A 57,671-nucleotide genomic window follows, 5' to 3' on the forward strand; every position below is an offset into this window, starting at 1 on the left:
TACAGATAACGCTTTGGCTGAAATTTTTATTCCTGAGGGATATAGCCGTATACAAGGAGCTGTCCTATCTGGTTTACTTTCTAATATTATTCAACCTTGGTTTTATGATCAGCTCAGAACTAATGAGCAGCTTGGCTACGCAGTGTTTACTTTTAAAGTAGGCTTAGGTGATCAGTGGGGAGTTGGGTTTTTACTACAAAGTAATGCAAAAACGCCTAATTATCTAAATACTCGATATCAAGAGTTCTATAACACTGCGTTCGACAAACTGAAAAAACTTCCAGTACAAGAGTTTGAGCAGTATAAACAATCGATAATTACTGAAATGAAGCAACCACCACAAACCTTCTATGAGGAAGTGGGGCGTTATTCTTCGGACTTTAGTCGAAATATTTTCACCTTCGATACGCGTGAGAAAGTTTTAGCGTTGTTTTCAGTGACAACTCAACAGCAAGTTATTGAATATTATGAACGTGCTGTAATAAAACGCCAAGGTTTAGCACTAAGTTCACAAATTATTGGTCAAGATGTAGATGCTAAGACAGGATATGCGCCATTAAAAGGCTGGGTGCTTTATCCTAATGCTTCTGAATTCCAAAATATTTTACCTATTAAGGAAGATGCTCAGTGAGTAAGGCGCAGGTGAGTTCCCAATTGTTAGATGCGTTTTCGTTGCCTTTACAAGGGCAGCGGTTAATTGAGGCATCAGCAGGAACGGGTAAAACATATACGATAGGGATTCTCTATCTGCGTTTATTGTTAGGGCTTGGGGGGGGGAGTGCTTTCCCCCGGCCACTTAGTGTAGAAGAAATCCTTGTTGTGACCTTTACTGAGGCTGCAACTAATGAATTACGTGGACGTATTCGTGAGCGTATTCATAAAATGCGTCTAGCCTGTATTCGTGGTGGCGTTGGGTTTGAAAGTGAGCCTGAATATTTAGAATTACTTTCGCAAATTCCAACAAAAGAACAGCAGGAATTTGCAGCAAGTTGGTTGCTAATTGCTGAACGCCAAATGGATGAAGCAGCTATTTATACTATTCATGGCTTTTGCCAGAGAATGTTGGTACATAATGCTTTTGAGTCTGGAGTTTTGTTTGAACAAACGATGATTCAAGATGAATTTCCGATTCAAAAACAAGCATGCGCAGATTTTTGGCGGCGTCATTTTTATCCTCTTGATTACTCAATGACCAAAGTTGTTTTGTCTCAGTGGAACAGCCCTGAAGCTTTGTTGGCGGAAATAAAGCCTTTTTTACAAGGTGACATGCCATATATTGTTAATGAGCAACAGAATAAAGAGTCATTTGAAGAGCGACATCAACGTTTAGTTTCATTGATTAACTTAGTTAAATCTTCATGGTTGGATGGTTGTGCTGAATTTGAAAAATTAATCAGTAGCTCTGATGTTGATAAACGCAGTTATAGTTCACGCTTCTTACCAAATTGGTTAGATAAAATGACTCACTGGGCACAAGAAGAAACTCAAGATTATCAATTGCCAAAAGAAATAGCCCGTTTTGCTCAAACGACATTGCATGAAAAATCAAAGGGTGGTATTGGTCCTGAGCACTTGGTCTTTACTCAAATAGATGAGCTACTTTCTCAGAGGTTGACCATTAAAGACCTTATTATTCCTCTTGCCATAACAGAAGTTAGGCAGGCTATTGCCCATGAAAAGCATAGTAGAGGGGAGATGGGGTTTGATGATTTACTTACTCGCTTAGATAGAGCATTAAAGCACGATGGTGGGCAGTATTTGGCAGATGCAATCAATCAGCGTTTTCCTGTAGTAATGATTGATGAGTTTCAGGATACAGACCCCCAACAATACCGCATATTCCAGCACATATATAACGGCGTTGAGAACAGTGCTGTATTATTTATTGGGGACCCTAAGCAAGCAATTTATGCTTTTCGTGGTGCTGATATTTTCACGTACATTGAAGCTAAAAAACAAGTTAGAGCTCACTATACATTAGAAACGAATCATCGTTCATCAGAACAAATGGTTGAAGCTGTGAACAGTATTTTTAGTCATTGTGATAACCCGTTTATCTTCGATCAAATTCCATTTAATCCAGTTAACTTCGCCTCTAAAAATGCAGGCAAAACACTGTCGCATAACGGGCTGAGTGTAACAGCGCTCACATTTTGGCATATTGATGCTGAAGCTATTTCTGTAGCTGATTACGAACAAAAAATGACATCACAATGTGCCGCGCAAATTAGTGAATGGCTACAAGGTGGATTAAAAGGAAACACTTTTTTTGAGCATAGCGATGGGAAACAAATACCAGTTGAAGCCTCGGATATCACTGTCTTAGTTAGAAGCCGACGAGAAGCAACGTTGATACGTGATGCGCTTAATCAGCTTGGTATTCCATCGGTGTTCCTGTCAAATAGGGAAAGTGTTTTCGCTACTCAAGAAGCGCGAGATCTTTTATGGATACTCCAAGCAGTATTATCACCTGAAAAGGAACGTATCTTACGTAGTGCCTTAGCTGCTGGTATTTTAGGGCTAAATGCTAAAGATATTGATGATCTCAATTATGATGAAAAAGCATGGGAAAAGTTAGTTGATGAATTTACTCGTTATGCCATGATTTGGCATAGGCGAGGCGTACTCCCGATGCTCAGAGTCCTTATGGCAGAACGTCATATTGCAGAAATGTTACTTTCAACCACTGAAGGTGAGCGTCGTTTGATGGATCTCATGCACATTGGTGAACTGCTTCAAGAAATGTCCCTTCAGTTAGAGGGAGAACACTCATTAGTGCGTTGGTTAACACAGCAAATTGCACATCCTGATCATCAATCTAATGCGCAACAAATGCGTTTAGAAAGCGATAAACATCTTGTTCAAATTAGTACTATCCATAAATCAAAAGGGCTTGAATATAAAATAGTATGGCTGCCTTTTGCTAGTAACTTTTTGCCTCAATCGAAAGCGCTATACCATGATCGAGAAGACTATGGTTCTCGCTTAGACCTAGCTGATAGCGAAGAAAATGTAAAGCTCGCTGATGAAGAGCGTTTAGCTGAAGACCTGCGATTACTTTATGTCGCTTTAACTCGAGCAATCTATCATTGTAGTGTTGGTATTGGCCCGATAATTAAAGGCAATCGTAAGAAAAGTGGTGAAACAGACTTACACTTATCAGCTTTAGGTTATTTGATTCAAAAAGGGGAGGCAGGTGATAGCAAGCAGTTAAATGATAGTCTAACAGCGCTCACCAATTCATCGATTAGTGTAGCTAGCATTAATTATACGGAACCTAATCCATTATCTTTAAATCAGTATGATAACGAAGAGCTATCGGCTAGAAATGTAACTCGTTTCTTTGATGATCATTGGCGGGTAACCAGCTATTCAGGACTGAGCTATAACAGCAGCCATAGTGAAAGTGAGCAGGAAATTTCCGCAGAGCAGCTTGCAAATTCACTCGCACCAACAATGGATATTGAAGCAAGTATCGATGTTGCATTCCCCGAAATTGGCGAGCCTATTTTAACACCACATCAATTTCCTAAAGGGGCCGCGCCGGGCACATTTCTACATGAGTTGATGGAAGAAATCGATTTCTCACAAGAAGTCACTATTGAATGGTTGACTGAAAAATTGCAAGACTCAGGCTTTGACTCTAAGTGGGCATCGATGCTTCAAGAGTGGCTAAGAGCTATTGTCGATGCATCACTTGCTGAAGATGGTTTGTGTTTATCAGCATTAGAATCTCAAGATATGCTTGATGAAATGCAATTCTACTTGCCTATCGATAGCTTATTAAGCGCAAAAGCAATTGACCAAGTTACTCATCGATATGATCCCTTGTCAGCGGCTTGCCCTCCACTTCATTTTGAAAAAGTACAAGGTATTTTAAAAGGATTTATAGACTTAACTTTCTTGTGGAAAGGTAAGTTTTATATTCTCGATTATAAGTCTAATTATCTTGGTGATAATGCGAGCTGTTATACACAAGATGCAATGGCTGATGCAATGATTGATCATCGTTATGACCTGCAATATCAATTGTATACATTAGCTCTACATCGTTATCTTAAACAACGATTACCTAGCTATAGCTATGATTTGCATTTTGGTGGTGTTTATTATCTTTTTCTAAGGGGTGTTATTCAGGCTGAATCAAAAAATGGTATTTTTTATTATCGACCTGAGCCAGAATTTATTGATGAATTTGATCAGCTATTTCGTGAAATAGAAGAGAAAGGTGCGTAAGGATGAAAGATCTTTTCAATAAAGCTCTTGAAGAGCGCCTATTTAGCCCACTTGATGTTCAATTTGCTTATAACATCATAGCGGATCAAAACCCGATATTACTTTTGATTACTACTTTGCTAAGCTCAGAGACAATGGCAGGGCACGTTTGTTTGTCATTGCCTGAGTTGAACGAAGAAAAATTATTTTCTGGTCGTCATCCTGAACTTGCAGCAGCGTTTTGGCTGGCAATCGGTGAGCCTGATGCAAAACAAATTTATCAGGCCGTCAAAAACTCATCATCAGTTACACTGGCAGGCGAAGAAAAGCTATCTCCCCTCGTTTTATCGGGGGAGTTTTTATATTTTCAGCGTCTGTGGCAATACGAACAGGATGTTTCTAAATATTTTTCACATACAATATTGCCACAATTTGATGTGAAAGAGATGAAACTAATTCTAGATGAGCTATTTCCAGCGACTGATGGAATTGATTGGCAAAAAATTGCAGCCGCTGTTGCTGTTACTAGCCAAGTTTCCGTTATTTCAGGGGGACCCGGTACAGGGAAAACCACTACAGTTGCACGAATTTTAGCTGTTTTGATAAAGCTCGCCACACAAAGTAAACAAAGTATTAAAATTGAATTAGCGGCGCCAACAGGTAAAGCAGCTGCTCGTTTAACTGAATCTTTAGGTGCTGCACTTAATAGCCTATCTTTGAGTGACGAAGATAGGCACATGTTACCAAATCAAGCTAAAACACTGCATCGTTTACTCGGAGCTCAACCTGAAAGTCAACAGTTTCGTTATCATCGTGAAAATCTGTTAACACTGGATGTTCTTATTATTGATGAGGCTTCAATGGTGGATTTGCCTATGATGGGCAAACTTATTGAAGCTTTACCTGCAAATGTAAAACTGATTTTTTTAGGTGATAAAGATCAACTTGCATCCGTAGAGGCAGGGGCGGTACTTGGGGATATTTGTCAGTTTGCAGACGTTGGCTATAGTGTTAAACGAGCAAAAGAGCTAACACAGCTGACAGGCTATCCACTTAATGATTTTACCTCTGACACAGGCCCGCTGATCAGAAATAGCTTATGTTTATTACGTAAGAGCTATCGTTTCTCTTCTTCTTCAGGTATTGGTCAATTAGCTTTTGCCGTTAATGATGGCAATGCAAGACGTGCGGAAACATTATTAAATAGCTCATTAGATGATGTGCATATTTATTTACAAGAAAATGAAGATGATTATGCTCAAATGCTGATGGCTGCTGCAGGGTTTTATAGAGATTACTTATTAGCCGTGAAAGCCAAAAATTCACCGGCAGAAATTTTATCTAAATTCAATCAATACCGTTTGCTCACGGCTTTAAGGGAAGGCCCATATGGCGTGACAGGATTGAATGATAAATTAGAGAAATTGTTTCATCGGCAGGGACTTATTCATCGTCCTTTTAATCAACTCAATAAACATTATGCAGGCAGACCAATTATGATCAGCCGCAATGATAGCCCACTAGGCCTATTTAATGGGGATATTGGCATTATACTCCCTGATGACGACGATGCACTTAGAGCATATTTTCAGTATCCTGATGGAACTATTAAGGGTATCCAACCGAATCGATTACCTTTGCATGAAACTGCTTATGCAATGACGGTTCATAAGTCCCAAGGTTCGGAGTTTACTCATACCGCATTAGTCTTACCGAAGGTATATTCACCTGTGATTACACGTGAGTTAGTGTATACGGCGATGACAAGAGCAAAAAAAGAGCTTTCTTTGTATTGCAGCATGAAAATTTTACGCCGAGCTATCGAAACGCCAACTAAGCGGCGTAGCGGATTAGCTATGCAGCTAATGAATGTAAACGAATAATTAACTGGTAGCGTGGGCTACTTACTTTGATTTAAATGTAAAAGGTAATGATATGGATAACCAGCAAGAAATGACGGCAATCACCGTAACGCTTAAAGCTCGGCTTGAACCGATAAGACGTGCTGATTTAGAAGATGCATTTGCAGAAGTTATGAGAAGTATGGATAAAAATATCCAAGTAACTGGCGGTGGAACTCTATTATCAGATAATGGTGAAGCTGACGAGTGTGACATTGAATTGGCGGTTGAGGATGCCAATGATGAAAATATTAGCCTGATTATTCAGTTGTTTTCATCCATGCTAGCGCCTAAAGGTTCCCGATTAATCATTCATGGTGAAGATACCGTGATTGAGTTTGGCGAACAAGAAGGTCTAGCTCTTTATTTAAACGGCTCTGATTTGCCTGATGAGGTTTATGAAAATAGCGATATTAGCGACATTTTTGATAAGCTAGATGAAGCAGTTGAAGATATTGGTGCTATTCATGGTGTATGGGAAGGCCCAACAGAAACTGCGTTTTACTTCTATGGAACATCATTTGCAGAAATGTTCGCGTTACTGAAGCCTCTTATCGATAGCATTCCACTTTGCGAAAAATCCCGTGTTGTACAAATAGCTTAATTTTATAAAACCTAGATAATTCAAGGTGTTTTCAGACATATCAGCAAACGTCATGAAATATGAAGTATTCGGAGAATTGTGAATAAAAAAACTAACCTGAATCATTTAAATGATCAGGTTAGTAGAGTGGAAATTATTTATCAGCCTGCATTTTCAAATCAAGCATCAAAATCTTAGAACGACGCTGATAATTATATAATGCTTGTTTTTTCAACGGCAGCATTTCAATTTCCGCTGGCATAAAGCCTCTTTCTTGGAACCAATGTATACTACGTGTTGTGAGAACGAACAGTTTATCTAGCCCCAATTGCTTAGCTTGTAACGCAACTCGGTGTAGAAGTTCTTCTCCTCGGGCAGAACTACGATAATCAGGATGAACTGCAACGCATGCCATTTCCCCAAGCTTTTCATCTGGATATGGATAGAGAGCGGCACAAGCAATGACTAAATTATCCCGTTCAATAATGGTAAATTTATCAATTTCCATCTCAAGTTGCTCTCGGGAGCGCCTAACAAGTATTCCTTGTTGCTCAAGAGGGCGGATTAGCTCTAAAATACCCCCAATATCATTAATATTGGCACGACGGATTTGCTCCGCACTTTCCATAACGATTTGTGTACCAATACCATCACGTGAGAATAGCTCTTGAATTAAAGCGCCGTTTTCTTGGTAACTTAATAAGTGGCTACGACGTACACCACGACGACATGCTTTAGCTGCTCCACGTAAGAAACGAACTGTTCCAGAATAATAATCCCCTTCAGATTCAAGTTCTTGAATTCTATTTTCTGCATCATTAGGGAAAAGCTCAGATAAAATATTACCGTTTTTATCAACCACACCTTGTGAAGAGCAAAAGCCAATTAGCTTTTCTGCTTTCATTTTGACAGCGAGCTGAGTAGCAACTTCTTCTGAGGTTAGATTAAAGCTTTCTCCTGTAACAGAAACGGCTACCGGTCCTATTAATACAATAGAGCCATTATCTAGTTGTTTATTGATTGCATCTTCATCAATGCGGCGGATCCGACCACTGTGGCAATAATCGACGCCATCATCAATACCGAGAGGCTGGGCAATCACAAAGTTACCACTAACCACATTGATATGAGCGCCTTGTAAAGGAGTATTGCTTAAGCTCATTGACAAACGAGCGGTAATATCGAGCAATAAAGCGCCAGAAGCTTGCTTAACATATTCAAGCGTATTCGCATCTGTTACGCGTGTATGTTTATGATAAATCGCTTCATAATGCCGCTCTGTTAAAATATCTTCGATTTGAGGGCGAGCACCATAGACAACGACAATACGTATGCCAAGGCTATGCAGTAGACCTATATCATTGACAATACTTGGAAAGTTTTCATGCGCAATTGCTTCGCCACCAAGCATAATAATAAATGTTTTGCCGCGGTGGGCATTTATATAAGGAACCGAATGGCGAAACTCATCAACCAACTCGGTACTGCGCTCTTTCATAACCACCCTCTTAAATGAATTTTTATTCGCTATTAATGTATTTTTATTCTTTTTGGCGATAAATATCAAGTAAAAGATAAGACTTGTAACATTTTAATTATTGAGGTTTACATATCTCTATATTTAAGAGTGTATTCTTGATGACAATAAGTTAATGATTAGTTAGAGTGCCCCTTTCTAGGGAGGGTGATCTTTAAAGGTTAATTTTTATTTGAATAAAAAACCTTTTAAGCATGGCCAATTATTCATTGTCTAGTGAACTAGATAAGAGCCACCTACACAGCAGAAAATCGTTTTTAATCGAATTCGAAGGGTATTTTTCATTAACGACTTGGTTTTTTTATGATTTTTTTAATCAGCTCAATATTTGATATAATGAAACTAATGTTATTTCAATTAATTAGTACAATGAAAATACGTTGCAAAGTTCAACAGCCCTAGCTACAACTTGGCTTTTATTCTAAAATCACCAGATGTTTCAGTTTTAGGTTCGGAATTATAGATGAGTCACGAAGATCACAATCCATCCAAGCGACGCTTCATTCAAGGGGCGGGTGCTGTTATGTTACTTAGCATCAGCCCGTTTGGTTTTGCTGCGAATACAAACATTGTTGCGGTTCGTATTTGGCCGGCTTCGAGCTATACGCGTGTGACTCTAGAATCAAATGTGCCGCTAAAATATCGCCAATTTGCATTGGATAACCCTGAGCGTATTGTTGTTGATCTCGAGGGAGTACAACTTAATAACGTCTTGAAAAAAATGGGCGCTCAAATTCAATCGCGTGATCCCTACCTAAAATTAGTGAGAGTTGGTCAGTATGACCCGAAAACAGTACGTCTTGTTTTTGAAGTTAAAAATAGGGTCAGCCCACAAATCTTTAAGATGGCTCCAGTCTCTGAATTTAAACATCGTTTAGTGATGGATTTTTATCCTGGTAAAGGGGTAGAAACAACCGATGATCCACTGCTTGCATTATTGGAAGATTATAATAAAGGTGATTTAGAAGAGAATATGCCTGCTCAGGCTAAAAAACCAGGGCAAGCAGGTAAAGATCGCCCTATTATTATTATGATTGATCCTGGCCATGGTGGTGAAGATCCCGGTGCTATTGGGAAATATAAAACACGAGAGAAAGATGTCGTGTTGCAGATTGCGCGTCGTTTAAAAGCTCTGATTGATAAAGATCCTGAAATGCGTGCTCATATGACACGTAATGAAGATGTGTTTATTCCATTGCAAGTTAGGGTTGCTAAAGCACGTAAAATGCAGGCTGATTTATTTGTTTCTATTCACGCTGATGCCTTTACTAATCGCTCTGCACATGGTTCATCCGTTTTTGCTTTATCAACCAAAGGCGCAACGAGTAATACCGCTCGTTACTTAGCTCAGACTCAGAATGAGGCTGACTTAATTGGTGGCGTAAGTAAAAGTGGCGATGTCTATCTTGACCATACAATGCTTGATTTAGTTCAAACGGCTACGATTAATGATAGTTTAAAGTTTGGTGATGAAGTTTTATCGCGTATGGGCAAAGTGAATAGGTTACATAAAAATAAAGTTGATCAGGCAGGCTTTGCGGTTCTTAAGGCACCAGAAATCCCATCTATCTTAGTTGAGACGGCGTTTATTAGTAATTTAGAAGAAGAACGAAAACTTAAAACAGCGAAATTTCAGCAACAGATGGCAGAGTCCATTTTTCAAGGTATCAAAGCATACTTCCGTAATGGTGGTAAGCTTACAATTAGAAATTAATATGTACCCGTCATCCATCAAGTTAGATGGGCATTATGACTGAGCTACCTCATATATATTCCCTCGAAGCTATATATCTTCAATTTTTTACTATATAACAAATAGTTAAATGTTAATGGGCGACAAACTGAAAAGTAAATTGCTTTTTTAGGGGGGGAGGAAATTATAATATTAGGAATGATTTAGAATCATAGGGGAATCATTAAAAACTGGTTGCGGGGGCCGGATTTGAACCGACGACCTTCGGGTTATGAGCCCGACGAGCTACCAAACTGCTCCACCCCGCGACTGAAGAGGCTAAATATTTCAGGTAAAATTGGTTGCGGGAGCCGGATTTGAACCGACGACCTTCGGGTTATGAGCCCGACGAGCTACCAGACTGCTCCATCCCGCGCCTGAAATACTTTTACTACACTAACAAATTATTGGTTGCGGAGGCCGGATTTGAACCGACGACCTTCGGGTTATGAGCCCGACGAGCTACCAAACTGCTCCACCCCGCGTCCGATAGCGGGCACTATACGCGGGATGAGATCTGATGCAAGTTTTTTCGTGTTTTTTTTCAATTTTTAGCATTGATAGAACAAAATATATGCTCTACGTTCGTTTTTTATGCGTTCGTGGATATGTATAGCTGTATTAATTGATTAACTAAATAGTATTACCCGTTTCATTATTAATATGGGTTTGCTATTGTGCGCTTCATATTGGATTGGTGTGGGCGGTATAACATGAAATTATGGCAAAAGTGGTGTGTGGCAGGAACTTTTCTTTCTTTACTTGTCGGTTGTCAGTCACATCCAACAAGCAAAGGGCAGCAGTATAAAGATGGTCGTTTAAATCAAGACCTTCAACAGGTCAATCAATTGAATGTTCAGGGACGCCCAATCAATACACAAGATTTTAATCAGCAAGTTGTTGAAATCAAAAAAGCATCACCACGGTTATTTCAAAACAATAATGATACTTACCACGCGATCGAAAATTGGTTAGTTGCTGGTGGTGATCCTGCAACCTTAGCAAACTTTAATTTAACGGCTTTCCAAATGGAAGGTGCCGATAATTATGGCAACGTTCAATTTACGGGATACTACACACCAGTTATTGAGGCTCGCTATAAACCGCAAGGAGAATTTCGTCATCCACTTTATGGCATGCCGCCAAAAGGAAAAAATCGCTTACCTAGCCGAGCCGCTATCTATAATGGCGCTTTAAGCAAAAATTTAATTTTAGCTTACAGTAATTCAGCGGTTGATAACTTTATGATGGAAGTTCAAGGCAGCGGCTATGTTGATTTTGGTGATGGTAGTCCACTCAATTTCTTTGGCTATGCGGGTAAAAATGGTCATGCTTATAAAAGCATTGGCAAAGTACTTGTCGATCGTGGGGAAGTGCCTCTAGATAAAATGTCACTACAAGCTATTCACGATTGGACAAATAGCCATAGTGAACAAGAAGTTCGTCAATTATTAGAAGAAAATACCTCTTTTGTTTTCTTTAAGCCACAATCGTTTGTTCCTGTTCGAGGAGCGAGTGCTGTGCCATTAATTGCGAAAGCATCTGTTGCATCAGATAAAACATTGATCCCACCAGGAACGGCGTTATTAGCTGAAGTACCTGTTCTTGATAATACGGGTAAATTTACGGGGCGTTATGAAATGCGTATGATGGTTGCCTTGGATGTTGGTGGTGCGATTAAAGGCCATCATTTCGATATTTATCATGGAACGGGTCATGAAGCAGGTAAAATGGCCGGTTTTTATAATCATTACGGGAGAGTGTGGGTGTTGAAAAAGAGCCAGACACTGTTCGGTACAAGTAGTAATCGTTTTAACTAAGGTCGTTGGCTATTATGCAAACTAAGCTTTCTGATGCTTGGATACAGCGCTTTGCTGGAATAGGACGTCTCTATGGGCAGCATGCGCTGTCTCTTTTTGCTCGTTCTCATCTTTGTGTCATCGGTATTGGCGGCGTTGGTGTTTGGGCTGCTGAAGCATTAGCACGAACAGGTATTGGATATATCACCCTTATTGATATGGATGATATATGTACCACCAATACTAATCGTCAGTTACATGCACTTAAGTCTACGGTTGGGCAACCAAAGGTAGAGGTAATGAAAGCACGTATTCTGGAAATTAATCCGGAATGTGTTGTTAATGTTGTGGATGACTTTGTGACTGTCGACAATGTTTCTGAGTTGCTTAGTGCTGGTTTTGACTATGTTATTGATGCGATTGATAGCGTGAGACCTAAAGCGGCCTTACTTGCTTATTGCCGCCGCTATAAAATTCCGGTGGTGACAACCGGTGGTGCTGGTGGACAGATTGATCCGACACAAATTCAGGTTGTTGATCTCGCTAAAACAGTACAAGACCCTTTAGCTGCTAAACTTCGTGAACGCCTAAAATCTGATTTTAATGTGACTAAAAATAGTAAAGGCAAGTTGGGAATTGATTGCGTATTTTCAACAGAGCAATTGGTGTATCCACAAAGTGATGGTTCTGTTTGTGCAGCAAAAAGTACGGCAGATGGTTCTAAAAGAATGGATTGTGCCTCAGGTTTTGGTGCTGCAACTATGGTGACGGCAAGTTTTGGTTTTATTGCTGTTTCTCATGCGCTGAAGAAAATGGTTGCTAAAGCTGAACGGGAACGTTCGCAGAAAAACTGAGGCTATTTAATAGCCTCAAAAAAATTATTCAGCGGGAGTCATTTCATTAGCAATGTTCTGGATAGTCACAATTAATGCGGCTATCCCATTTTGCCGTGATTCACTCAGTTGACTTGAAAGGCCAGTTTTATTCAAAATATCTTTAAAATCGATAGAAACGATTTCTTGGCTATTTTTTTGTTCGATAGAAGCTAATAAAATCGCAAATAAACCTTTAACGACTCGACCTTCACTATCTCCATAAAAATGAAATGTTTGGTCATCATTTAGCCTAGCGCCAATCCACACGCGGTTTTCACATCCTTTTACTTCCTGAGTCTCTTGTATTTCATCTTCAGTCAATGTTGGTAACTGGCGAGCTAGCTGGATGAGTGTTCGATATTTATCTTCCCACGCTTTTTGTGCTGAAAGTTGGTCTATTATCTCCTCAATTTTCAACTCTGTACCAAAAGGGTGTGGAGCAAATTTAGGTGTAATTGAAGTCATTAGGCTTCCTTATTCATCATTCAGTATCGAAAGTGCAAACTTTACTGCATTAGTAAATTTATCAATGTCTTGCATAGTATTATAGGGCATGACAGAAATTCGTAAACAGCCTCTAATATTAATGGCATCCATTAATGGTTGTGCACAATGTTGGCCATAGCGTAATGCAATTTTTTGTTCAGTCAATAAGAGACCTAAATCGCTATGATGTATGCCACTAAAATTAAAAGTTAATAACGATGAGTCAGGTTGGCTATAGCAAATAAATCCTTTAAGCTGACTGAGTTGCCTATGAGCATAATCGATTAATGAGCAACAGTAGGCTTCGGACGCGTGCAGATCGATTTGGGATAACCAATCTAGAGTTGCAGAAAAGGCGATAACTCCGGCTATATTAGGTGTGCCAGCTTCAAAGCAGTGTGGTATAGGCGCTGGTGTAAAATGCTCAAAGCTAACGTCTGTTAGCATTTTTCCACCGCCATGCCATGGTGACATATTTGCGAGTAATTCCGGTTTACCATAGCAAGTCCCAAGGCCTGTTGGGCCATAAAGCTTATGGGCAGAAAATGCATAAAAATCAATGTCCATTGCACGGACATCAATAGGGTGATGAACAACACCTTGTGCGCCATCAACAACAACAAGTGCTCCTGTTGTATGAGCTAACTGGGTAATGGTGGCAATACTTGGTTGAAAGCCAGTAACATTTGACATTTGAGTGATAGCAATGACCTTACTTCGCTCATTCAGTAGTGATTTTAGGGTATCAATGTCCAGTATATGTTTATTATTTATAGGCCATTTAATTATTTTAGCGCCAGTTTGCTGAGCGAGAATTATCCAAGGTAATAAATTAGAGTGATGCTCTAATTCACTCACAATGATTTCATCATTAGGTTTTAATTGGCTTCTAAAATAGCTCTGAGCGATTAGATTAATGGACTCTGTTGTTCCTCGTGTCCAAATAATGGTATTTTCACTCTCTGCATTAATCAATTTTGCAGCACGTTTTCGCCCTTGCTCATAATTTTCAGTGATCTTTAGTGATTCAAGGGATTGCCCTCGATAAACTGAGCTACCTGACAGTCGATAATAATCATTTGAAGCTTGCGACATCGATGACGGTTTTAACGCAGTTGCGGCACTATCGAGAAAAATTATCTCTGAACTGATAGCAGGAAATTGCTCTCGAAATTGTTTTGCAGAAAATTGATGCATTATATGTATTCTTTATTTAAATATTAGGGGTTTCATTTGTAATGAGGGTGATAAATGATATTATCATTTCCCAGTTGAAAGATTTTGTTACATTTGATTTTTTATAATTATACTAAAGCTTGAAAATGCATGGGAATGATTATGTGTTTTGCCACACAATGCAATCATTTTTGTTTAACTTTATAAGCGATTAGTTTTATAACTTATTCAAATTTAATCTTTATCCCCAATATTTAGCTGAGTGTATTTTTTGTAAATTAGGTTAGATTCAATTGCTTTTGATGATGTGGCAAACGTTTTTTTGATAAAAAAAAGCACCGCGCTTAGGGCGGTGCATATAAAAAATCACTATGGACAGACAGGGTAAATGTACAGGAAGTGACAACAGTAGCTAACGCTACAAAGTCTGGTATTTCCAGACAACTTGCAAACACAACATCACAACCACAAAGCCAAAAGTATCAAAGTAACTAAACTCCTCAACTTTTCGTTCCGGCTTAGGAAGTACGTATACTATAGGTATTTACTGGCGTATCCTCAAGGGACAATTTATAATGCTTCGGATGAAAAAAACTAATACATATAACCATGTCGAGTAGAAGTGATTATGTCTAAAAGATTACCGCCACTTAATGCACTAAGGGTATTTGATGCGGCCGCTCGTCATTTAAGTTTTACTAAAGCGGCAGAAGAATTATTTGTCACTCAAGCTGCTGTTAGTCACCAAATGAAAAGCTTGGAAGATTTTCTTGGATTAAAATTATTTCGCCGTCGAAATCGCTCCCTTTTATTAACAGAAGAAGGGCAAAGTTATTACCTCGATATTAAAGAAATATTCTCTTCAATTAATGAAGCGACAAGGAAATTACAAGCGCGCAGTGCTAAAGGGGCATTAACTGTTAGTCTATCCCCTAGTTTTGCTATTCAATGGCTGGTACCGCGTCTTTCTAGCTTTAATCAAGCCTATCCAGGAATTGATGTACGGATTCAAGCGGTTGATAGGGAAGAAGATAAGCTTGCCGATGATGTTGATGTTGCAATCTTTTATGGGAGAGGTAACTGGCCTGCTTTAAGGACAGATAGATTGTACGCAGAATATTTAATGCCTGTATGTTCACCTGCATTCTTAACGGGAGCACATCCGTTAAAGCAACCAGAAGATTTAGTTAATCATACTTTATTACATGATTCATCTCGCAGGGATTGGCAAGCATATATTCGCCAATTAGAATTACACAATGTTGTCAATGTACAACAAGGTCCTATTTTTAGTCATAGTGCTATGGTGATACAGGCTGCTGTACATGGCCAAGGAGTTGCATTAACCAATAATGTCATGGCTAAAAATGAAATAGATGCAGGTCGATTAGTGTGCCCATTTAGTGAGGTACTCATCAGTAAGAATGCGTTTTACCTTGTTTGCCAAGAAAACCAAGCAGATTTAGGTAAAATAGCTGCTTTTCGCCAATGGATCCTTGCTCAAGCGGCAAGTGAGCAAGAAAAGTTGGGCTTTATTACGGGTGACCAAGATGTTGCCCCTACTCAGTAATCATAGTTAAATAAAAAGGTGTTACTGTGAATAGTCGTTTAATGTTAATTTTTGCAGGTATTAGTGGCTTTTTTACTGTGGCCTTTGGTGCTATTGGTACCCATGCACTCTCATCAATTATGAGCGCTCATCAGATGGAGTGGATTCAAATTGGTTTACGTTATCAAATGCTACATACAATAGCTTTAATGGTACTCGGCGCTATTTTATTGCGTAAAGTAGTCCTATGGTTTTATTGGTGTGGTGTTTTTTTTGCTGTAGGCATACTTCTTTTTAGTGGTAGCCTTTATTGTATGGCCTTATTACAGGTAAAATACTTTTCCTATTTTACGCCAATAGGGGGAGTATGTTTTCTTATTGGCTGGCTGTTGGTCGTTATCGGCGCTATGCGTCTAAGGAAACCGGCGTTACGCCATGAGTAATAAAATTGCATTATATTGTCGCCAAGGCTTTGAAAAAGAGTGTGCGGCAGAAATTACTGATAAAGCAAGCCAAAAAGAGATTTTTGGTTTTGCTCGTGTAAAAGAAAATAGTGGTTACGTTATTTTTGAATGCTATCAAGCTGAAGATGCGGATAGGCTTGCACGCGAAATTTCTTTTCGTGAGTTAATTTTTGCACGTCAGATGATTGTAGTTGGTGATTTATTGAAAGATTTACCACCAGAAGATCGTATTACACCTATTATTAAAGTGCTTAGTCAACAGGTAGATAGGGCAGGGGATATTCGTGTTGAAGTTGCTGATACGAATGAAAGCAAAGAGCTAATGAAATTTTGCCGTAAATTTACGGTGCCTTTGCGTAATGCGCTGAGAAAAGAAAGAATCTTACTTGATAAAGAAAATTTTAAACGTCCTATCGTGCATGTTTTCTTTATTGCGTCAGGTTGCTGCTATACAGGTTACTCATACAGCAACAATAATTCTCCTTTTTATATGGGAATTCCACGTCTTAAATTACCATCAGATGCACCTAGTCGTTCAACATTGAAGCTAGAGGAAGCATTTCATGTATTTATACCATATGACGAATGGGAAGAACGATTAGCGAGCGGAATGAATGCTGTTGATTTAGGCGCTTGTCCCGGTGGTTGGACATATCAATTAGTTCAACGTAGCATGATGGTACATGCTGTTGATAATGGCCCTATTGCCGAAAGTTTGATGCAAACAGGGCAGGTAAGGCACCATCGTGCGGATGGTTTTAAGTTCAAACCAACCTCGAATAATATCACTTGGTTGGTGTGTGATATGGTTGAGAAACCGGCGAAAGTGGCAGCGTTAATGACTGATTGGTTATTACAAGGCTGGTGTCGTGAGGCTATTTTCAACTTAAAACTACCGATGAAAAAACGCTATGAGGAAGTGTCTCATATCCTCAATAAGATGCAGACTCAATTAAAAGAGCAGGGCATTAACGTGCGTATCCAAGCAAAACAGCTATATCATGACCGTGAAGAAATTACAGTTCATGTACAACGGATGTGGTGGGCTACTGTACCAGCACGTGATTAGTCGTTAGTTGGTTTTATTGCCCAAAAATATTCGTGGTGTTTGAAGTCATGGGTTGACTAATCCTCTCTGGATAGTTTTTTCTAACATGTGATTCGATATGTTTTTAGCATAGATAAAATTAGAACTGCTCCCCAAAAGTTGGTTACCAACTAATTAAGGCGCAGTTTTTTATTGGATTTTATTTTGCTTGATAGCGTAGCTGATTTAAATTTCCCTGTAGTTCAATATCGGTTCTTAGCGTTGCAATATCACGGCAAATTTTGGCAATTTCAAATTGATTGTTAAGCTTTTTTTGCCATTTATCTTCAATATTGTCTAAATTTGCAAATAAATTCTCTATCGATTGAAAGCGTTGTAAGAGTTGAGTGGCACTTTTCGCTCCAATTCCAGCAACACCGGGTACTTTGCTACTACTAATTCCGGCGAGTCCCCAATAATCAGGTAATTGATGCGGTTTAACACCGAATTCATTTTCGATAAAAGGGGCATCTAGCCAGCGTTTTTGAAAATAATCACGAATGCGTATAGAAGGGGATAATAGTTGGCAATACCCTTTATCTGTTGAAACGATCGTCACCATTTGCCCAGCATCGGCAATTTTTTTTGCTAAGGTTGCCGCTAAATCGTCAGCTTCGTCCCCCGAAGATTGCCAACAATGAATACCTTTTACTTTAAATTGGGTTATCAATGTAGGAAGCTCAGACTGCAAATTTTCAGGCATTGGCTGACGTCCAGCTTTATAGTCAGGAAGCTTTTCATGGCGCCAACTATTGTGTCTGCCTTCTTCATCAAATACCGCAACAATATGGGTTGGTGAAGTATGGTTAATCAGCTGTAATACAGCTGATATACACCCTCCGCTACAAGGGCTACCTTGTACGGCATGTATGCGACGAATTAAATTAAGTGCATCTATAATAAGTAAATGGATCATAAAATTTATGCCATCCTTGGCCTCTATCTCTCTATTTAACTATTTCGTAGCAAGGCTCATAGGCTGTTCCACCCGGAAGCTTCATTCGATGTTGGCTGACAAATCCACGTAATAAGATATCCATGCGTTGCATGATCTCGTTATCTCCATGAATTTTAAATGGTCCATGTTTCTCAATTGCTTTCATGCCAACTTCTTTTACGTTACCAGCAACGATACCGGAAAATGCTCGGCGCAGATCTGAAGCTAATTTTTCCGGTGACTGACCAGGATACAAATTGAGTGATGCCATATTTTCATGAGTCGGTTCGAAAGGATGTTGCAGTTCATGACTGATTTTAATCGACCAATTGAAGCTATAAGCATCGCCAGTACTACGGCGATTATCTTTCACCAGAGGCATGTTTTTCTTCATGACACGAGCGACTTCTTGTGGATCATCAATAATGATTTGGTAATGTTTACTGGCTTCGTCTCCGAGCGTATGACGAATAAAGTCATCAAGCACAGAGAAGTATTCAGCACTCTCTTTCGGGCCAGTTAAGATAAGAGGAAGCACTTGTTCACTATTTTCAGGATCCATTAAGATTCCTAATAAATAGAGTAATTCTTCAGCTGTACCAACACCGCCAGGGAAAATGATAATACCATGGGCTAATCGTACAAACGCTTCAAGACGTTTCTCGATATCTGGCATGATGATCAGCTCATTAACCAGTGGGTTTGGTGGTTCAGCGGCAATGATTGAAGGTTCAGTTAAGCCGATGAAACGGCTATTTCTATAGCGTTGTTGAGCATGCCCAACAGCAGCGCCTTTCATCGGTGCTTCCATTGCACCGGGACCACAACCCGTGCAGATATTTAGCTCTCTTAAACCAAGCTCATTACCGACCTTGCGCCCATAGAGATATTCCGTTTCATTGATAGAGTGACCACCCCAGCAAACAATCATGCTTGGGTCTTCATCAAGATGAAGTGCTCGTGCGTTGCGCAATATAGAGAAAATAACATTGGTAAGGTGCGCACTATTTCCCAGATCTAAATGTAGTTTTTGTTCTGCATTCATGATTTGAGCGTGAACAAATAAGATATCACGCAGTACAGCAAAGAGATTTGCTTGTATCGAACGAATAATTTTACCGTCAACAAAAGCATCTTGAGGTGGGTTGATAAGTTCTAATTTTACACCTCGTTCACGGCGTAATACATTGATATCAAAGTCGGTATACTTATCTAATAAATCTTTACTATTATCCGTTAAGCTACCTGAATTTAATACTGCTAATGAGCAGTTTCTGAACAGCCTATACAAATGACTGCTTGCGGTACGCTTTAACATATCAACTTCAAGTTGAGACAATAGATCCATGGATCCTAGTGGACTGATATGAATAATCAAGTAACACTCCTTTTATCCCAAAGGGATCTTGATATAAAAATGTTTAATTTAAAGTATTTATTGCCGTGCTAAACGACCTATTTCAGGCATAAATTGTGTATTACTACGCCATGGATTGATATCAAGGCCTCCTCGGCGTGTATAACGTGCATAAACACTGAGTTGTTCAGGCTTGCACAACTGTGTTATGTCATTAAAAATACGCTCGACACATTGCTCATGAAACTCATTATGGTGACGGAAAGAGACTAAGTAACGCAGCAATGCCTCTTGATTAATTTTAGGGCCACGGTAACGAATTTGCACAGATCCCCAGTCAGGCTGGTTGGTAATTAAGCAATTTGATTTTAGCAAATGGCTGACGAGTATTTCTTCAACAACCTCACTCTCTGTACTCTCAACCAAGTAGTCACGACTAAATTCATACTGATTGATTTCAATATCTTGCTCATCAATACAAATACCTTGAAATTGACTAATGGCTTGTTGTGAAATTTCATCGAGTTTATGAAGTGTAACGCTAACTTTTCCATTAGCACAATGACAGAGGTCGTTTTGCAAAACGCTTCGCACATTTTCCCAAGTTTCAAACCTAGTTTGGTTAAAACTATTGAGGTACAGCTTGAAGCTTTTGGATTCGATTAAATTTTCGCTCTGTGCATCAACACTAACTAAGCCAATTGCAACCTGAGGAACACCTTTTTTATTGAGCCAAGAAAGCTCATATAGAGTCCAGATATCGGCGCCATGAAATGGAAGGTTGTCGGCATGAATATCTAATGGCTCCCTATTTAGGCTACGAGGAACTGCTTGAAGTAGATTGGGGTCATATTGGTAATGGTACGCAGTTTCTTTCCCTAAGGTTAAATTATCCAGAGCAGAGTTATTTTGATAGTGTGACATGTTGATCCTTAAACTTCATAAACAGAGACAGCGTGATGACGTAGGTTGGATAAAATGAGACCATTTCATTCATCTATTAACTTCTGTCATAATATCACTTATCAATAATATTGCCGTCATTTCAATTAAATCTCGGATCTGTTGATCTTTAATGGACGATTTTAGTTCAAAGTAAAAGCTTTTATTTAAGGCAAAAGTCATCAATATTAGAGCTTTCTAGCAGGATATATAGAACTCGAACTACATAAAGAATACAGTCTCTTTACCGAACCTGTGGGCAGCTTTTAGTTATAAATTGCTGCAAAAATAAACCTAAAAGGTCTACAGACCCTAATCTTAAAAATTAAATAATTATGAATATAACCGTCTCCGAAGCACTTACTCATTTTACCCAACAATATGTGACACAATGGATGGAGCAGACCGGATTGCCACCAGCTTCTGTTGAGCTTTATGGCATTCCATCACCCTGTATTACTCGTACGGGGGAAAGTTGGGTTTACTGGGAACCTCAGGTTTTTCCTTTTAAAGATAAAAGCCTCGATAAAGTTGCTACTGCATTAGATATTGAATTACAACCAATGATTCACCATTTCTATACCACTCAGCTTGCTGGTGATATGAAAGCTCAATTTCAAGAGCATACATTGAGTTTAATACAGGTATGGAACGAGGATGATTTTATTCGTTTACAAGAAAATTTAATTGGTCATTTAGTCACACAAAAACGCCTGAAATTATCACCAACCTTATTTATTGCGACCTTAAACTCTGATTTAGAAATGATTTCTCTGTGTAATTTAACGGGAGAAATCATTATAGAAAAATTTGGAAGCAAAGAAAGACGAGTAGTTTCACCTGACCTTGTTAGCTTTATTCAACAACTAAATCCAGTGATAGAACCTGTTGAGTAAGACATCATAGATAGAGATTGTAGGATATAACGTACAAAGTAGTTAAGTAATGGTCCTGGTTTTTTTATCTATATTCAAATGAGAATTATTTAATATTTAATTTCATGTGGTTACTATCAATATATAAAAGCTAATACTTTTAATATTCTATTAGTTCGTTTTGTTAGGTTGTCTCATTAGTGTTTTTAATACATTCTTACATGGCTGAACAGGGGGTATCTGTTTAGCTTTTCAATTAATAAAACAGGGTCATGGATGGCTAAGTGATGCATGTAGCCCACTAAACTGTTTATAGATGACAGGATGTCAAACGGCAGGATGTCGTTTTGCAGGATGCAGCAATACTGTTTAAAACATGAGATATGCCAGTCAACCTTACTGTTGACTGGCTTTTTTTTAGTTAATTATTTGCTTATACTTCGTTGTTTATAGTGACAGTATTTTGAGCAAGAGAATTTAAAATACTTTGCTGCATTGCATCTCTTAGTGCTTCACGTTTACGGAATGCGGAACGATGTTGGCTTTTAACTAGCTCAATATCACGAACAGGCTCATTTAATGGTAAGTGATACCAACCATCGGGTATGAGAGTCGCATTACATTCTTGCCAAAAGTTATCATAACTGGATTTTAAATGTTGGCGCTTTATATGGCTATTATTAGATATTCCCATAATTGATGTACATTTGAAAAACGCAGCAACTGCATAAATGGAAGACATCAATAAATTTTTAGGTCTCATGCCATGCATTTGTTTGGTGATAGATTTAACTTGTTCAGTACTTTGCTCTGTTGAAGGCCCTTGCAAAGAACAGATATAAAGTTGACCTTCTGTGCCAAATGAAAAACTCATCAAATAAATGTCATCACCCGTTTCATTGAACAAGTGCAATGTCAGATCACCTTCACGTGGATATTGTGAATAGATTAATTTTAAATGTGCAAAATCACCCGATTTTAGCTCTATATCTGCAACTCCAAGCCCTTTACGCTCCTTTGAAAACATAGCGCTGATGGCATCAGCAGAAAAAGTATTTTCGATTAAAGCTAAGGTATGAGTAACAGTAAAGAGTTTTTGTTTTCCACTCCAATCACGATGCAAATACTTATTCAATGGGCGTTCAGCAAAATCGGGGATATCGTTAAAAGCCCGAGCCATTTGTGCGCTTGTATAATTTTCACACATTATTTGAAATTGCTGATAGGGCTTAGCAGGCAGCTTAGCAATACGTACTTGCTGCTTTAGATGACTATAACTATTACGAATAGATTGCCAAATTTTATTCTGCTTGCGCCACTGTTTTAAGAATCCCATTAATACACCAACTTATTATTCTCAATATGAGCATTTAATTAAACATTTGATTATACGCCTTTTGATCACAAAAAATCATAAATAAGATTTAATTTAAGATGATTTTTTAAAGTAAAGAATCACTATTCTTTTAAGTAATCAATTTATGATGTGAATATATATGTTTTATTTTGTTACTGGTTTTTAATTGAAAAAGATAAGTAAAATTTATTTTTTATGTTTTGTTGTCATTTTGTTTGATGTTATTTTTTCGTTTTTTATCAATTAAATGTGATTTAATTTTGTCTTTTATTTTTTGTTTATGGATTAAATAGTCAAATTAATTTAATCTATTTTTATGGGGAAATGAGTTCGGGATAATTAAAGTTAAGGATACTTTATGGTAAATCTTCCTATTAAGGATGATACAAAGAAGCAATTTACTTTGGCTAATCAACAGGAACAGGCTTCAGATGAAAAACTCAACTTTCAGCTAATTAATGCATATTCTAGAGGAAATAAGCAAAGTAGTTGGCAAGCTCAGCGAGTTATACCAAATTTTAGTCGTGTATGGACTCGAGATAGCCTAGTACAGCATGCTGCAGTACCCAGAAAATTAAAAGGATCTTCTTATCAAGCCATATTGGCAATACTTGATGCACTACACAATAGTTCAGGAACGCAACAAATAGAGAATGCATTGATATTAAAAAATCAAATACGGCATTATCAAGAACACCATGCTAGCTCTGAGCGTAATCCAGCCCTAATAATATTAAATCAGCAAGTTGATAAGGAGTTATTCAGCTCACCTTTGAAGGATCAGGTAATAATTCTTAATGTCGCTCAGCAAAACCCACAATTGGCGAGCCAGATGTATCAATCCGTATTTAATGAAGCGCTAGGAACTCATACAACTCGCTCTGTTGATGTACCTGAGAATTTACATTTTATCTGGCAAGGAAAGTTTGGTGCTATCCAGCAGGATTATATTAACGCTTGGCATCAAACCAATCCAGATTATCGAATCAAAGTTTGGTATGACCCTCAAGCATTGCTGGTTCATGAACTACGTAAGCAAATAGAACAGTTTGCTCATCGTGGGCAGATGCTGAATGAAACAGGATATTTTGAACAGATCCTTCAACTGCAAAATAAAGCATATCGAGTTATTTCAACGGGAATAGGGCAGCAAGATAAGACATTTGATCAGGCAGCTACTGAGTTTATGATCAATCAACTAGGCAGTAAGAAGGACGTTCTTGAGCGCATCAGGAAAGATAATCAAGCTTCTTATGCTGCATTTGCTCAGAAGGCTCGCGGGTCGATACAGCTTGCTGATATCAATACTCTTAATCTGGGGGTGGTAGAAAGACAATATTATTATCAAGAATTGGCTTTGAGGCAGAACCTTGCTGCAGCTTCAGATATTGTTCGGCTTGAAGCTTTGTATCAGCAAGGTGGAATTTATATCGATGTAGATTTTTTGCCTGCGTTTAAGGATGACCTTTTCAGTCACTCTATAAACAAAGATATAGCAAGATTGGGGCGTCTTCCAAATGGTTCGGATACGGCTGTAATTAATTTAGTTAAAACGCAGCTGGTATTAGACCAGTTAGCAAATAATTTTCCTAGTCGCCAGCTGCGAGAACATACTGAATATTATCAGAATTATATTGCTAAATTTCGAGCGAGAAGCTCTGAGCATGCATCGTTAATTGATCGTATGAAGGATGAGATTCAGCAGCGCGGTCAAGTTTCTAGTAATTTTTTTCAACCATTAGCAGCGCAAAGGTTGTCTTCTCAAGGGATCCGAATTGCTGATATCAATGGTTTTTCTAATGCCGTTATTGTTTCACCAGCACGTAATTCAATACTGAAAGTTGCTTTAAAGCAATTCGCAAAAAATTATGAGTATTTGGAACAGGCTGGGCTTATTGATGTTAGTAAAATCAGTGAGATTGATGAGAAATCGTATCAATACATACTTGCAAGTGAAGAGCGAGATGAAATTAGCAGTGGCCATGGATATCGTAGCTTTTCAAATCAAGGCTTCAACTATCGTTTGGATGGTGTGCTCCCAAATAGTAGGGCGACTATCTATGTAACAGGACCTATTGCATTACATCAGGCTTTTGACCGTTTTAGCATCGACGTAATTCAGAACCCCATTGAACGTTCAAATGTGATTGATCTGCAATTTACCGAATTCAATCAATACACAGAAGAAGAAATTAAACACAGTTGGTTGGCGGACAATAACCTCAAAATCATCGATTTATTCAGTGATGTAATTGCTTCTGGTAAGTCATTATTTGGAAATATCTCACAAAATTCCAAACTGAAAGATATGGCTGATTCTTGGTCTGAACTATGTAAAGTATCCGGCTCACAGCTGGTGGGGCAGGTTTTGATTCTGCGTGAGCAACTACAAAATTATCTTTTAAAGTATCAGTATGATAATGCGATCAATACACAAAAAACATTTTTAGAATTACAAATATTAAATCAGCAGATTGATGAATCTCTTTTTGAACGACGGGAATTACCAGAATCTGAAATTATGCAGCTAGCAAAGAAACATCCGAAACAAGCTGCACGAATTTATCAATCTATATTTAATGAAGCACAGCTTCAAGGCGCACCAGTTATCTTGAGTGGCGGTGTAGTTGAACGTGGTTTTCATATTGTTATACAGCACCCAGAATGGTTCAATCGGCAAGATAAACGGGCATTGCTTGATTGTTTCTTGGCTCGCTTTACAGCTGAACGGCTTTTAAAGTTACCTGAAAGCATATTCACTAATATTACACGGCAGCAAGCAGAAAACTATTTTTCAAAAGTACTACCCGATACGCTGAACGATAATGAATTTTTGGCTTATCTCAAAATACATTCAGGAGTCTATCGGCAACTGTCGGCCTCAGTGGATGTTTCTCCTTTACTTTCACGGTACTCACAGTTTTCCTCAGCACAACGTAAACAAGTACCACCTGAAGCATTATTATCTCTCGCAACTAGACAGGCACAGTCATTTTTTAATGGGATGAATGATGATGATTTTATTGATTATGTGAAGCAACATCAGCCGTCTTATCAACATTTAGTTGAACATATTGGCTGGAATCCTTTATGGCCAAGGTCAACAAAATTTTCACTTGAGCAACAGATACAAGTACCACCTGAGGCATTACTGCTTATTGCACCTAAAGAATTAAAGATATTTTTTTCCGCACTAAGTACGGGGGATTTGATTGCTTATGTTAAGAAACACCGACGCTCCTACGGGAAGTTTGTCAAGAGATTAGGAAGTAATCCTTTACTATCTCATCTAGAGTCTTTTTCCACCGCGCAGAGAATTGATTTACCCACAGAAGCTTTACAGGGAATAACCTTTAAGCAAGCTCGCTTATTTTTCACAGGAATTGATTCTGATTTGATAACGGCGGCTTATCTCGAACAATATCAGCAAGGGGTGTCCACGTTAGATAGTCGAACTATCTTGACACTCTTGGCGGCAGTAATAAATAACCCTTCAAGAAAAACGTTGTTAATGACGATGGAAGCTATTCCTGCTGAAAGTCATCAGAGTGACAATCAGGTAAATGCTTTCGTATTGAATGCATTGTTAGGTCATGCAGTCCGGCTTAAGGATAAGGAGTTTGTAAAATTATTAATAGAACATACGCAAGCTGATGTGCAGTCACCATTAGTGATTCCGAATACCTCAAAGGCAATCGAAATACTGGTATCTGAATTACCATGGAGTATTAATGAAAGCCCATTGTTCCTCGCAATCAAAACGCAGCAGATTGATTTAGTGAAGTTGTTACTTGAGCACCAACCATTGTCAAATAATGATCGGTTTGAGTGGCTACGAGCTGCCATTAACAATCATGATAATGCAACTCTTAGGCTGTTATTGGATGCAGGTATTAATTCTAGTAGCAACAGAAAAATAGGGGGGCACGGCATGAGACAAACTGCGTTAACGGAGGCTGTTGGCAGTGGTGATATTACCCTAGTGAATACTCTTCTACGATATGGTGTACAAGATGAAGGCGGAGCATTGTTATTGGCAATAAGCCATAATGATATAGCCTTGGTTGAGCGATTCTTTGAGGTTTCGTTATACCAGCATTTAAGCAACAAAGAAAATATTGCATTGTACAAACAGGCTTCGGAGGATGCTAAATCTAAGCAAATTTTATTAGCAAAACGCTATAAAGACTCTGATGATATTTCTGAGAGGGCAATCATTAGAGATGCCTTTGAACGATCAAAAAATATCTCAGTTATTATCAGTGCACAGGAAAAGGGACTAAAAAGACAAATTAGTACGAAGGAATACGAGCTATTATATGCTGTTAAGCCGAAGCCGATAGATAATAATGTCTTGGATAGCATCGCTTCTTTTGATGAAAAATTGGTCAACTATTGGGATGAGCCACTGATTAGCCCCCAGAAAGAAGATCACCAAACCCGTTTTGATGGGCAACTAATTATTCAGCTTGAAAATGATGCAGTAGTAAGAGAATCAGCCATTCGGCTTGTTGGAAAACATCCTAAAACATCAGCATTAATTCAATTGGATCGACAAGGAAATTTTCGAGTTTGGCACCTCAATGACCAAGGAGGATGGGTAGACGGTTTCCCTGAAAAATTGACAACGAATGGATCTTTACGCTGGCAGATAGTAGGACATGGTCGTGGTAGTGATGAAATGGAACTTAGCCACCAAATGCTCGGAGGGCGAAGCGCTGAAACATTGCAAAAACAACTCATCGAGTTTAGTTCAGTCTTTGGTATTAGTACTTCTCCTGAACGTATAAGCTTAGTGGGTTGTTCTCTGGCTGGACAAGATCAGAAAAATAGCTATCTGCATCAGTTTGTATCATTTTTGACTAAGAATGATTTATACCCTTCTTCAGTTGCTGCCTATACTACTAAAGTTATGATCAATGAGGATAATCAAAAACGGTTAACTCAAATTGGCGAAAAAGTAACGATGAGTCGAGATAACGGGGAATGGGTTATAGAGAGAATACCTGGAAAAAATGACTCGTCAGTATCACAGCGCAAGCTGTTAGACGCATTGGATCAAGGTTTAGGTTTTGAGCTGGGAATGGCACAGCTATACCTAAAAAACCAATTATCTGATACAGAATGGCTTCCCGTATTTCAAACGTTAAAAGAAGATGCTTCACAAGAAGGTCTGTATTCGTTGGAATTTATCAATAAAGAGGACCCTACTGAATCGAAAATTTTAATTATTAATGACTCCCGTATTGCCAACTTTATCCATGGATATGATCGTCATCTCATCTCGTTAAAAACACATATTAATATGATGAAAGGGCGTGTTAGGCAGCGTTCAGGAACCGTTCCTGAAGCAACTGGGGTACATGGCTTAAATACAGCTTTTATTATTCAAACTTTATTTAATAAACACTCCCGTGATGGAATTGAAGATGATGCATTGCCAGAAAATCTGAGAACTGCACTGAAATTACACTCATATACCAATGGCGCTCAAATGGGATGGGGAACAGTAGAGGATACGTTTAGGTATGTTAGGTTATGGAAAGATCTATCTAATGAAAGCCAGTCATTAGGACGTACACTTAAAGTACTTTCACGAGCTAGCCCCGTTGGTGATCTGGGACTAAATTTACTCAGTATTGGGTTGAATGGTTATGAGTTGGCATATGCGCAGAATGATGCCCAACGGGCAGAGTATGGTACGCAGTTAGCTTTTGATTTAGCAGGTTTAGTTGATGTAGTCATCGGTTTAGGTGCAAATAGTATTGGTGCAACAACCGTAGCGGGCTTTGCAGGATCTCTAGGTGTGCCTTTAGCTGGACTGGGTATTGGAATTAGCGCTTTGGTACAGGGGACTCAGGTACATATTGAAAAAACCAAAGCAGTGGGTCGTTATTTTGCGCATTTAGATGAAGGCTACCAAAAAGGAGGGTACGATTTAGCCGAAGTCAAAGGGGAGGACGGTACGGTAGTAAAATTATGGAAAAATACGCCAGGAATAGTGATTAGTACTCTTGATTTACGCAACCATAAGTTGATTTTTGGGAATACTTGGATTTATAAGACCTACATATATGGCTTAGGCTCTGGTTACACGAACCATATTACATGGCTGACACCTAAGTCAGTGAATAAAGCGGGTAAACACAAAGTCTCGAATCCCAAAGAGAGAGTGATTAATATTAGGGAAGGGATTGGACACGCTGCGGCGATAGTTCCTTCAGTGCTTTCTAGCAATATTCCCTTAGTGTTGCCTGATACACCACAATATTATATGGATTATAGTTATGAGACGTTCCCTGGCTCCACTATACGTGATGACTGGGGTTTTGAGGTATTACGGCGCTTGGAACGTCGTTTTCGTGATAATAATGATAATTTTTCCTTCGATTTTTATAATTTCCCTTCAGAGCGAGCTATCAGCGAACTTTCATTTGAATATTTAGCAACGCCAGTAGTTGTTTTATTAGACGACATCCCACGCACGATTATCATGCCTTCGCTGTCTGAAGAAGCCAAAGGAAAAATGGCATACAGGTTACAGGGGGGCAATAGTACTTACTACATTAGTATACAAGAAGGTGCAGTACTTAAGTTAACTCAGGGAAGCAACGTGACTCAATGGGTGTTGGATATACGAACACTAGCTGATACAAAAAATCCACGGTTTGATTCGCATGGTCGTTTACAAATAGGTCAGGCTCACATTTCATTTTCTGATGATTTTCAGGGCAAGCTAAACTTGCTCAATGATGATGGTGTATTAGCCGTTGATGTGAAAAAGAAGACAATTACATTGGAAAAACTGAATGTTAATGCCAATCGCTTTAATAATTGGCAGGACTTGCATGAGCATCTAATACAAATTAGTAAAATAGACTCCCATCATCAACCATTTATCCCTGTGGAAGGTTATCGTACGCTCGATAGGCAGTGGGTGGGACGTGCTTTCTATGAGGTAGAACGCAGCCGCTTTATTTATACGAACGAGCCTGAAGAAGCCGAATTCCTGAGTGATATTCAGCTTGCAAAAGTAGAGGGTGACCAAGCATGGTTTTATCGTGATGATAAAATTTGGCTGGTGGATATTACTACTGGTAATGTTTTATTAGAGTATTTGCCATTAAATCGTTCAATGGGGCGCGCTTTTATTAAAGCTATTGCAGATAAACCCAGTGTTGCAATTATTCCCACTAAAAGCCGTGTGATCATAGGCAGCAACGATACTTTATATTTTATCGTAGAGTATCAGTATGATTCTGGCCCGGTTAGTTATGTCTGGCAGCTGACGAAGCAAGCCCAGCAACTGATAGCAATAACAGGTGACGAAAAAGATATACAAGAAATATTGTTATTGGTGGCTAAAGATGACAGATATGCATCGTTAGCACAATTCAGCTCAGAACTGACTATACCTGCAACTGGAGGTGAACAAATTCACCTACTTGGCCGCCGAAATAATGTTAATTACCATTTATGGGCTAAAAAATCGGAAGAGACAGGGAATTACCAAGCTTTTCTACGTATGAACCTCACTGATGCACCTGAAGATATTCAACAAGTCTCCGTGGTTGATAGAAATAAGACCCGTTACTATTTTTATAGTCCCCAGCTAAAAAAACTTTATTTTCAACCTGATAATGGAATAACCGTCAAAGACGATTCAATGGCTCATGAAATAAAATCTTCCATCCAGATTTTATTTTTGTTACAGGGGCAATTAATAGCGCAAAGCGAAGATGGGATCCTTTGGGAAATAGGGATACAAGATAAACTTAACCTAATGGGAGTGACGATAGACTGGTTACTCAAACATCGGCAGGATCTAATAACAGCGTTACGTGAGTTAGCGGAGAGAGAGGATACATTACCCGCCATACGAGTGCAGGGGCTAACCGATACAGAAAACAAGGTCATTATGACTTGGTATGATGTAGCCGCAGAAGAAATAATACAAGGTGGTGCGGGTATTGATGTTACCCATGATATCCATTATCTAGGGCTATCTTCTGATGGTGATCAGGCATGGTTGTATGATAACACTAGTGGGCAGTTATATCGTCAACCTCTTTTACAGGAGAATCTGTTGACGGTAACCGAGCTGGGGCAAAGTTTGGTAGAAATTCCGCCATCAGAATGTTGGTTAGCAGAGCCATATCGTAGTGTCGTATCCGTAGGTGATAAACTTCGATTGACGACGGAGCAAGGCGCTATTTTTTTGTTAGAAAAATCTGCGAGCCCACATGATCAACCGCTATTGATTGCATGGCAAGTGACAGCAGCGACGTCAGAAATAGAGCTTGCCGCTGCGGTTGAAAGATTAAGGGGCAACGTCATACTTGCTCCAGCAATTCGTTGGCTTTCTGAAAAAGGGCAAGCCCCAGCCTGGTATCTAACTGAACAAAAAATACTTTTGCATGCTGAAAATTTGAATGCGGATCATGACTTACGCTATTTGGGGCAAGCTGCGGGAAATATGGGGAGTTACATTCATGATCAGTTTACCGGAGAACTTTGGCAAATTAGTGGTTCTAGGTTACCAATCTCCGTTGGTAGCTACCGTTTTATTTTAATTAATGAAAACTTCCCCTTCAAGGGAGAGTTAGTTCTGCAATATGCATTATCTGACCAAGTATTAAACCGTAAGCTACCGTTATTAGAGGAAACAGATCGTTTAGCGATTACTAATCATGCTGATGGGGCACATTATTTGTTTGATATTGCAATACTCAACCATTATGAGCAAATTATTCTTGATGATCGAGGTAAGCAGTCCGTTATCTTACTTCCAGATCACGGTGAAGATGGTTTTAAGGTCCGACTTCATGGTCAAGACTTGGTATGGCATGTGCCCCAATCAAAGAGCCAGCTGTGGGTAGTCGGTATTGAGCAGGCTGGAGAAAGTGGAATGATGTTCAAAATCGGTGATATACCTGAATTACCTGCAAAACAGTTATTACAAAGTATGTCTCGTTTACAAGCCGTCGGCTCGGCTGATGATGACTGGTTTAAGCTGTCTTTTGCAGAAGGTCACTACCAGCTGAATGAAGTCGAATTGGGTCATATTATGAACCAGTACCAAGAAATGGTCGGTACTGATGCTGATAATAACTATCGTGTAGGAGAGCATTTCAGCCACTCGGTCATCACCGATTCTGGTGGCGAGCGCGATACTCTGTCACTGGAATATGAAAAGATCAAACCTAGTCAGCTAATGCTACAACGGCAAGGAGATGACTTAGAAATCGCAGTTATAGGTTCAGGTAGGGTTACAATTAAAAATCAGTTTAAACAAGGTGAGCATTCGGCAATTGAAACATTGAAGCTGAACAGTGAAGAACAACGGTGGCAGTATTCGCTCACTGATGCAATGTCTTCCTTTAATACTGGTGAGATATTTGGGCTGTCGACTACAGGCTCGTTGCTTTCTAAGCACAATCTGAAGATGCCTATTTGTAATATCCACGGTTGCCATAACAATAATCTTTAAATAAGTGAACTGGCTGCTGTACTTAATCTTAATTTGGCTTAAGTGATTTTGAGTATATGAAGAGATAACTGGTTTTCATACTTAAAGTGACTCGTTGTTGATTACCTTAATTTGCCCTAGTTTCATATTTATGTATGCCCCTAGGGCATTTATTTATTTGTCGCTTTCTTACAATACGCGTTATTTCAAGTAGACAGATACTTGTAAGGTAACAACGAGGATCAGTTTTGTTGAACAGATTTATTTTACATAAAATCATATTATTAGTAGCTGCTCTCCATCAAAAACAGTAAGGCATTAACGAGTAACCGCCAAGTATGAATACTCTATCGTCTAATGAATGCATATTTATTGTATACGTTAGATTATTTCTAAATATTGCGAGCCATTGCAAGTTGCTCATCACTACATAGCTGTATCCAATATTTAAGTGTTTGTTGGATCATTTTAACTTGATCGCCAATGCGGTTAATTTCTTCAATTTCATCTTCAGTTAAGTCACGAGGAGGGAAATCATTAAACATTGTGTCCAAATAGCTATAATCGATCCCGTATCCAGGAAAGCTCCACCAAACTTGTCCTGCGCCTACACCATCTGCACCATTTCCTTGCCACGGTTTTACCCCTGGTGTTTCTGCAACAATCCAATCAACCATACTGCCATCAATACCCGCAATCTCTTTAATGGTGGCTAAATCTGATGTTAATATTTTTGTGAATTCTTCGGTAGTAATCTCTCCTTTAGAGCTCAATACACTGATTATCGATAATTTAAAAAATGGGCTTACATCTTTGCTTGGTCCTGTTATCGGAGGCAGGTCTTTGTTTGCAGAACCATTAAATCCATCCATAAAACCATCTGGATTTGTCCAAAAAGTATCAGCAAATGATTTTTGATATGCATAGAATTCGCTTTTGTAATTTGTTTCTATTTCATTAGCAACTTTAAATGCCAGTGAGTTTTTATCATCTTTCAACGCAAGCTGATAGATGTCCATCATGAATTTACCGAGATCTTTAGGAGTCACTTGGCTCATAGGGCCATGGGTGCCAGAACCTGCATCCTCAAGAAAGTATCCCGCTAACTTTTTCATGTCATCTGGCAATACACCGCGCAACATCATATCCATAACTATGATTTGTACGAGGTCTTCAAATTTAGTACTTGAAACGCCTTCTTTAAAGATACTTTCAGCCATCATCTCTAACATGGGGTTAAGTACAGATTTACCCCCTACAGTCCATGCATAGATAGACTCCAGCTGAAGAGCATATTGATCGATACTGTCCTTAAGAAGCAGGGTAATCGCATCTTCAGGGTTAGCATTTTGACTGATCATTTGAACGGTGATTTGTTTTTGATGGGTAGCTACCGCCAAAAGTGTTTCAAGTGAACTATTAGCTTTATCTGAATGAATGCCATTAGTCAGCATTTTATCTATATTAGTAGCCGAGTTTTTCAATGCATTGAATGGTTTTTCAGCTTCTTTTTCCGTTGTTGGAGTATTGTAACTGGTATAGGTGCTTGAGAATGGCGTGTAAATATTGCTTATTGGCATTTATTTGATTTATCCTCTTTTATGGTGTTTTAATTTAAGATTATAATTTTAAATTAAGTGGTGTTTCTGTTTAAAATAAAAGTCAATTAAATTGATGCATAGTTTTTAGAAAACGCCTAAGCGCTATAAAAATAATAAGAGATTAAATAATGTTAATTTTTTTAGATAAATAATCGAAGTGATTTAATCTGATTTAATTTGAATCATTGTGAAAAATTCAAAATGATTCTATATTTATCATTGAGATACATTCAAAAATCGTCAGAATTTTATATTTTTAATATCTGAAAATGTTCATAAATTTTATCTTGACCCTACATCAGGTTGTCTCTGTTTTAGTATGCAAGTTCAGTTTCGTCTTAATTATATATTCAATCATTTAACTCTTTCTTTAATGAGGATTAACTTGCTTAAGAGTTGGTGAGGAGCTGAGCTGTTTTGAGTATGTTTAGCTTAAGTCTTGAAGGCTTAATAATTTTTGATTGTGTTACTCCCCATCTTTACGACAGAATTAACCCAGAATATGCCGTATATTCGAGCCAATTTTATTAAGTGAGTTTTAGTATGAATATTGAACAACGCATAATTGAAAAACTTCGTCATATTGAAGATGAAATGAGAGCGAAAGCATTATGGAATGAATTAGCACCCAGTCCAGAAGCTTTTGAAAGCACCGAACCTTTTTCGCTCGATACCATGGAAGCAGTAGAGTGGCTACAATGGATTTTAATTCCGCGTTTGTATGAGCTTATTGAGAACGATGCTGTTTTACCGGGTGCTTTTGCTATCGCACCATATTTTGAAGAAACCTACAAGAACGATGATGAAGAGCAATATCGTTTATTGTTAGTTCATTTACGTGAGTTAGATGATTTTTTTAGCACTCAATCTACTAGGTAACTCATTGATGTTAGATATTATTTATCAAGATGACTATCTCGTGGCTGTAAATAAGCCTGCGGGAATGTTAGTACATCGTAGTTGGCTCGACAGCAAAGAAACCGTATTTGTGATGCAAACATTACGCGACCAGATAGGTAAGTTTGTTTATCCAATCCATCGTCTTGATAGACCAACATCCGGTATTTTGTTGTTTGCTTTATCAAGTGATGTCGCAAGGTTACTTGCTGCTCAATTTGAAAATCATCAAGTCGAAAAAACCTATCATGCGGTCGTGAGAGGCTATGTGGAAGAAACGCAAACTATTGATTATCCACTGCTTGAGGAATTGGATAAAATTGCGGACAAACATGCAACACGCGAACCAGTACTGCAAGAATGTGTCACCCATTGCAAACCTATTGCACAAGTTGAATGCGATGTTGCGATCGGTCGTTACCCAACCGCGCGTTTTAGTCTATTAGAACTTAAGCCAGAAACTGGGCGTAAGCACCAGCTAAGACGTCACATGTCACATATTCGTCATCCCATTATCGGTGATAGCAAACATGGGGATTTACGTCAAAACCGTGGAGTCAGCCAAAATTTTGGGGTTTCACGGCTTATGCTACATGCAAGCCAACTCATTTTAAGCCATCCAATAACTGGAGAGAGATTGTCACTTGTTGCTAAATGGGATGAGCCATGGCAGAAAATAATTAACCAATTTGATTGGCAAAAAATAGCATATGGACTGGATATTGATGTGATGAGTTCAGCACTATAAATAACGGGTTAAACTTAATAGAAGTCACATAGTATATGTTTTTGATATACCTTAAATAATTTAAATTGCAGCTAGGCGAAAAAGGTATGAGTATAACCAGCAAAACTGCAACTTTAAGTATGACAGGTATAGAGTTTTTTACTGAGTTCATCGAGCAACTTAAATTATTTTGTCCATAAATGGGGGAGTTCATGTCAAAAATTGGTGTTTTTGTTGGTACAGTCTATGGAAATTCGTTGGCTGTAGCTGAATCAGCTCAGGATATTTTGGCTCAATTAGGCTACGAAGTGGCTATTTTTGATGAGCCGACACTCAGTGATTGGCAGCAATATAATAATGGTGAAGATATTGCATTAATTATTACGTCATCAACAGGACAAGGTGATTTTCCCGATACAATAGCGCCACTTTTTTTTGAGATTCAAGATGTGGTGGGATATCAGCCAGAACTTCGTTATGGTTTGATAGCGCTAGGTGACAGTAGCTATGATAATTTTTGCCATGCAGGAAAGCGCTTCGATGAATTATTGGCTGAGCAATCAGCGACTCGTATTGGTGATATTCTATTCATTGATGCGATGGAGGAAGGTGTACCTGAAGAATTTGCAAAGCCTTGGATCCAATCTTGGGCTGAATTGCTATAAATTTCTGCACCGTGAAACCAATTCGCGGTGCAGCAATAAGATTTGAGCCTGGTCTGAACGCATTGGAATTACTTGCGAGTCAGTTTTTCGAGATCAGCTTCTATTTCTGCAATTTTATTGGAAACTACATGCTCAAGATGGCGAAGGTCATCTAAAATCTTATTTTTCAAATCAATATCTGCGTGATCACTTTGGCAAATTTGATCTAGTTCTTCAATCGCATAGCGCAAGTTTGAGTTGATTTCATTAATTTCTTTAAAATTATTGCTACCATCTGCCGCAGCCACGGTTTTACGCTGGCGTGGGTATTTAAATTTAACGCTTTTAGCGAAAAATTCGCCTTTATCTTTACGAAAATAGATCTTTAAAATATCGTTATTCGCTTCTTGGCGCAGCGTATAACGATCAATATCTTGTGGATTGCTAATACCTAAACTTTTCAGATTATCGTACATGTTTACTCACCTAGTTGTATTGTAGGGAATCAAATATAGCCGTTATAGTTCGAGAAGTAGCCACTCGAATTATTTTTGAGAGAAAAAACCGTATAGAGCGAAAACTAAAATAATGCTGATTCATTCTAGATTATCGACCAGAGTGATGGTGATATTATGCGCGAAACGAGGAAATTGACAAACTCTCTTAATCAGAAAAGCAGTTTATATTTTCGATACTGAGTACAACAGCGTTGTAAATTTGACTTACGAACCCTAGTTACATACTTTTGTATGCTTCTAGGGGTTCGCTCATTTGCCACTTAGCTTCAACTCAAATATTTTGAATATCTGCTTGATTGGGCTGGATAGAGAATGCGTTAATACTCCCTAGCCATCATGGGGATAGGTTTAATCAATGCTTCTTAATAATTCATTGATGCCTACCTTACCACGTGTTTTTTCATCTACTTTCTTGACGATTACTGCGCAATAAAGGCTATAGCTACCATCTTTAGATGGAAGGTTACCGGAAACCACAACTGAACCCGCAGGGACACGGCCATAGTGAACTTCGCCTGTTTCTCTATCATAAATTTTCGTGCTTTGGCCAATATATACGCCCATTGAAATGACGGAACCTTCTTCAACAATAACGCCTTCAACAACTTCTGAACGAGCGCCAATAAAGCAATTATCTTCAATAATCGTTGGATTAGCTTGTAGTGGTTCGAGTACACCACCAATTCCTACACCACCAGATAAGTGAACATTTTTACCAATTTGTGCACAAGAACCGACGGTTGCCCAAGTATCTACCATGGTTCCTTCATCAACATAGGCGCCGATATTGACGTATGAAGGCATTAGTACGCTATTTTTAGCAATATAAGCACCTTGGCGAACGGCTGCTGGTGGAACAACTCGGATACCTTCACGTTCAAAACGGGCTTGGTCATAATCGTTAAATTTCATCGGTACTTTGTCAAAATAACGGCTTTCTGCGCCATCAATCACTTGATTGTCATGAATGCGAAATGAAAGTAATACGGCTTTTTTTAACCATTGATGAGTAACCCAAACGCCGGCGATTTTTTCTGCAACACGTAATTTTCCGCTATCGAGTAGGGCAATAGTCTCGGTGACTGCTTGATGAACTGCTGGCGATACGGTTGATGGTGTAATTGAGGCTCTATCTTCAAAGGCCTGTTCAATAACTGCTTGTAAATGCTGCATTGCTTGTTTTTCCCTTTCTTTAATAATGAGTAATAATCGTGCTTAATTATATTGATCATAATTAATAAACTGCTGCAAAAATAAGTTGATAAGCCAGCAGTCTCTATATTTTATCCTTCGAATTGAGGGTTTCTGTCAACCTTTCTGATAACTCTAATTGAATATTTTTATCGAGTGCCTTGTGATTTTTATCTGCTAAAACGAAGAAATCTTCAACTTTCTCACCAATAGTGGTGATCCTAGCACCATATAACGATATTTCCATCTGAGCGAGAATGTGCCCAATTCTCGCGAGTAAGCCGGGTTGATCGAGTGCAAATAATTCCATATAAGTTCGACGTTCATTGGTGGAATGTAAAAAGTTTACTTTAGTTGGTACCGTAAAATGGCGTAACTTAGAAGGCAGTGTTCGCTGTTTTGGTAGCGGGATCGCCGGTTGCTGCACTGCATGTAACAGTGTTTTACGGATCTGCTCATATCTATCTTTGGATAATGGCGTTCCGTTAGGTTCTAAGACGACGAAAGTATCCATGGCCATGTTATCTTTATTCGTAAAAATTTGGGCGCTATGAATGCTGAGGTTACGTCTATCAAGCTCACCGGCAACGGCAGCAAAGAGATGAGGCTTATCGGGGCACCAAATGAAAATTTCAGTTCCACCATGCTTGGGCTGGGTGCTAATCAACACCAAAGGTTGTTCGAGGTTATGCTGTAATAAATTACTGGCATGCCAAGCGAGCTGTGATGGAGTATGACGTAGAAAATAATTGGCATGGCAGCGAGACCATAATTGATTAAGTTTTTGCTCATCAACTGCCGATTGGCGCAATAACGATAATGCTTGGTGACGATGATGGCGGATCCGCTCTCTTAAATCTGGGGTACTTTGCATTCCTTGATTTAATTGATGCTCAGTCGATAGGAAAAGCTCCCTAATTAAGCTCTGCTTCCAGCTATTCCATAAGGTATTATTGGTTGCACAGATATCTGCGACGGTAAGGCATAGCAAATAATTTAGTCGGGGAACTGTTTTGACTTCGAGGGCAAATTGTTTGATGACATCGGGATCTTGAATATCTCTTCGCTGTGCTGTGACTGACATCAATAGATGAATTTTAACTAACCAAGACGCTAATTCAGCTTCTTTGGTGGGAATATTATGTTGTAAGGCAAATTCATATACGAACTCTGCACCTAAATCCGAATGATCGCCTGAACGCCCTTTGGCAATGTCGTGAAACAAAGCTGCGAGCCGTAAGGTTTCAGGGTGTAACAGTTTAGGGTAAACACTGACACATAGGGGATGATCACGGCGATTTTCTTCATGTGTAAAGCTATCAATTTTTTGTAGTACCCGAATGGTATGCTCATCCACCGTGTAAGCATGGAAGAGATCAAACTGCATTTGGCCAACAATATTGCTCCAAAGAGGCGTATAAGCACTCAATACACTGTGTAAATGCATTGGGACGAATGCACCTTTAATTGCTCTTGGATGACGTAATATTTTAACAAATAACTGCCTTGCTTCTGCTAATTCACATAAAGGTACCGCAAGATTACGTCTTGCAAAACGTAGCTGACGCAATGTTGTCGAGTAGATCCCTGTGATGTTGGGATAGCGAGCCATCAAATAAAACATTTTTAGGATTGCTGCTGGCTCTTTGATAAATAGCATGTCATCAATTACGTCAATTAATGTTCCGCGTAACTGAAATTGCTCATCAAGCTGTCGTGGTTTTTCATCAGGATTGAGTGCTAGAATTGCGTCATCAAATAACTGCAATAGCATTTGATTTAGCTCTCTTACACGTCGAGTCACACGATAAAAGTCTTTCATCATGCGTTCAACAGGCTGGTTTTTCTCTCCGTCATAACCGAGTAAGCGAGCGACGCTAAATTGGCGATCAAATAACAAACGATTATCATAACGTTTGACAACTAAATGTAGGGCAAAACGGATTTTCCACAAGAAGGAGAGACATTCTTTAAGCTCTTGGTGTTCTTCTTTGGTTAAAAAACCGAATCCAACCATCTCATCAACAGTTGTTGCACCAAAATGCCGTCGGCCAACCCACAATAAAGTATGGATATCACGCAGGCCGCCAGGACTACTTTTTATATCAGGTTCTAAGTTATAGCTTGTGCTGTGATAGCGTTGATGACGCTCTTGTTGCTCATCAATTTTTGCAGCAAAAAAATTAGCAGAAGGCCAGAAATTATCGCTAAAAATAGTTTTTTGTAACCGTAGGAACAGGGCAATATCACCACAAATCAGCCGCGACTCAATCAAATTGGTCGCGACAGTTAGATCAGCAATACCCGCTTCAATACACTCTTGTAGAGAACGAACACTATGACCAATGTCAAATTTTAAATCCCATAATAAAGTGATGAATTGACCTATGCTTGCTGCAATTTCTTCGGTGAGAGGTTCAGCGCTAAGCACTAGGATATCGATATCAGACAGCGGGTGAAGCTCATGACGACCATAACCACCCACAGCGATTAACGACATATTAGGTTGCTGATCAAATTGATATTCTCGCCATAAACGAGTGAGTAGGGTATCAAGATAATCACTACGGGCATGCACGAGGTCGATAACCGATTTCCCTTGCATAAATGAATCTTCTAACCAATGGTGGAATGATTCGACATGTTGTTTAAGCGTGCATAATTTGAGGTCAGAAGACTGAAATAAATGGGGTGATAGAAATGTCATAGGGGATGATGATGTCATATTATTTTTCCGCGTCGATACCCTTCATATGCCAAGCCATAGCGTTGTCGCTTTTATTCAACGACATCAAACTGATGTTTATTGAATAGTTTCATTTACGGTTTGGCTGTAACTCAAATTATTCTGGGTGTATTTGTCATACTTCGAGCCATAACATTTGTGATGAACATAGTACTGTACTTATTCAGCCTAGTCATGCCGTTATCGATATACCGAATAATTTGATTATTTGATAAATCGCTAAAACTAATACAATCAAATTGATTGGAATGTAAATGAATTTATTATTATTGGATTTGAATTTAATTAAGCAAAGAGGAAGAGTAAACGTAAGGTTTGAGGTAATGCATTGAAATTTAATTTGTTATTTTAAAAGTGACATATCGCGCTAAATATAATGATGCAATAAAACGTGACATGTCACACTGAATATATTTTTATTATTGGTTCACTAAAATAGCGGAAATAGACGGTTCTTCTTCTTTACGTAGCGTCATTATTTCACAACCGTTATCAGTGACAACGAGCGTGTGCTCGTATTGCGCTGACCAGCTTCTATCTTTGGTTTTCACCGTCCATCCATCATTCATGGTACGGATGCGGAAATCACCAACGTTAACCATCGGCTCAATCGTAAATGCCATACCTTTTTGTAAAACAACACCACTATCATCAGCATCATAATGAAGAACTTGTGGCTCCTCATGAAAACCTTCACCAATTCCGTGACCACAGTATTCACGAACCACAGAGAAATCATTTTTCTCTACAAATTCTTGGATAGCTTTACCTAATGTACGTAGACGAATCCCCGGCTTCACCAGTCGCAATGCTAAATAAAGACTTTCTTGAGTGATTTTACACAGGCGCTCACCTTGAATTGTTGATTTACCAACAATGAACATGGTGGAAGTATCGCCATGAAAACCATCTTTAATTACAGTTACATCGATATTAACAACATCACCATCTTTAAGAATTTTATCGTCACTAGGAATACCGTGGCAGATAACATCATTGACCGAAATACAGACAGATTTCGGGAATCCATGGTAATTTAAACAAGCAGGTATAGCTTGTTGTGTTTCAACGATATGTTGATGGCAAATTCGGTCAAGCTCGCCAGTACTGACGCCGGGTTTAACATGTGGAGCAATAATTTCTAATACTTCGGCTGCTAGGCGACCAGCAACACGCATTTTCTGAATATCTTCTTCAGTTTTGATAATAATAGCCATAAATATAGTCCATTTATGCAGCAACTATTGTGCGGCAAAAGTAAAAAGGGTTCAATAAGAGAGCAATCAAGCTTTCTACTCAACATTTCTGGTGATTATGGTATCAGCCACAGCATTTTCTGCCAACAAATGAACAATAATACTTACTGGTTGATAAAGTACCTTAAAGGATACGCCCGTCAGTCACTAGGCCTTGTTCATTTTGAGCCTTTCACAGCACAAATTGCCAAAAAAGCATCTATTTACCTCACGAAAATGAGCAACTGAATACCGATAAAAAATAGAAATCGGTAGGCTTGATGATTCAATTACAGTTGGTTTTTTTGCTTTAAAAAAACAACAAAAGTTGGCTTATTAATCCGATTTATGGTATAAAGCGCGCCGGCAATCCATATTATTTCTTCTTCGTTAAATTGTTTTTGGTCTAATGTCAAAAACATGTTCGATTAGAATTATGGGTTAGCGTAAACTAAACTCAATTGTGTAATAACACACACGAATCGACACATATACCGGGGTGCTCTTATGCGTTTAGACGCAGCTTTAGAGTCGGTTTTATGGGATTCGTGGAGGCATAACCCCAATTACTTAAATACAGAGGTATTAAATGGCAACTGTTTCCATGCGCGATATGCTACAAGCGGGCGTACACTTTGGTCACCAGACTCGTTACTGGAACCCTAAAATGAAACCTTTCATTTTCGGCGCGCGTAACAAAGTACATATCATCAACCTGGAAAAGACTGTTCCACTGTTCAACGAAGCTTTAGCTGAGTTGACTAAAATTGCTTCTCGTAAAGGCAAGATTCTGTTTGTTGGTACTAAACGTGCAGCAAGCGAAGCCGTTCAAGAAGCTGCTAACAGCTGTGACCAGTATTTCGTTAACCACCGCTGGTTAGGCGGAATGTTGACTAACTGGAAAACCGTTCGTCAGTCAATTAAACGTCTAAAAGATCTGGAAATCCAATCTCAAGACGGTACTTTTGACAAACTGACCAAGAAAGAAGCGCTGATGCGTACTCGTGAACTTGGTAAGTTAGAAAACAGCTTAGGCGGTATCAAAGATATGGGCGGTTTACCTGACGCTCTGTTCGTTATCGATGCAGAACACGAACATATTGCTATCAAAGAAGCAAACAACTTGGGTATCCCAGTATTCGCTATCGTTGATACTAACTCTGATCCAGACGGTATCGACTTCGTTATCCCTGGTAACGACGACGCAATCCGTGCAATTAAACTGTATCTGGGCGCTGTAGCAACTACCGTTCGTGAAGGTCGTTCTCAGGATCTGGCTGTTCAAGCAGAAGAAAGCTTAGTAGAAGCTGAATAATAAGGCCTGCTCTGTAAGAGCCCTTATTAACCAGGTATTGCTATATATTGGTTAGAAGGGGGCCTCCGCGGCCCCTTTTATCAATCTGAATCAGAATTATCCACGTGGGGATCCTCCCACGAGGTATATCGAGGAATAAATCACATGTCTGGAATTACCGCTGCATTGGTAAAAGAACTGCGCGAACGTACTGGCGCAGGTATGATGGAATGTAAAAAAGCACTTGTTGAAGCTAATGGCGATATCGAATTAGCAATCGACAACATGCGTAAATCAGGTCAAGCTAAAGCTGCTAAAAAAGCAGGCCGCGTTGCTGCTGAAGGTGTTATTCTGGCAGAAGTTTTTGCTGATGGCAAAAGCGGTGCACTGATCGAACTGAACTGTGAAACTGACTTCGTTGCAAAAGATGCTGGTTTCTTAGCGTTTGGTAAAGATGTATTAGCTTCTGTTGTTGCTGATAAAAATGCAGACATCGAAGCGGTTAAAGCTAAGTTTGAAGAAGCTCGTACTGCTCTGGTTGCTAAAATCGGTGAGAACATCAATATTCGTCGCGTAGAAATTCTGGAAGGTCCACAAGTAGGTAGCTACTTGCACGGTGCTCGTATCGGTGTTCTCGTTGTTGGCGAAGGCGCAGACGAAGAACTACTGAAACACATTGCTATGCACGTAGCTGCAAGCAAGCCAGAGTACGTCTCTCCTGATGATGTACCAGCTGACGTTGTTGCTCACGAGCATCAAATCCAGTTAGACATCGCTATGCAGTCTGGTAAACCACGCGAAATCGCTGAAAAAATGGTTATCGGCCGTATGAATAAATTCACTGGCGAAATCTCTCTGACTGGCCAGCCTTTCGTTATGGACCCAAGCAAATCTGTTGGTGACCTATTGAAAGAGAAAAATGCTAAAATCACTAATTTCATCCGTTTTGAAGTTGGTGAAGGCATCGAAAAAGTTGAAACTGACTTTGCAGCAGAAGTTGCTGCAATGAGCAAATAAGTAGTCAGTTCTAAAAGAGCCGCCTTTTGGCGGCTCTGTTTTATACACGTCATGCTTTCAAGTTGCCATTGGCAGCACATGCAGGCAGAGCCTGCACCCCAGACCATAGAGTGACCTATATGACCACTGGGAGATACTCTTGCCATGTTCATGCAACCTGAACTATTTTGTGTATACTCACTGTTCCTTTATATTTAAAAATTGAATTATTAAAGGTACAGAATCTGTAGATGCGTGGAATTTTTAATCTTTTCGCGTGTATTATCCCCAATAAATTATCTGTGTAGGACAGAACACCATGGCAACCAATGCAAAACCTGTTTATCAACGTATTCTGCTTAAGCTCAGTGGTGAAGCCTTACAAGGCGCAGAAGGTTTTGGTATCGATGCTAGCGTTTTAGATCGTATGGCTCAGGAAATCAAAGAACTCATAGAACTGGGTATACAGGTCGGTGTCGTTATTGGCGGTGGTAACCTGTTTCGTGGTGCTGGTTTGGCACAAGCGGGTATGAACCGTGTGGTAGGTGACCATATGGGAATGCTAGCAACTGTAATGAACGGGCTCGCCATGCGTGATGCTTTGCATCGTGCTTATGTGAATGCAAGACTGATGTCTGCTATTCCACTCAATGGCGTATGTGACAACTATAGCTGGGCTGAGGCTATTAGCCTACTACGTCACGGTCGTGTTGTTATTTTTTCTGCGGGAACAGGTAATCCATTCTTTACAACAGACTCTGCCGCATGTTTGCGCGGTATTGAGATCGAAGCTGATATTGTATTGAAAGCAACCAAAGTTGATGGTGTTTATTCAGCAGATCCTGCAAAAAACCCAGATGCAGTGCTTTATGAAACACTTAATTACCAAGAAGTGCTTGAGCGTGAATTAAAAGTGATGGATTTGGCCGCATTTACGTTAGCTCGTGACCATAACTTGCCTATTCGTGTTTTCAATATGAATAAGCCAGGTGCTTTACGCCGTGTTGTAATGGGCGAAAATGAAGGAACTCTGATTTCTCACAATTAATACTCAGAGACACAACCTACGTTTAACTGTATCATCTAACGTAAATTCAGAAAATTTAAGCGAGGCTGCCTTGCGGCCTTTAATAACCAGTTCTTAAGGGTTGAAAACGTGATTAATGAAATCCAAAAAGATGCTCAAGACCGTATGGAAAAGAGCGTTGAAGCATTAAAAAACCAGATTAGCAAAGTTCGTACAGGTCGTGCTTCACCAAGTTTACTTGATGGTATCATGGTTGATTACTATGGTTCAGCAACACCTTTACGTCAATTGGCAAACGTCACTGTAGAAGACGTTCGAACTTTAGCTATTTCTGTATTTGATCGCTCAATGTCTCCTGCGATTGAAAAAGCAATCATGTCATCTGATTTGGGATTAAACCCATCATCAGCGGGTACGGTTATTCGTGTACCACTTCCAGCACTGACAGAAGAGCGTCGTAAAGACCTAATCAAAGTTGTGCGTGCAGAAGCAGAACATGGCCGTATAGCTGTTCGTAACGTACGTCGTGATGCTAACGATAAAGTTAAAGCGTTACTGAAAGATAAAGAAATTAGTGAAGATGATGAACGTCGTTCACAAGATGAAATCCAAAAAATGACTGATAGCTATATCAAGAAAGTTGATGAAGCATTAGCTAACAAAGAAACAGAATTGATGGATTTCTAATCCATTGAATCAATAAAACCATCTGGGTAAAAACCTTGATGGTTTTATATTTTAATAAGTATTTCAAGTTGTCGTTAGGCTACAAGTAAATGAGTTGCTAGGAGCATAGGTGGCTAGCGCGAATGAGTGAAGTCAACAATGCTGCGGCTTGAAGTATTATGAGTATATTCATATCTAATAAACATCCTTTCTATTCACTCAAGCTGATATAATCTCAGTATTGAATAAATACAGAGCATCCGCCACAATGAAACGTCTTACTATTCTGGGATCTACAGGTTCAATTGGTCAAAGTACACTTTCCGTTGTAAGAAATAATCCTGATAAATTTCAAATTATTGCACTAGTTGCAGGCAAAAATGTCACTGAACTAGCAAGTCAATGTCTTGAATTCCAACCCTTATATGCCTCAATGACTGATGAATCATCAGCACAAGCACTACGTGTTATTTTATCTGAGCATAACTGTAAAACAGACGTTTTATCTGGTCGAGAAGCTGCAATTCAATTGGCAGGATTAGATGACGTTGACCAAGTAATGTCTGCAATTACTGGGGTTGCAGGACTTCTCCCTACCTTAGCTGCTATCCGTAAAGGTAAAAGAATTTTATTAGCGAATAAAGAAGCATTGATTACCAGTGGTCGACTATTCTTTAATGCGATTCGTGAACATGGCGCAACTGTTTTCCCAATAGATAGCGAACACAATGCCATTTTTCAGAGTTTACCGGAAGTTATTCAATTAAATCTCGGTTTTGCTGATTTATCAGCATCAGGGATCTCTAGTATAATTTTGACTGGCTCTGGTGGTCCTTTTAGAGACACTCCTTTGTCACATTTCGATAATGTAACTCCTGATGAAGCGTGCAATCACCCTAACTGGTCGATGGGGCGTAAAATTTCAGTCGATTCTGCAACCATGATGAATAAGGGACTGGAGTATATCGAGGCGTGTTATTTCTTTAATGCAAATCAACAGCAAATGGAAGTGATCATACATCCTCAATCTGTTATCCATTCAATGGTTCGTTATAGAGATGGTAGTGTTATTGCTCAATTGGGTACGCCAGATATGTGCACACCGATTTCCTATAGCATGGCTTATCCTAAACGTATTTTTTCAGGTGTTGAAGCGCTAGACTTTACAAAACTATCATCATTAACATTTGTTCAACCTGATTATCAGCGTTACCCTTGTTTGAAACTAGCTATCGATGCATGTCATGAAGGGCAAGCTGCAACAACAGTGCTCAATGGGGCAAATGAAATTGCTGTGGACGCATTCCTTGACGGTAAAATTCGCTTTACTGACATCGCAAAAATTAACCTAAATACATTAGAAAAATTACATTTATCTGAACCAGTGTCTATTGATGAGGTCTTAGACATCGATAATCAGGCTCGTTGCGAAGCTGCACAACTAATCAAACATACATTTTCCGTGTAGTATGTGATTTATTTAGTTGCTGATAGGCATAATAACTCTTTAATATGTAATACATATAAAAACGAAAGATAATGTCAGTAGTTAGTCGAGAATTAAGGACGTATCTTATCAGTAATTTTAATAAGAACGGTTATCATTATGCTGAATTCTCAACGCTGTGCATACAAGGATTAATATTTAATGAACTCTAGAGGTGAAAGTCTCTCCAACTCAATGATACCAAAGCATGTTGCTATCATCATGGATGGCAATGGGCGTTGGGCAAAGCAGAGAGGAAAGCTGAGAATTACTGGGCACAAGGCTGGCGTTGAATCTGTGCGTAATGCAGTACGCTTTTCAGTGAAAAATAAAATTAGCTCACTGACATTGTATGCATTTAGTAGTGAAAATTGGAGAAGGCCTGAAAAAGAAGTGAGCTCTCTTATGGAGTTATTCGTTTTTGCACTGGATAACGAAGTAAAAAATTTACATAAAAATAATGTTAAATTGTTGGTTATTGGTGATATTGGTCGGTTTAGTGAGCGCCTTCAAAAACGAATCAAAAAAGCGGAAGAACTTACTGCGAACAATACAGGCTTGAGACTAAATATTGCAGCTAACTATGGTGGTCGTTGGGATATCGCTAATAGTATGAAGCAAATTTTTGAGCGAATAAAAAACGATGAACTCTCTATTGATGATATAAATGAAAATACAATCAATAATCATATTTGTATGCATAATCAAGAACATGTTGATTTGGTTATCAGAACAGGTGGTGAGCACCGCATTAGTAATTTTTTGTTATGGCAGATCGCTTATGCGGAACTTTATTTCACCAATGTACTGTGGCCAGATTTTGATGAAATGGTGTTTCAGAATGCAATTGATGCATTTACTCAACGCGAGCGACGTTATGGTGGGGCTGAGTCCGATGATGAGCTCGTTAAATAAAAGGGGTAATTTGTGCTGAAATATCGTTTAATTACTGCGATTGTTCTAATCCCATTAGTCATTGCAGCTCTTTTTTTACTTTCACCGGCAGCTTTCGGTTACGTCGTTATTGCTGTGTGTGCATTAGGTGCATGGGAGTGGGCTCAATTTGCAGGTTGGCATTGCCAAGCAAAGCGTATCGGGCTCGCGGTTGTATTTGCGATTGTATTATTGCTAATGCAGCTTTCTTTTTCAGATATAACAACACTTGCCAATGAGCCGATCATTTTATATGGCTTATGGGCCGGGCTTGCTTGGTGGGTTATTGCTATTTTATTAGTAGTGACGTTTCCTGAGTCAGCTAAAGTTTGGGGCAAGTCTGTCATCATACAAGTGCTATTTGGTGTGTTAACTATTATTCCTTTTTATTGCGGAATGATGGTACTGAGAACCATTGGTTACCATAGTGATACCTTCTTCGGCGCTTGGTGGCTACTGTATGTCATGTTGCTAGTGTGGGGAGCTGACTCAGGTGCTTATGCCTTTGGGCGAACACTAGGACGTCATAAAATGGCACCAAAAGTTTCACCGGGTAAAACTTGGGAAGGTCTTGTTGGCGGGTTGATTACCGCAGGTATCATCTCATGGTTATTTAGTTTATTCTCACCTATCCCAGTTATGCCTGATTATTTGCTAGTTACATCAATTATTGTTGTTGTAGTATCTGTATTTGGTGATTTGACTGAAAGTATGTTTAAACGGCAATCAGGTATTAAAGATAGCAGCCATTTAATTCCTGGGCACGGTGGAATTCTTGACCGAATTGATAGTCTAACAGCCGCAATACCTGTATTTGCTGGCCTGAATTTATTAATATTTAATGGCTTTGGTCTCTAGGATAGATATAAATAATGGGATTTTTCTGGAGTTTAGCGGCATTTATCATCGCCATTGGTGTGTTGATTACCGTACATGAATTTGGTCACTTCTGGGTTGCACGCCGCTGTGGTGTTTATGTTGAACGTTTTTCGATTGGTTTTGGGAAAACGTTATTGCGTAAAGTCGACCGTCAAGGTACTGAATTTGTTATTGCCATGATCCCATTAGGCGGTTATGTCAAAATGCTAGATGAACGGGTTGGAGATGTCAGTCCTGAACGTCGCCATCTGGCATTTAATAATAAAACTATTGGTCAGCGAGCGGCAATTATTAGTGCGGGCCCAATTGCGAACTTTTTACTTGCGATTGTTGTCTACTGGGTTGTATTCATGATAGGCCTGCCATCTGTGCGCCCTATCGTTGAAGATGTACAGCCCAATTCCATTGCTGCTACGGCAAATATTTTGCCTGGAATGGAACTAAAATCGATTGATGGTATCGAAACGCCTGATTGGAATTCAATTCGCTTAGCATTAGTGGGTAAAATTGGCGACCGTGAATTGACTGCTGAAGTACTCCCAGAAGGGTTTAATGAACCAGTCACTAAAACTATCGATTTGAGTACATGGGCATTTGATCCTGAAAAACAGGATCCTATTCTCTCTATGGGCATCATGCCTGTTTCGGCAAGGATAGATCCTGTCATATCAAAAGTCTCACCGGGGCTTGCGGGTGAACGAGCTGGTTTACAGCCGGGCGATAGAATTGTCGGTGTTAATGGAAATGCCATAGATCTATGGACACCTGTAACGCGGTTTATTCGTAATAGTCCGAATGAACCTTTGAAATTAGATGTCGAAAGAAATAAGCAAATTATCTCTCTCACACTAACACCTGATAGCCAAAATGGAGCGGGTGGGGAAAAAATTGGATTTGCGGGAGTTGAACTATCAGTGTTACCGTTAGCAGATGAATATAGAATGTTGCAGCAATATGGGCCATTCGATGCATTCTTCCAAGCTAGCGATAAAACTTGGCAGTTAATGAAACTGACTGTGAATATGATGGGTAAATTGGTTGTTGGGGATGTCAAACTTAACAACTTGAGTGGACCGATCTCTATCGCTAAAGGTGCGGGGGTATCGGCAGAATCAGGCTTGGTATATTATTTGATGTTCATTGCGCTGATAAGCGTGAATTTGGGCATTATCAATTTGTTTCCATTGCCTGTATTAGATGGTGGGCATTTGCTCTTCTTATTAATTGAAAAAATTAAAGGAAGTCCAGTGTCTGAGCGTGTACAAGACTTTAGTTATCGGATAGGTGCAATGGCATTGATTCTGTTAATGGGACTTGCACTTTTTAATGATTTCTCTCGCTTCTAATAAGAAAGCTGGGGACCAGTAAGGAATACGCATAACAACGATGGCGATGAAAAAGTTGCTCATAGCGTCGCTGCTACTCGGCAGCGCCACTGCATACGGTTCAGACGGATTCGTAGTTAAAGACATTCGTTTCGAAGGTCTACAACGCGTCGCCGTTGGTGCAGCATTATTGAACATGCCTGTCAGGGTAGGTGATTCGATTGATAACGAAGATATTAGCCGTTCAATTCGTTCCCTATTCTCCACCGGTAACTTCGAAGATGTTAGGGTCCTGCGTGATGGAAATACGCTGATCGTTCAAGTTAAAGAGCGACCAACCATTGCGAGTATCACCTTTACAGGTAACAAATCTGTAAAAGATGATATGCTCAAACAGAACTTGGAAGCATCCAACATCCGTGTTGGTGAAGCCCTTGACCGCACGACAATAGCTAACATTGAGAAAGGTCTAGAAGATTTTTACTACAGCGTTGGTAAGTACAATGCAACAGTAAAAGCGGTTGCTACGCCACTACCACGTAATCGTGTTGATTTAAAATTTGTGTTCTCTGAAGGCGTATCTGCAAAAATTCAGCAGATAAACGTCGTCGGTAACAAAAAATACACGACAGCGGAACTGGTTAATAAACTCCAGTTACGCGATGATGTGCCATGGTGGAACTTAGCTGCAGACCAAAAATATCAAAAACAAAAACTGGCTGGTGACTTAGAAATCCTTCGTAGCTTCTATCTTGACCGTGGTTATGCTCGTTTTAACATTGATTCCACTCAGGTAAGCTTGACGCCAGACAAAAAAGATATCTACATTACGATTAACGTCACAGAAGGTGATCAATATAAGATCTCCGGTGTTGAGGTAAATGGTAATACAGCAGATCATCTGACTGAAATTCAAGAGCTCATTACTATCACGCCTGGTGAACTGTACAACGGTGCACAGGTAACGAGTATGGAAAACAAAATTAAGGATCTTCTCGGTCGTTATGGTTATGCCTACCCACGTGTAATGACTCAACCAGAAATTAACGATGAAGATAAAACTGTTAAACTGCATGTCAATATCGATGCAGGTAACCGTTTTTATGTTCGCCAAATTCGTTTCCAAGGGAATGACACGAGTAAAGATACTGTTCTACGACGTGAAATGCGTCAGATGGAAGGTGCTTGGCTAGGGAATGATCTTGTTGAATTAGGTAAAGAACGTCTTAATCGTACAGGATTCTTCGAAACGGTTGATGTAGAAACTCAACGTATACCGGGTAGCCCAGACCAAGTTGATGTAATTTACAAAGTTAAAGAACGTAATACAGGTTCTATGAACTTTGGTGTCGGCTTTGGTACCGAAAGTGGTGTTAGTTTCCAAGTAGGTGTAACACAAGATAACTGGCTGGGAACTGGTAATGCCGTTGGGATCAGCGCAAGTAAGAATGACTACTCGACTAACGTTGAAATGTCATTTACTGATCCATACTTTACCGTTAATGGTGTTAGCTTAGGTGGTCGTATTTTCTTCAACGATTTCCGAGCGAAAGATGCTGACCTATCGGGCTATACGAATAAAACTTATGGTTTAGATAGCTTCTTAAGCTTCCCATTCAATGAGAATAACTCATTCCGTATCGGTGCGGGTTATGTTCATAACTCATTGTCTGATATGCGTCCTCAAGCTGCAATGTGGGAATACCTCAATTCAATGGGGAGTTACCCACCTATTAATGCAGATGGTCGCAATAAAGAGAAGTTTGATGCGGATGACTTTACACTGAACTTAGGTTGGACTTATAACTCCTTAGACCGTGGTTTCTTCCCGACATCGGGTAACAAAACAAGCCTCTCAGGTAAAGTCACTGTTCCAGGTTCGGATAACGAATACTACAAACTGCGGTTTGATACTGCTCAATACTATCCAATTAATGAAGATGCTACTTGGGTTGTTCTTGGGCGTGCTCAAGCAGGATTCGGTGATGGTCTTGGTGGTAAGCAAATGCCATTCTACGAAAACTTCTATGCGGGTGGGTCTAGCACACTACGTGGTTTCCGTTCAAATAATATCGGACCAAAAGCTGTTTATTTGAGAGATGTGAATGGAAAAATAGGACCTGAACCGGGTAGTCCGTCAAGTGATGCAGTAGGTGGTAATGCAATGTACGTAGCTACATTTGAGCTGATTACACCAACACCGTTCATTGATGAGAAATATTCGAATACTGTACGTACCTCGTTATTTGTTGATGCAGGTACTGTGTGGGATACCAACTGGAATAATATTAAACCTAATTTACGTCAGGGCATGCCTGACTATGGTAAAGCAACGAATGTCCGAGCATCCGCCGGTATTGCCTTACAGTGGATATCGCCACTTGGACCTCTGGTCTTCTCCTATGCGCAACCTATTAAAGATTACGAAGGCGATAAATCAGAACAGTTCCAATTCAATATTGGTAAAACATGGTAATCTAGACCATGTCTACCGAAGGAAAGCCCTTACAAATAATGTAAGGGTTTCCAAAATTTCCAGCCATAAATATGGGTTAAGGAGTTTCGTGTGAAAAAATTGTTGTGTGCGGCAGGTGTGAGTTTGGCTTTAGCTATGTCTGCAGGTGCTTATGCAGATAAAATTGCTGTAGTAAACGTTGGTGAAATTTTCCAGAATATGCCTGCACGTGAAACTGTAGCTAAGCAGCTTGAGAATGAATTCAAAAGCCGTGCGACAGAATTGCAGAACATGGAAAAAGATTTACAGTCGCGCGTAGAAACATTACGCCGTGATGCTGCAACAATGAAGCAAAGCGATCGTGAAAAAGCAGAAAAAGAGCTGATGACTAAGCGTGATCAGTTTGCAGAAAAAGCGCAGAAATTTGAAGAAGATAACCGTCGTCGTCAATCTGAAGAGCGCAATAAAATTCTAAGTCGTATTCAGGATTCTATTAAATCTGTTGCAGCCAAAGAAGGCTATGATGTTGTTATTGATGCAAATGCAGTGGCTTATGCAAAAGATAGCGTGGACATCACCAGTCAGGTTCAAAAACAGGTTAAATAATAGATGCCTTCAATTCGATTGGCTGACCTTGCTCAGCAGTTGAATGCACAGTTACACGGTGATGGCGATATCGTCATCACCGGTATTGCTCCGATGTATTCAGCTAATAATCAACAAATTACATTTTTGTCTGATAGCCGCTATAGTGACAAATTAGCGGAGTGTCAGGCTGCTGCCGTTGTATTGACAGCGAAAGATCTCGATGCTTGTAAGGTTGCAGCGCTTATTGTTGATAATCCTTATCTTGCTTATGCTCGAATGGCTCAAATTTTGGATACAACGCCAAGCCCGGCTGAAAATATCCATGCTTCGGCTGTCATTGCGAGTGATGCAATCATGGGTAAAAATGTCGCTATTGGTGCTAACGCTGTTATCGAAAATGGTGTTGTTCTTGGTGATAATGTCGTGATTGGTGCTGGTTGTTTTGTTGGCAAAAATACACGCATTGGTGCGGGTAGTCGCTTATGGGCAAATGTCAGCGTTTACCATAATATTGAAATTGGTGAGCAATGCTTAATCCAGTCAGGAACCGTCATCGGTTCTGATGGTTTTGGCTACGCTAATGATCGAGGAAATTGGATCAAAATACCTCAACTTGGTACGGTTATTATTGGCGACCGTGTTGAAATTGGTGCTTGTACGACAATTGACCGCGGAGCATTAGATAACACAGTTATTGGTCATGGCGTCATTATTGATAACCAATGTCAGATCGCGCACAATGTAACTATCGGCGATAATACTGCTGTTGCAGGTGGTGTTATTATGGCGGGTAGCTTAAAAATTGGGCGTTATTGTATGATTGGCGGTGCTAGTGTCATTAACGGTCACATGGAAATCTGCGATAAAGTGACTGTCACGGGTATGGGAATGGTAATGAGACCAATCACAGAACCTGGTGTATACTCTTCGGGTATTCCGTTACAGCCTAATAAAGTTTGGCGTAAAACAGCAGCTTTAGTCTTGAATATCAATGAGATAAACAAGCGTTTAAAGGCTGTTGAGCGTGAATTAGATAGTCAAACTCAAAAAAAACAGTAATCATTTTGTAATTCAGGTTAAAATAACTAACTGAGTTACCTTTTTCCGGCCTGCCAGTTAACCAATTATAAATGGTTAAAGCGGGCCGATTCGTTAATTAAATTGTATTAATAGACAGGAAGAGTATTTCGATGAGTGATAATCATACTCTGAATATAGAAGAAATTTTAGAGCTGCTTCCGCACCGTTATCCGTTTCTTTTGGTTGACCGTGTTTTGGATTTCGAAAAAGGCAAATCCTTACGTGCAGTAAAAAATGTTTCATTTAATGAACCCTTTTTTCAAGGTCACTTCCCGGGCAAGCCAATTTTCCCAGGTGTTCTTATTCTAGAAGCAATGGCTCAAGCAACGGGCATTCTTGCGTTTAAAAGCACGGGTAAATTAGAACCGGGTGAATTGTACTATTTTGCAGCGATTGATAACGCTCGCTTTAAACGTCCAGTTTTACCTGGAGATCAAATGATCTTGGAAGTAGAGTTTATTAAAGAACGCCGTGGTGTTGCACGTTTTAAAGGTGTTGCAAAAGTTGATGGAGAAGTGGCCTGCGAAGCAGAAATGATGTGTGCCCGTCGCCGTGAGGTCTGATATGATTGATAAAACAGCCTGTATTCATCCCTCATCTATTGTTGAAGATGGAGCTAGTATTGGTGCCAATGTTCGTATTGGCCCTTTTTGTTACATTGGTGCTAACGTTGAAATAGGCGAAGGCACCGAGCTCAAATCTCACATTGTCATTAATGGGCATACAAAAATTGGCCGTGATAATGTGATCTTTCAGTTTGCTTCGATTGGTGAAATCAACCAAGACCTAAAATATCAAGGTGAGCCAACGCGCGTTGAAGTTGGTGATAGAAACCGTATTAGAGAAAGTGTCACGATTCATCGTGGCACGACTCAAGGGGGTTGTTTAACTAAAGTTGGTGATGATAACCTACTCATGGTTAATGCGCATATTGCGCATGACTGTATTATTGGTAATCGTTGCATCATTGCAAATAACGGTACACTGGGTGGGCATGTCTCGCTTGGTGATTTTGCAATCATCGGTGGAATGACGGCTGTTCATCAATTTTGTCAGATTGGTGCCCATGTTATGGTTGGCGGTTGCTCTGGTGTTGCACAAGATGTTCCACCTTATGTTATCGCACAAGGCAACCATGCAACGCCTTATGGCTTGAATATTGAAGGCTTAAAACGTCGTGGTTTTGATAAAGAATCTCTGCATGCTATTCGTAATGCCTATAAAATACTTTATCGTTCAGGCAAACCATTAGAAGAAGCTCGTAGTGAAATTGCTGTACTTGCACAAACGAACCCGCATGTGAAAGTGTTTAGTGATTTTCTTGAGAATGCAGCTGAATCTAACCGTGGTATTATTCGTTAATCCCGCATTGGTCGGGTATTAACGAAGTCAGGGCCTTTATTAAGGAGCGAATTTTGGCGAATGATAACCGCCCACTTACTATTGGCCTTGTTGCTGGGGAAACGTCTGGCGATATACTTGGAGCAGGGCTAATTCGAGCACTCAAAGAGCAAGTCCCTAATGCACGCTTTGTTGGCATTGCTGGGCCATTAATGCAAGCTGAAGGTTGTGAAGCTTGGTATGAAATGGAAGAGTTAGCCGTGATGGGAATCGTCGAGGTATTGGGTCGGCTTCCTCGGTTACTCTCAATTCGCAAGGATCTTACTCAACGTTTTACTCAATTACAGCCCGATATTTTTGTGGGCATTGATGCGCCTGATTTTAATATTACCTTAGAAGGGCGATTAAAATCGAAAGGCATCAAGACTATTCATTACGTCAGTCCCTCTGTATGGGCATGGCGACAAAAACGCGTATTTAAAATTGGACGAGCAACTAACTTGGTGCTTGCCTTTTTGCCATTTGAAAAAGCCTTCTATGACCGTTTTAATGTGCCTTGTCGCTTTATTGGGCATACAATGGCTGATGCGATCCCGCTTTGTGTTGATAAACAAGCTGCAAGACAGCGCCTCGGTATACCCGAACATGTTAAATGCTTAGCTATTTTACCGGGAAGTCGCCATTCAGAAGTAGAAATGTTGAGTGCTGACTTTTTGAAAACAGCCAAAATTTTACATCAAAAATTTGCTGATATTCATCTTGTGGTTCCGCTCGTCAATCAAAAAAGGCGTGAGCAATTTGAACTTATTCGGCAGGAAATTGCTCCTGAATTAACGGTTCATATGTTAGATGGACAGGCTCGAGATGCGATGATTTCAGCTGATGCAACATTATTGGCATCTGGGACGGCTGCACTGGAATGTATGCTAGCAAAATGTCCTATGGTCGTCGGCTATCGGATGAAACCATTCACTTTTTGGTTAGCAAAACGGTTAGTGAAAACACCTTATGTTTCGTTACCAAATTTGTTAGCAGAAAAAGAAATAGTCAAAGAGCTACTACAAGAAGAGTGTCAACCTGAACTATTAGCTCAGGAGTTAATGCCACTTTTAGAGGGTGGGGAGCAGGTTGATAAACTCAAAGACACATTTTTACAGCTTCATCAACTGATACGCTGTGATGCAGATAAACAAGCGGCTGATGCTGTTTTGAATTTGGTTAGAAACTAATGGATTTTATATACCCAAAAGCCAACTTGATAGCTGGTGTTGATGAAGTAGGGCGTGGTCCCTTGGTGGGAGCAGTTGTCACCGCTGCGGTTATACTGGATCCTAAAAACCCGATTAGCGGGTTAGCAGACTCAAAAAAACTAACAGAAAAAAAACGCGAAAAATTGTTTATTGAGATTCAAGAAAAAGCACTATGTTGGTTTATTGGGCGAGCTGAGCCCGAAGAAATTGATGAAATTAATATTCTGCATGCCACGATGCTCGCTATGCAGCGTGCTGTTGCAGGTTTAAGTATTACACCTGACTTTGTGTTAATAGATGGCAATCGCTGCCCAATATTATCAATGCCATCACAAGCAGTTGTGAAGGGCGATAGTTTGGTTCAAGAAATTAGTGCGGCCTCTATTTTGGCTAAAGTGATTAGAGATAGAGAAATGGTTGAGCTTGATAAAGCTTATCCAGAATATGGTTT

The 57,671-nt window shown here is 39.5% G+C and carries 42 protein-coding genes and 3 tRNA genes (2 of these 45 cut by a window edge); 30 read left to right on the top strand and 15 right to left on the bottom strand.

Annotation, left to right across the window (positions count from 1 at the left end; translation table 11 throughout):
• The 4 genes in view from ptrA to OOA_RS13725 are tightly spaced (at most 52 nt apart) and all read left to right on the top strand, a layout consistent with a single transcriptional unit that may run on beyond the window.
• Window positions 1-631: the 3' portion of a pitrilysin gene (gene ptrA / locus OOA_RS13710; RefSeq protein WP_008912755.1), read on the top strand. 2,267 nt of this gene lie to the left of the window's left edge; the window shows 631 of its 2,898 coding nt (coding positions 2,268-2,898); its start codon lies beyond the left edge, outside the window; it ends in the stop codon at window positions 629-631.
• A complete protein-coding gene (gene recB / locus OOA_RS13715) occupies window positions 628-4,236 on the top strand; it encodes an exodeoxyribonuclease V subunit beta (RefSeq protein WP_008912756.1) in 3,609 nt (1,202 codons plus the stop codon). Before ptrA ends, recB begins: the two co-directional genes overlap by 4 nt.
• A 2-nt stretch (window positions 4,237-4,238) precedes the next feature.
• The gene (gene recD / locus OOA_RS13720) at window positions 4,239-6,098 is read left to right on the top strand and encodes an exodeoxyribonuclease V subunit alpha (RefSeq protein ID WP_008912757.1); all 1,860 of its coding nucleotides are present in this window, start codon (window positions 4,239-4,241) and stop codon (window positions 6,096-6,098) included.
• Between the two features lie 52 nt (window positions 6,099-6,150).
• On the top strand, window positions 6,151-6,720 hold the full coding sequence (locus tag OOA_RS13725) for a hypothetical protein (RefSeq protein ID WP_008912758.1): 570 nt from the start codon (window positions 6,151-6,153) through the stop codon (window positions 6,718-6,720).
• A gap of 133 nt (window positions 6,721-6,853) precedes the next feature.
• Here the strand turns inward: OOA_RS13725 and argA are convergent, their stop codons facing one another.
• Window positions 6,854-8,197 carry an amino-acid N-acetyltransferase gene (gene argA / locus OOA_RS13730; RefSeq protein ID WP_008912759.1) on the bottom strand — a complete coding sequence of 448 codons (1,344 nt, stop codon included), beginning with the start codon at window positions 8,195-8,197 and terminating at the stop codon, window positions 6,854-6,856.
• Window positions 8,198-8,699: 502 nt separating this feature from the next.
• Between argA and amiC the strand changes: the two genes are divergently transcribed.
• Window positions 8,700-9,950 carry an N-acetylmuramoyl-L-alanine amidase AmiC gene (gene amiC, locus OOA_RS13735; RefSeq protein ID WP_008912760.1) on the top strand — a complete coding sequence of 417 codons (1,251 nt, stop codon included), beginning with the start codon at window positions 8,700-8,702 and terminating at the stop codon, window positions 9,948-9,950.
• A 210-nt stretch (window positions 9,951-10,160) separates the two neighbouring features.
• Here amiC and OOA_RS13740 read toward each other — a convergent pair.
• The 3 genes from OOA_RS13740 to OOA_RS13750 all read right to left on the bottom strand — a co-directional run bounded on the left by OOA_RS13740 (window position 10,161) and on the right by OOA_RS13750 (window position 10,453).
• Window positions 10,161-10,237 (bottom strand) — tRNA-Met (locus OOA_RS13740).
• A 30-nt stretch (window positions 10,238-10,267) separates the two neighbouring features.
• Window positions 10,268-10,344 (bottom strand) — tRNA-Met (locus OOA_RS13745).
• 32 nt (window positions 10,345-10,376) lie between these two features.
• Window positions 10,377-10,453, bottom strand: a tRNA-Met gene (locus OOA_RS13750).
• Window positions 10,454-10,681: 228 nt separating this feature from the next.
• Here OOA_RS13750 and mltA point away from each other — a divergent pair.
• Together mltA and tcdA are read left to right on the top strand one after the other, a co-directional pair.
• Window positions 10,682-11,788 carry a murein transglycosylase A gene (mltA, locus tag OOA_RS13755; protein ID WP_008912761.1) on the top strand — a complete coding sequence of 369 codons (1,107 nt, stop codon included), beginning with the start codon at window positions 10,682-10,684 and terminating at the stop codon, window positions 11,786-11,788.
• A 14-nt stretch (window positions 11,789-11,802) separates the two neighbouring features.
• Window positions 11,803-12,621 (top strand): tRNA cyclic N6-threonylcarbamoyladenosine(37) synthase TcdA, encoded by an 819-nt coding sequence (gene tcdA / locus OOA_RS13760; protein ID WP_008912762.1) that lies wholly within the window; start codon window positions 11,803-11,805, stop codon window positions 12,619-12,621.
• A gap of 24 nt (window positions 12,622-12,645) precedes the next feature.
• Here the strand turns inward: tcdA and csdE are convergent, their stop codons facing one another.
• Together csdE and csdA are read right to left on the bottom strand one after the other, a co-directional pair.
• Window positions 12,646-13,107, bottom strand: coding sequence for a cysteine desulfurase sulfur acceptor subunit CsdE (gene csdE, locus OOA_RS13765; protein WP_008912763.1), 462 nt, complete (start codon window positions 13,105-13,107; stop codon window positions 12,646-12,648).
• Between the two features lie 9 nt (window positions 13,108-13,116).
• Entirely contained in the window at window positions 13,117-14,325 is a 1,209-nt protein-coding gene (gene csdA, locus OOA_RS13770; protein WP_008912764.1) for a cysteine desulfurase CsdA, read from the bottom strand.
• 607 nt (window positions 14,326-14,932) lie between these two features.
• Between csdA and OOA_RS13775 the strand changes: the two genes are divergently transcribed.
• The 3 genes from OOA_RS13775 to rlmM are packed head-to-tail and all read left to right on the top strand — an operon-like array spanning window position 14,933 to window position 17,386.
• Entirely contained in the window at window positions 14,933-15,874 is a 942-nt protein-coding gene (locus OOA_RS13775; RefSeq protein WP_008912765.1) for a transcriptional regulator GcvA, read from the top strand.
• A gap of 41 nt (window positions 15,875-15,915) precedes the next feature.
• Complete coding sequence (locus OOA_RS13780; protein ID WP_201764601.1) at window positions 15,916-16,296, top strand: DUF423 domain-containing protein; 381 nt, start codon at window positions 15,916-15,918, stop codon at window positions 16,294-16,296.
• The gene (gene rlmM / locus OOA_RS13785) at window positions 16,289-17,386 is read left to right on the top strand and encodes a 23S rRNA (cytidine(2498)-2'-O)-methyltransferase RlmM (protein WP_008912767.1); all 1,098 of its coding nucleotides are present in this window, start codon (window positions 16,289-16,291) and stop codon (window positions 17,384-17,386) included. The genes OOA_RS13780 and rlmM overlap by 8 nt, the downstream gene beginning before the upstream one ends.
• Window positions 17,387-17,564: 178 nt before the next feature.
• Here rlmM and xni read toward each other — a convergent pair whose 3' ends face one another.
• From xni to queF, 3 genes are read right to left on the bottom strand one after another with little or no spacing between them, the layout of a single operon-like run.
• A complete protein-coding gene (gene xni / locus OOA_RS13790) occupies window positions 17,565-18,320 on the bottom strand; it encodes a flap endonuclease Xni (RefSeq protein ID WP_008912768.1) in 756 nt (251 codons plus the stop codon).
• Window positions 18,321-18,351: 31 nt separating this feature from the next.
• On the bottom strand, window positions 18,352-19,719 hold the full coding sequence (gene ppnN / locus OOA_RS13795) for a nucleotide 5'-monophosphate nucleosidase PpnN (RefSeq protein ID WP_008912769.1): 1,368 nt from the start codon (window positions 19,717-19,719) through the stop codon (window positions 18,352-18,354).
• Window positions 19,720-19,776: 57 nt separating this feature from the next.
• Window positions 19,777-20,622 (bottom strand): NADPH-dependent 7-cyano-7-deazaguanine reductase QueF, encoded by an 846-nt coding sequence (gene queF / locus OOA_RS13800; protein WP_008912770.1) that lies wholly within the window; start codon window positions 20,620-20,622, stop codon window positions 19,777-19,779.
• 353 nt (window positions 20,623-20,975) lie between these two features.
• Here queF and syd point away from each other — a divergent pair, with 353 nt between their 5' ends.
• Window positions 20,976-21,536 (top strand): SecY-interacting protein, encoded by a 561-nt coding sequence (syd, locus tag OOA_RS13805; protein ID WP_040691506.1) that lies wholly within the window; start codon window positions 20,976-20,978, stop codon window positions 21,534-21,536.
• A gap of 412 nt (window positions 21,537-21,948) precedes the next feature.
• Here the strand turns inward: syd and OOA_RS13810 are convergent, their stop codons facing one another.
• The gene (locus tag OOA_RS13810; RefSeq protein WP_008912772.1) at window positions 21,949-22,851 is read right to left on the bottom strand and encodes a VirK/YbjX family protein; all 903 of its coding nucleotides are present in this window, start codon (window positions 22,849-22,851) and stop codon (window positions 21,949-21,951) included.
• Window positions 22,852-23,230: 379 nt separating this feature from the next.
• On the opposite strand from OOA_RS13810, the gene OOA_RS13815 reads away from it, so the two are divergent.
• The gene (locus OOA_RS13815; protein WP_008912773.1) at window positions 23,231-32,362 is read left to right on the top strand and encodes a TcdA/TcdB pore-forming domain-containing protein; all 9,132 of its coding nucleotides are present in this window, start codon (window positions 23,231-23,233) and stop codon (window positions 32,360-32,362) included.
• 371 nt (window positions 32,363-32,733) lie between these two features.
• On the opposite strand, the gene OOA_RS13820 is transcribed toward OOA_RS13815, so the two are convergent.
• On the bottom strand, window positions 32,734-33,921 hold the full coding sequence (locus tag OOA_RS13820) for a hypothetical protein (protein WP_008912774.1): 1,188 nt from the start codon (window positions 33,919-33,921) through the stop codon (window positions 32,734-32,736).
• A gap of 564 nt (window positions 33,922-34,485) precedes the next feature.
• On the opposite strand from OOA_RS13820, the gene OOA_RS13825 reads away from it, so the two are divergent.
• The 3 genes from OOA_RS13825 to OOA_RS13835 all read left to right on the top strand — a co-directional run bounded on the left by OOA_RS13825 (window position 34,486) and on the right by OOA_RS13835 (window position 36,231).
• Window positions 34,486-34,821 carry a YqcC family protein gene (locus OOA_RS13825; RefSeq protein WP_008912775.1) on the top strand — a complete coding sequence of 112 codons (336 nt, stop codon included), beginning with the start codon at window positions 34,486-34,488 and terminating at the stop codon, window positions 34,819-34,821.
• A 7-nt stretch (window positions 34,822-34,828) separates the two neighbouring features.
• Window positions 34,829-35,587, top strand: coding sequence for a tRNA pseudouridine(65) synthase TruC (truC, locus tag OOA_RS13830; protein WP_008912776.1), 759 nt, complete (start codon window positions 34,829-34,831; stop codon window positions 35,585-35,587).
• Between the two features lie 191 nt (window positions 35,588-35,778).
• Complete coding sequence (locus tag OOA_RS13835) at window positions 35,779-36,231, top strand: flavodoxin (protein ID WP_008912777.1); 453 nt, start codon at window positions 35,779-35,781, stop codon at window positions 36,229-36,231.
• A 68-nt stretch (window positions 36,232-36,299) separates the two neighbouring features.
• Here OOA_RS13835 and OOA_RS13840 read toward each other — a convergent pair whose 3' ends face one another.
• From OOA_RS13840 to map, 4 genes are all read right to left on the bottom strand, one after another.
• On the bottom strand, window positions 36,300-36,686 hold the full coding sequence (locus OOA_RS13840) for a DUF3461 family protein (RefSeq protein ID WP_008912778.1): 387 nt from the start codon (window positions 36,684-36,686) through the stop codon (window positions 36,300-36,302).
• 390 nt (window positions 36,687-37,076) lie between these two features.
• Window positions 37,077-37,901, bottom strand: a complete 825-nt coding sequence (gene dapD / locus OOA_RS13845; protein WP_008912779.1) for a 2,3,4,5-tetrahydropyridine-2,6-dicarboxylate N-succinyltransferase — start codon at window positions 37,899-37,901, stop codon at window positions 37,077-37,079.
• A 103-nt stretch (window positions 37,902-38,004) separates the two neighbouring features.
• Window positions 38,005-40,644 carry a bifunctional uridylyltransferase/uridylyl-removing protein GlnD gene (gene glnD / locus OOA_RS13850; RefSeq protein WP_008912780.1) on the bottom strand — a complete coding sequence of 880 codons (2,640 nt, stop codon included), beginning with the start codon at window positions 40,642-40,644 and terminating at the stop codon, window positions 38,005-38,007.
• A 440-nt stretch (window positions 40,645-41,084) separates the two neighbouring features.
• Window positions 41,085-41,882, bottom strand: a complete 798-nt coding sequence (gene map, locus OOA_RS13855) for a type I methionyl aminopeptidase (RefSeq protein WP_008912781.1) — start codon at window positions 41,880-41,882, stop codon at window positions 41,085-41,087.
• A 607-nt stretch (window positions 41,883-42,489) separates the two neighbouring features.
• Between map and rpsB the strand changes: the two genes are divergently transcribed.
• The 15 genes from rpsB to rnhB all read left to right on the top strand — a co-directional run.
• Window positions 42,490-43,215: a 30S ribosomal protein S2 gene (gene rpsB, locus OOA_RS13860; RefSeq protein WP_008912782.1), complete on the top strand. Its 726-nt coding sequence runs from the start codon at window positions 42,490-42,492 to the stop codon at window positions 43,213-43,215.
• 144 nt (window positions 43,216-43,359) lie between these two features.
• Entirely contained in the window at window positions 43,360-44,211 is an 852-nt protein-coding gene (gene tsf / locus OOA_RS13865) for a translation elongation factor Ts (RefSeq protein WP_008912783.1), read from the top strand.
• Window positions 44,212-44,509: 298 nt separating this feature from the next.
• Window positions 44,510-45,238: a UMP kinase gene (gene pyrH / locus OOA_RS13870; protein WP_008912784.1), complete on the top strand. Its 729-nt coding sequence runs from the start codon at window positions 44,510-44,512 to the stop codon at window positions 45,236-45,238.
• 108 nt (window positions 45,239-45,346) lie between these two features.
• Entirely contained in the window at window positions 45,347-45,904 is a 558-nt protein-coding gene (gene frr / locus OOA_RS13875; RefSeq protein WP_008912785.1) for a ribosome recycling factor, read from the top strand.
• 247 nt (window positions 45,905-46,151) lie between these two features.
• Window positions 46,152-47,351 carry a 1-deoxy-D-xylulose-5-phosphate reductoisomerase gene (gene ispC / locus OOA_RS13880; RefSeq protein ID WP_008912786.1) on the top strand — a complete coding sequence of 400 codons (1,200 nt, stop codon included), beginning with the start codon at window positions 46,152-46,154 and terminating at the stop codon, window positions 47,349-47,351.
• Window positions 47,352-47,531: 180 nt separating this feature from the next.
• Window positions 47,532-48,284, top strand: a complete 753-nt coding sequence (gene uppS / locus OOA_RS13885) for a polyprenyl diphosphate synthase (protein ID WP_008912787.1) — start codon at window positions 47,532-47,534, stop codon at window positions 48,282-48,284.
• Window positions 48,285-48,296: 12 nt separating this feature from the next.
• On the top strand, window positions 48,297-49,160 hold the full coding sequence (gene cdsA, locus OOA_RS13890; protein ID WP_008912788.1) for a phosphatidate cytidylyltransferase: 864 nt from the start codon (window positions 48,297-48,299) through the stop codon (window positions 49,158-49,160).
• Window positions 49,161-49,171: 11 nt separating this feature from the next.
• Window positions 49,172-50,527 carry a sigma E protease regulator RseP gene (rseP, locus tag OOA_RS13895; protein WP_201764602.1) on the top strand — a complete coding sequence of 452 codons (1,356 nt, stop codon included), beginning with the start codon at window positions 49,172-49,174 and terminating at the stop codon, window positions 50,525-50,527.
• Window positions 50,528-50,567: 40 nt separating this feature from the next.
• Window positions 50,568-52,982 (top strand): outer membrane protein assembly factor BamA, encoded by a 2,415-nt coding sequence (bamA, locus tag OOA_RS13900; protein ID WP_008912790.1) that lies wholly within the window; start codon window positions 50,568-50,570, stop codon window positions 52,980-52,982.
• A gap of 90 nt (window positions 52,983-53,072) precedes the next feature.
• Window positions 53,073-53,567: a molecular chaperone Skp gene (gene skp, locus OOA_RS13905; RefSeq protein WP_008912791.1), complete on the top strand. Its 495-nt coding sequence runs from the start codon at window positions 53,073-53,075 to the stop codon at window positions 53,565-53,567.
• 3 nt (window positions 53,568-53,570) lie between these two features.
• Window positions 53,571-54,608, top strand: a complete 1,038-nt coding sequence (lpxD, locus tag OOA_RS13910; protein WP_008912792.1) for a UDP-3-O-(3-hydroxymyristoyl)glucosamine N-acyltransferase — start codon at window positions 53,571-53,573, stop codon at window positions 54,606-54,608.
• Window positions 54,609-54,739: 131 nt separating this feature from the next.
• On the top strand, window positions 54,740-55,192 hold the full coding sequence (fabZ, locus tag OOA_RS13915; RefSeq protein ID WP_008912793.1) for a 3-hydroxyacyl-ACP dehydratase FabZ: 453 nt from the start codon (window positions 54,740-54,742) through the stop codon (window positions 55,190-55,192).
• A 1-nt stretch (window position 55,193) separates the two neighbouring features.
• Window positions 55,194-55,991 carry an acyl-ACP--UDP-N-acetylglucosamine O-acyltransferase gene (lpxA, locus tag OOA_RS13920; RefSeq protein ID WP_008912794.1) on the top strand — a complete coding sequence of 266 codons (798 nt, stop codon included), beginning with the start codon at window positions 55,194-55,196 and terminating at the stop codon, window positions 55,989-55,991.
• Between the two features lie 53 nt (window positions 55,992-56,044).
• Window positions 56,045-57,199, top strand: a complete 1,155-nt coding sequence (gene lpxB, locus OOA_RS13925; protein WP_008912795.1) for a lipid-A-disaccharide synthase — start codon at window positions 56,045-56,047, stop codon at window positions 57,197-57,199.
• Window positions 57,199-57,671: the 5' portion of a ribonuclease HII gene (gene rnhB / locus OOA_RS13930; protein WP_008912796.1), read on the top strand. It continues 127 nt past the right edge of the window; only the first 473 of its 600 coding nucleotides appear in the window; its start codon is at window positions 57,199-57,201; the stop codon falls past the right edge of the window. The genes lpxB and rnhB overlap by 1 nt, the downstream gene beginning before the upstream one ends.

The sequence above is a fragment of the Providencia burhodogranariea DSM 19968 genome, from assembly GCF_000314855.2.
In the GTDB taxonomy this organism is placed as follows: Bacteria; Pseudomonadota; Gammaproteobacteria; order Enterobacterales; family Enterobacteriaceae; genus Providencia; species Providencia burhodogranariea.

Coding starts and splice junctions, on each gene's coding strand:
- recD (WP_008912757.1), top strand. CDS start 4,239: ATGAAAGATCTTTTCAATAAAGCTCTTGAAGAGCGCCTATTTAGCCCA.
- OOA_RS13725 (WP_008912758.1), top strand. CDS start 6,151: ATGGATAACCAGCAAGAAATGACGGCAATCACCGTAACGCTTAAAGCT.
- argA (WP_008912759.1), bottom strand. CDS start 8,197: ATGAAAGAGCGCAGTACCGAGTTGGTTGATGAGTTTCGCCATTCGGTT.
- amiC (WP_008912760.1), top strand. CDS start 8,700: ATGAGTCACGAAGATCACAATCCATCCAAGCGACGCTTCATTCAAGGG.
- mltA (WP_008912761.1), top strand. CDS start 10,682: ATGAAATTATGGCAAAAGTGGTGTGTGGCAGGAACTTTTCTTTCTTTA.
- tcdA (WP_008912762.1), top strand. CDS start 11,803: ATGCAAACTAAGCTTTCTGATGCTTGGATACAGCGCTTTGCTGGAATA.
- csdE (WP_008912763.1), bottom strand. CDS start 13,107: ATGACTTCAATTACACCTAAATTTGCTCCACACCCTTTTGGTACAGAG.
- csdA (WP_008912764.1), bottom strand. CDS start 14,325: ATGCATCAATTTTCTGCAAAACAATTTCGAGAGCAATTTCCTGCTATC.
- OOA_RS13775 (WP_008912765.1), top strand. CDS start 14,933: ATGTCTAAAAGATTACCGCCACTTAATGCACTAAGGGTATTTGATGCG.
- OOA_RS13780 (WP_201764601.1), top strand. CDS start 15,916: ATGTTAATTTTTGCAGGTATTAGTGGCTTTTTTACTGTGGCCTTTGGT.
- rlmM (WP_008912767.1), top strand. CDS start 16,289: ATGAGTAATAAAATTGCATTATATTGTCGCCAAGGCTTTGAAAAAGAG.
- xni (WP_008912768.1), bottom strand. CDS start 18,320: ATGATCCATTTACTTATTATAGATGCACTTAATTTAATTCGTCGCATA.
- queF (WP_008912770.1), bottom strand. CDS start 20,622: ATGTCACACTATCAAAATAACTCTGCTCTGGATAATTTAACCTTAGGG.
- syd (WP_040691506.1), top strand. CDS start 20,976: ATGAATATAACCGTCTCCGAAGCACTTACTCATTTTACCCAACAATAT.
- OOA_RS13810 (WP_008912772.1), bottom strand. CDS start 22,851: ATGGGATTCTTAAAACAGTGGCGCAAGCAGAATAAAATTTGGCAATCT.
- OOA_RS13815 (WP_008912773.1), top strand. CDS start 23,231: ATGGTAAATCTTCCTATTAAGGATGATACAAAGAAGCAATTTACTTTG.
- OOA_RS13820 (WP_008912774.1), bottom strand. CDS start 33,921: ATGCCAATAAGCAATATTTACACGCCATTCTCAAGCACCTATACCAGT.
- OOA_RS13825 (WP_008912775.1), top strand. CDS start 34,486: ATGAATATTGAACAACGCATAATTGAAAAACTTCGTCATATTGAAGAT.
- truC (WP_008912776.1), top strand. CDS start 34,829: ATGTTAGATATTATTTATCAAGATGACTATCTCGTGGCTGTAAATAAG.
- OOA_RS13835 (WP_008912777.1), top strand. CDS start 35,779: ATGTCAAAAATTGGTGTTTTTGTTGGTACAGTCTATGGAAATTCGTTG.
- OOA_RS13840 (WP_008912778.1), bottom strand. CDS start 36,686: ATGTACGATAATCTGAAAAGTTTAGGTATTAGCAATCCACAAGATATT.
- dapD (WP_008912779.1), bottom strand. CDS start 37,901: ATGCAGCATTTACAAGCAGTTATTGAACAGGCCTTTGAAGATAGAGCC.
- glnD (WP_008912780.1), bottom strand. CDS start 40,644: ATGACATCATCATCCCCTATGACATTTCTATCACCCCATTTATTTCAG.
- map (WP_008912781.1), bottom strand. CDS start 41,882: ATGGCTATTATTATCAAAACTGAAGAAGATATTCAGAAAATGCGTGTT.
- rpsB (WP_008912782.1), top strand. CDS start 42,490: ATGGCAACTGTTTCCATGCGCGATATGCTACAAGCGGGCGTACACTTT.
- tsf (WP_008912783.1), top strand. CDS start 43,360: ATGTCTGGAATTACCGCTGCATTGGTAAAAGAACTGCGCGAACGTACT.
- pyrH (WP_008912784.1), top strand. CDS start 44,510: ATGGCAACCAATGCAAAACCTGTTTATCAACGTATTCTGCTTAAGCTC.
- ispC (WP_008912786.1), top strand. CDS start 46,152: ATGAAACGTCTTACTATTCTGGGATCTACAGGTTCAATTGGTCAAAGT.
- uppS (WP_008912787.1), top strand. CDS start 47,532: ATGAACTCTAGAGGTGAAAGTCTCTCCAACTCAATGATACCAAAGCAT.
- bamA (WP_008912790.1), top strand. CDS start 50,568: ATGGCGATGAAAAAGTTGCTCATAGCGTCGCTGCTACTCGGCAGCGCC.
- lpxD (WP_008912792.1), top strand. CDS start 53,571: ATGCCTTCAATTCGATTGGCTGACCTTGCTCAGCAGTTGAATGCACAG.
- fabZ (WP_008912793.1), top strand. CDS start 54,740: ATGAGTGATAATCATACTCTGAATATAGAAGAAATTTTAGAGCTGCTT.
- lpxA (WP_008912794.1), top strand. CDS start 55,194: ATGATTGATAAAACAGCCTGTATTCATCCCTCATCTATTGTTGAAGAT.